Origin of the sequence: Kitasatospora sp. NPDC058048 (assembly GCF_042885555.1) — a bacterium.
GTDB classification, from domain to species: Bacteria; Actinomycetota; Actinomycetes; order Streptomycetales; family Streptomycetaceae; genus Kitasatospora; species Kitasatospora lactacystinica.
The window spans coordinates 114,030-169,831 of the sequence record NZ_JBHVRT010000017.1 but is presented as its reverse complement, the minus strand read 5'-3'; the positions used below and the strand labels follow the sequence as shown (position 1 = coordinate 169,831).

General features: G+C 71.5%; 59 protein-coding genes and 2 pseudogenes (1 of these 61 only partly in view). 20 read left to right on the top strand and 41 right to left on the bottom strand.

The genetic code is table 11. The features are described from left to right. The 6 genes from ACFVVA_RS19995 to ACFVVA_RS19970 all read left to right on the top strand — a co-directional run. Window positions 1-350, top strand: partial view of a hypothetical protein gene (locus ACFVVA_RS19995; protein ID WP_387691213.1) — the 3' portion only. The gene continues 247 nt to the left of window position 1, outside the view; only the last 350 of its 597 coding nucleotides appear in the window; its start codon lies off the left edge, out of view; it ends in the stop codon at window positions 348-350. A gap of 268 nt (window positions 351-618) precedes the next feature. Next, entirely contained in the window at window positions 619-1,731 is a 1,113-nt protein-coding gene (locus ACFVVA_RS19990; RefSeq protein ID WP_387691211.1) for a DUF317 domain-containing protein, read from the top strand. A 363-nt stretch (window positions 1,732-2,094) separates the two neighbouring features. Beyond that, on the top strand, window positions 2,095-2,316 hold the full coding sequence (locus ACFVVA_RS19985; RefSeq protein WP_387691243.1) for a hypothetical protein: 222 nt from the start codon (window positions 2,095-2,097) through the stop codon (window positions 2,314-2,316). Between the two features lie 326 nt (window positions 2,317-2,642). After that, window positions 2,643-4,226, top strand: coding sequence for a DUF317 domain-containing protein (locus ACFVVA_RS19980; RefSeq protein ID WP_387691209.1), 1,584 nt, complete (start codon window positions 2,643-2,645; stop codon window positions 4,224-4,226). 265 nt (window positions 4,227-4,491) lie between these two features. Next, window positions 4,492-5,643, top strand: coding sequence for an AAA family ATPase (locus tag ACFVVA_RS19975; protein ID WP_387691241.1), 1,152 nt, complete (start codon window positions 4,492-4,494; stop codon window positions 5,641-5,643). Continuing rightward, a complete protein-coding gene (locus ACFVVA_RS19970; RefSeq protein WP_387691207.1) occupies window positions 5,640-7,442 on the top strand; it encodes a VWA domain-containing protein in 1,803 nt (600 codons plus the stop codon). The genes ACFVVA_RS19975 and ACFVVA_RS19970 overlap by 4 nt, the downstream gene beginning before the upstream one ends. A gap of 904 nt (window positions 7,443-8,346) precedes the next feature. Here ACFVVA_RS19970 and ACFVVA_RS19965 read toward each other — a convergent pair. Beyond that, entirely contained in the window at window positions 8,347-9,165 is an 819-nt protein-coding gene (locus ACFVVA_RS19965; RefSeq protein ID WP_387691205.1) for a hypothetical protein, read from the bottom strand. Then, on the bottom strand, window positions 9,162-9,695 hold the full coding sequence (locus tag ACFVVA_RS19960) for a SigE family RNA polymerase sigma factor (protein ID WP_387691203.1): 534 nt from the start codon (window positions 9,693-9,695) through the stop codon (window positions 9,162-9,164). The genes ACFVVA_RS19965 and ACFVVA_RS19960 overlap by 4 nt, the downstream gene beginning before the upstream one ends. A gap of 350 nt (window positions 9,696-10,045) precedes the next feature. Here ACFVVA_RS19960 and ACFVVA_RS19955 point away from each other — a divergent pair, with 350 nt between their 5' ends. Further along, a complete protein-coding gene (locus tag ACFVVA_RS19955; RefSeq protein WP_387691201.1) occupies window positions 10,046-13,408 on the top strand; it encodes a S8 family serine peptidase in 3,363 nt (1,120 codons plus the stop codon). A gap of 429 nt (window positions 13,409-13,837) precedes the next feature. Here the strand turns inward: ACFVVA_RS19955 and ACFVVA_RS19950 are convergent, their stop codons facing one another. Both ACFVVA_RS19950 and ACFVVA_RS19945 read right to left on the bottom strand, forming a co-directional pair. Further along, window positions 13,838-14,209: a hypothetical protein gene (locus ACFVVA_RS19950; protein WP_387691199.1), complete on the bottom strand. Its 372-nt coding sequence runs from the start codon at window positions 14,207-14,209 to the stop codon at window positions 13,838-13,840. A gap of 183 nt (window positions 14,210-14,392) precedes the next feature. Then, window positions 14,393-14,578, bottom strand: coding sequence for a hypothetical protein (locus ACFVVA_RS19945; RefSeq protein WP_387691197.1), 186 nt, complete (start codon window positions 14,576-14,578; stop codon window positions 14,393-14,395). A 991-nt stretch (window positions 14,579-15,569) separates the two neighbouring features. Here ACFVVA_RS19945 and ACFVVA_RS19940 point away from each other — a divergent pair. Then, window positions 15,570-15,827: a hypothetical protein gene (locus tag ACFVVA_RS19940; RefSeq protein WP_387691195.1), complete on the top strand. Its 258-nt coding sequence runs from the start codon at window positions 15,570-15,572 to the stop codon at window positions 15,825-15,827. Here ACFVVA_RS19940 and ACFVVA_RS19935 read toward each other — a convergent pair. From ACFVVA_RS19935 to ACFVVA_RS19890, 10 genes are all read right to left on the bottom strand, one after another. Then, complete coding sequence (locus tag ACFVVA_RS19935; RefSeq protein WP_387691193.1) at window positions 15,806-16,495, bottom strand: hypothetical protein; 690 nt, start codon at window positions 16,493-16,495, stop codon at window positions 15,806-15,808. The genes ACFVVA_RS19940 and ACFVVA_RS19935 overlap by 22 nt on opposite strands. 561 nt (window positions 16,496-17,056) lie before the next feature. Then, window positions 17,057-18,568, bottom strand: coding sequence for a relaxase/mobilization nuclease domain-containing protein (locus ACFVVA_RS19930; RefSeq protein WP_387691191.1), 1,512 nt, complete (start codon window positions 18,566-18,568; stop codon window positions 17,057-17,059). 206 nt (window positions 18,569-18,774) lie between these two features. Beyond that, on the bottom strand, window positions 18,775-19,221 hold the full coding sequence (mobC, locus tag ACFVVA_RS19925; protein WP_387691189.1) for a plasmid mobilization relaxosome protein MobC: 447 nt from the start codon (window positions 19,219-19,221) through the stop codon (window positions 18,775-18,777). Between the two features lie 266 nt (window positions 19,222-19,487). Then, complete coding sequence (locus tag ACFVVA_RS19920) at window positions 19,488-19,718, bottom strand: hypothetical protein (RefSeq protein WP_387691187.1); 231 nt, start codon at window positions 19,716-19,718, stop codon at window positions 19,488-19,490. 53 nt (window positions 19,719-19,771) lie between these two features. Continuing rightward, window positions 19,772-20,932, bottom strand: a complete 1,161-nt coding sequence (locus ACFVVA_RS19915) for a DUF2637 domain-containing protein (RefSeq protein ID WP_387691185.1) — start codon at window positions 20,930-20,932, stop codon at window positions 19,772-19,774. Between the two features lie 32 nt (window positions 20,933-20,964). Further along, a complete protein-coding gene (locus tag ACFVVA_RS19910) occupies window positions 20,965-21,525 on the bottom strand; it encodes a WhiB family transcriptional regulator (RefSeq protein ID WP_387691183.1) in 561 nt (186 codons plus the stop codon). A gap of 94 nt (window positions 21,526-21,619) precedes the next feature. Then, entirely contained in the window at window positions 21,620-22,321 is a 702-nt protein-coding gene (locus ACFVVA_RS19905) for an ATP-binding protein (protein ID WP_387691181.1), read from the bottom strand. Continuing rightward, window positions 22,321-23,286, bottom strand: a complete 966-nt coding sequence (locus tag ACFVVA_RS19900; protein WP_387691179.1) for a hypothetical protein — start codon at window positions 23,284-23,286, stop codon at window positions 22,321-22,323. Before ACFVVA_RS19900 ends, ACFVVA_RS19905 begins: the two co-directional genes overlap by 1 nt. Before the next feature lie 2 nt (window positions 23,287-23,288). Next, complete coding sequence (locus tag ACFVVA_RS19895; RefSeq protein ID WP_387691177.1) at window positions 23,289-23,657, bottom strand: hypothetical protein; 369 nt, start codon at window positions 23,655-23,657, stop codon at window positions 23,289-23,291. A gap of 753 nt (window positions 23,658-24,410) precedes the next feature. Beyond that, entirely contained in the window at window positions 24,411-25,232 is an 822-nt protein-coding gene (locus tag ACFVVA_RS19890; protein WP_387691175.1) for an IclR family transcriptional regulator C-terminal domain-containing protein, read from the bottom strand. A gap of 297 nt (window positions 25,233-25,529) precedes the next feature. On the opposite strand from ACFVVA_RS19890, the gene ACFVVA_RS19885 reads away from it, so the two are divergent. From ACFVVA_RS19885 to ACFVVA_RS19870, 4 genes are all read left to right on the top strand, one after another. Next, entirely contained in the window at window positions 25,530-25,955 is a 426-nt protein-coding gene (locus tag ACFVVA_RS19885) for a helix-turn-helix domain-containing protein (protein WP_387691174.1), read from the top strand. 398 nt (window positions 25,956-26,353) lie between these two features. Continuing rightward, entirely contained in the window at window positions 26,354-26,851 is a 498-nt protein-coding gene (locus ACFVVA_RS19880) for an ImmA/IrrE family metallo-endopeptidase (protein ID WP_387691172.1), read from the top strand. 19 nt (window positions 26,852-26,870) lie between these two features. Next, window positions 26,871-28,118: an MAB_1171c family putative transporter gene (locus ACFVVA_RS19875; RefSeq protein WP_387691170.1), complete on the top strand. Its 1,248-nt coding sequence runs from the start codon at window positions 26,871-26,873 to the stop codon at window positions 28,116-28,118. Window positions 28,119-28,126: 8 nt separating this feature from the next. Beyond that, window positions 28,127-29,314 (top strand): cytochrome P450, encoded by a 1,188-nt coding sequence (locus ACFVVA_RS19870; protein ID WP_387691168.1) that lies wholly within the window; start codon window positions 28,127-28,129, stop codon window positions 29,312-29,314. 150 nt (window positions 29,315-29,464) lie between these two features. Here ACFVVA_RS19870 and ACFVVA_RS19865 read toward each other — a convergent pair whose 3' ends face one another. Beyond that, window positions 29,465-30,367 (bottom strand): hypothetical protein, encoded by a 903-nt coding sequence (locus tag ACFVVA_RS19865; protein ID WP_387691166.1) that lies wholly within the window; start codon window positions 30,365-30,367, stop codon window positions 29,465-29,467. 216 nt (window positions 30,368-30,583) lie between these two features. Beyond that, window positions 30,584-30,913 carry a GNAT family N-acetyltransferase gene (locus ACFVVA_RS19860; RefSeq protein ID WP_387691239.1) on the bottom strand — a complete coding sequence of 110 codons (330 nt, stop codon included), beginning with the start codon at window positions 30,911-30,913 and terminating at the stop codon, window positions 30,584-30,586. A 330-nt stretch (window positions 30,914-31,243) separates the two neighbouring features. Here ACFVVA_RS19860 and gltX point away from each other — a divergent pair, with 330 nt between their 5' ends. Both gltX and ACFVVA_RS19850 read left to right on the top strand, forming a co-directional pair. Beyond that, a complete protein-coding gene (gene gltX / locus ACFVVA_RS19855; RefSeq protein WP_387691165.1) occupies window positions 31,244-32,605 on the top strand; it encodes a glutamate--tRNA ligase in 1,362 nt (453 codons plus the stop codon). Window positions 32,606-32,751: 146 nt separating this feature from the next. Further along, complete coding sequence (locus ACFVVA_RS19850) at window positions 32,752-33,090, top strand: Rieske (2Fe-2S) protein (RefSeq protein WP_387691163.1); 339 nt, start codon at window positions 32,752-32,754, stop codon at window positions 33,088-33,090. Window positions 33,091-33,137: 47 nt separating this feature from the next. Here ACFVVA_RS19850 and ACFVVA_RS19845 read toward each other — a convergent pair whose 3' ends face one another. The 6 genes from ACFVVA_RS19845 to ACFVVA_RS19820 all read right to left on the bottom strand — a co-directional run bounded on the left by ACFVVA_RS19845 (window position 33,138) and on the right by ACFVVA_RS19820 (window position 36,985). After that, the gene (locus ACFVVA_RS19845) at window positions 33,138-34,133 is read right to left on the bottom strand and encodes an iron-containing redox enzyme family protein (protein WP_387691162.1); all 996 of its coding nucleotides are present in this window, start codon (window positions 34,131-34,133) and stop codon (window positions 33,138-33,140) included. Beyond that, window positions 34,130-34,435 (bottom strand): hypothetical protein, encoded by a 306-nt coding sequence (locus tag ACFVVA_RS19840; RefSeq protein WP_387691160.1) that lies wholly within the window; start codon window positions 34,433-34,435, stop codon window positions 34,130-34,132. Before ACFVVA_RS19840 ends, ACFVVA_RS19845 begins: the two co-directional genes overlap by 4 nt. Window positions 34,436-34,643: 208 nt before the next feature. Beyond that, a complete protein-coding gene (locus tag ACFVVA_RS19835; protein ID WP_387691158.1) occupies window positions 34,644-35,204 on the bottom strand; it encodes a hemerythrin domain-containing protein in 561 nt (186 codons plus the stop codon). Window positions 35,205-35,342: 138 nt separating this feature from the next. Then, on the bottom strand, window positions 35,343-35,915 hold the full coding sequence (locus ACFVVA_RS19830) for a DJ-1/PfpI/YhbO family deglycase/protease (RefSeq protein WP_387691157.1): 573 nt from the start codon (window positions 35,913-35,915) through the stop codon (window positions 35,343-35,345). A 183-nt stretch (window positions 35,916-36,098) separates the two neighbouring features. Then, window positions 36,099-36,557: an SRPBCC family protein gene (locus ACFVVA_RS19825; protein ID WP_387691155.1), complete on the bottom strand. Its 459-nt coding sequence runs from the start codon at window positions 36,555-36,557 to the stop codon at window positions 36,099-36,101. A gap of 131 nt (window positions 36,558-36,688) precedes the next feature. Continuing rightward, window positions 36,689-36,985: a hypothetical protein gene (locus tag ACFVVA_RS19820; RefSeq protein WP_387691153.1), complete on the bottom strand. Its 297-nt coding sequence runs from the start codon at window positions 36,983-36,985 to the stop codon at window positions 36,689-36,691. 162 nt (window positions 36,986-37,147) lie between these two features. Here ACFVVA_RS19820 and ACFVVA_RS19815 point away from each other — a divergent pair, with 162 nt between their 5' ends. Further along, window positions 37,148-37,441 (top strand): helix-turn-helix transcriptional regulator, encoded by a 294-nt coding sequence (locus ACFVVA_RS19815; protein WP_387691152.1) that lies wholly within the window; start codon window positions 37,148-37,150, stop codon window positions 37,439-37,441. A 78-nt stretch (window positions 37,442-37,519) separates the two neighbouring features. Here the strand turns inward: ACFVVA_RS19815 and ACFVVA_RS19810 are convergent, their stop codons facing one another. The 4 genes and pseudogenes from ACFVVA_RS19810 to ACFVVA_RS19795 form a co-directional block, all read right to left on the bottom strand. Further along, window positions 37,520-37,843, bottom strand: coding sequence for a hypothetical protein (locus ACFVVA_RS19810; RefSeq protein ID WP_387691150.1), 324 nt, complete (start codon window positions 37,841-37,843; stop codon window positions 37,520-37,522). A gap of 690 nt (window positions 37,844-38,533) precedes the next feature. After that, window positions 38,534-38,953: a hypothetical protein gene (locus ACFVVA_RS19805; RefSeq protein ID WP_387691148.1), complete on the bottom strand. Its 420-nt coding sequence runs from the start codon at window positions 38,951-38,953 to the stop codon at window positions 38,534-38,536. A gap of 222 nt (window positions 38,954-39,175) precedes the next feature. Continuing rightward, window positions 39,176-39,668, bottom strand: a pseudogene (locus tag ACFVVA_RS19800) (thiamine pyrophosphate-binding protein); the annotation flags it as partial. A gap of 109 nt (window positions 39,669-39,777) precedes the next feature. Then, on the bottom strand, window positions 39,778-40,587 hold the full coding sequence (locus ACFVVA_RS19795; protein WP_387691146.1) for a SigB/SigF/SigG family RNA polymerase sigma factor: 810 nt from the start codon (window positions 40,585-40,587) through the stop codon (window positions 39,778-39,780). Between the two features lie 494 nt (window positions 40,588-41,081). On the opposite strand from ACFVVA_RS19795, the pseudogene ACFVVA_RS19790 reads away from it, so the two are divergent. Further along, window positions 41,082-41,648, top strand: a pseudogene (locus tag ACFVVA_RS19790) (hypothetical protein); the annotation flags it as partial. A 21-nt stretch (window positions 41,649-41,669) separates the two neighbouring features. On the opposite strand, the gene ACFVVA_RS19785 reads toward ACFVVA_RS19790, so the two are convergent. Then, window positions 41,670-41,927, bottom strand: coding sequence for a CDGSH iron-sulfur domain-containing protein (locus ACFVVA_RS19785; RefSeq protein ID WP_387691144.1), 258 nt, complete (start codon window positions 41,925-41,927; stop codon window positions 41,670-41,672). Then, a complete protein-coding gene (locus ACFVVA_RS19780; protein ID WP_387691142.1) occupies window positions 41,911-42,567 on the bottom strand; it encodes a HemK2/MTQ2 family protein methyltransferase in 657 nt (218 codons plus the stop codon). Before ACFVVA_RS19780 ends, ACFVVA_RS19785 begins: the two co-directional genes overlap by 17 nt. Before the next feature lie 174 nt (window positions 42,568-42,741). On the opposite strand from ACFVVA_RS19780, the gene ACFVVA_RS19775 reads away from it, so the two are divergent. Beyond that, a complete protein-coding gene (locus ACFVVA_RS19775) occupies window positions 42,742-44,823 on the top strand; it encodes a YbdK family carboxylate-amine ligase (protein WP_387691140.1) in 2,082 nt (693 codons plus the stop codon). A gap of 176 nt (window positions 44,824-44,999) precedes the next feature. On the opposite strand, the gene ACFVVA_RS19770 is transcribed toward ACFVVA_RS19775, so the two are convergent. Then, window positions 45,000-45,236 (bottom strand): DUF6296 family protein, encoded by a 237-nt coding sequence (locus ACFVVA_RS19770; RefSeq protein ID WP_387691139.1) that lies wholly within the window; start codon window positions 45,234-45,236, stop codon window positions 45,000-45,002. 8 nt (window positions 45,237-45,244) lie between these two features. Further along, entirely contained in the window at window positions 45,245-45,367 is a 123-nt protein-coding gene (locus tag ACFVVA_RS19765) for a hypothetical protein (RefSeq protein WP_387691137.1), read from the bottom strand. Between the two features lie 374 nt (window positions 45,368-45,741). On the opposite strand from ACFVVA_RS19765, the gene ACFVVA_RS19760 reads away from it, so the two are divergent. Then, a complete protein-coding gene (locus tag ACFVVA_RS19760; protein WP_387691135.1) occupies window positions 45,742-46,113 on the top strand; it encodes a low affinity iron permease family protein in 372 nt (123 codons plus the stop codon). 14 nt (window positions 46,114-46,127) lie between these two features. On the opposite strand, the gene ACFVVA_RS19755 is transcribed toward ACFVVA_RS19760, so the two are convergent. The 9 genes from ACFVVA_RS19755 to ACFVVA_RS19715 form a co-directional block, all read right to left on the bottom strand. Further along, on the bottom strand, window positions 46,128-47,936 hold the full coding sequence (locus ACFVVA_RS19755; protein ID WP_387691133.1) for a complex I subunit 5 family protein: 1,809 nt from the start codon (window positions 47,934-47,936) through the stop codon (window positions 46,128-46,130). Window positions 47,937-47,938: 2 nt separating this feature from the next. Beyond that, window positions 47,939-48,286, bottom strand: a complete 348-nt coding sequence (locus ACFVVA_RS19750; protein ID WP_387691131.1) for a sodium:proton antiporter — start codon at window positions 48,284-48,286, stop codon at window positions 47,939-47,941. Next, a complete protein-coding gene (locus ACFVVA_RS19745; RefSeq protein WP_387691129.1) occupies window positions 48,286-49,038 on the bottom strand; it encodes an MnhB domain-containing protein in 753 nt (250 codons plus the stop codon). The genes ACFVVA_RS19750 and ACFVVA_RS19745 overlap by 1 nt, the downstream gene beginning before the upstream one ends. Beyond that, window positions 49,035-49,325 carry a Na(+)/H(+) antiporter subunit B gene (locus tag ACFVVA_RS19740; protein WP_387691128.1) on the bottom strand — a complete coding sequence of 97 codons (291 nt, stop codon included), beginning with the start codon at window positions 49,323-49,325 and terminating at the stop codon, window positions 49,035-49,037. The genes ACFVVA_RS19745 and ACFVVA_RS19740 overlap by 4 nt, the downstream gene beginning before the upstream one ends. Continuing rightward, complete coding sequence (locus tag ACFVVA_RS19735) at window positions 49,322-49,624, bottom strand: cation:proton antiporter (protein ID WP_387691126.1); 303 nt, start codon at window positions 49,622-49,624, stop codon at window positions 49,322-49,324. Before ACFVVA_RS19735 ends, ACFVVA_RS19740 begins: the two co-directional genes overlap by 4 nt. 54 nt (window positions 49,625-49,678) lie before the next feature. Then, entirely contained in the window at window positions 49,679-49,969 is a 291-nt protein-coding gene (locus ACFVVA_RS19730; protein ID WP_387691124.1) for a monovalent cation/H+ antiporter complex subunit F, read from the bottom strand. Then, window positions 49,966-50,421 (bottom strand): hypothetical protein, encoded by a 456-nt coding sequence (locus ACFVVA_RS19725; protein WP_387691123.1) that lies wholly within the window; start codon window positions 50,419-50,421, stop codon window positions 49,966-49,968. The genes ACFVVA_RS19730 and ACFVVA_RS19725 overlap by 4 nt, the downstream gene beginning before the upstream one ends. A gap of 364 nt (window positions 50,422-50,785) precedes the next feature. Continuing rightward, window positions 50,786-51,109, bottom strand: coding sequence for a plasmid stabilization protein (locus tag ACFVVA_RS19720; RefSeq protein ID WP_359904079.1), 324 nt, complete (start codon window positions 51,107-51,109; stop codon window positions 50,786-50,788). Window positions 51,110-51,111: 2 nt separating this feature from the next. After that, window positions 51,112-52,179 carry an SDR family oxidoreductase gene (locus ACFVVA_RS19715; protein WP_387691121.1) on the bottom strand — a complete coding sequence of 356 codons (1,068 nt, stop codon included), beginning with the start codon at window positions 52,177-52,179 and terminating at the stop codon, window positions 51,112-51,114. Between the two features lie 120 nt (window positions 52,180-52,299). Between ACFVVA_RS19715 and ACFVVA_RS19710 the strand changes: the two genes are divergently transcribed. Further along, on the top strand, window positions 52,300-52,986 hold the full coding sequence (locus ACFVVA_RS19710; protein WP_387691119.1) for an HAD family hydrolase: 687 nt from the start codon (window positions 52,300-52,302) through the stop codon (window positions 52,984-52,986). A 165-nt stretch (window positions 52,987-53,151) separates the two neighbouring features. Continuing rightward, window positions 53,152-53,718 (top strand): methyltransferase, encoded by a 567-nt coding sequence (locus ACFVVA_RS19705; protein WP_387691237.1) that lies wholly within the window; start codon window positions 53,152-53,154, stop codon window positions 53,716-53,718. Between the two features lie 111 nt (window positions 53,719-53,829). On the opposite strand, the gene ACFVVA_RS19700 is transcribed toward ACFVVA_RS19705, so the two are convergent. Together ACFVVA_RS19700 and ACFVVA_RS19695 are read right to left on the bottom strand one after the other, a co-directional pair. Further along, complete coding sequence (locus ACFVVA_RS19700; RefSeq protein ID WP_387691117.1) at window positions 53,830-54,555, bottom strand: ribonuclease BN; 726 nt, start codon at window positions 54,553-54,555, stop codon at window positions 53,830-53,832. Between the two features lie 250 nt (window positions 54,556-54,805). Next, entirely contained in the window at window positions 54,806-55,762 is a 957-nt protein-coding gene (locus ACFVVA_RS19695; RefSeq protein WP_387691115.1) for a TIGR03557 family F420-dependent LLM class oxidoreductase, read from the bottom strand. Between the last annotated feature and the right edge of the window lie 40 nt (window positions 55,763-55,802).

Sequence of the window (55,802 nt, the reverse complement as noted above, 5' to 3'; positions counted from 1 at the left end):
CCGGCGACCGGTTCACCGTGCACACCAGCTACACGGACGCCAGCGAGCCGTACGACATCTGGGTCATCGCACAGGACACCGCGCCCTCCCTCGCCGAGGCACCGGTGAGGGTCTGGCACAGCCGGCGGCAGGTCGACGACGACACGTACACCCTCCGCGAGGGCGGCTTCGCCGACCTCGACGCCGCGTACGCGTGGACCCGGGACACCAGCGCCCCGCTGCCGCCCGTCACCTCGCCGAGCGCCCGCGCCGCCGCCGCGCGCAAGAACACCGTCCCGGACATTGCCAGGCCGCACCTCAGCCCGACATCAGCTCAGCCGCCGCCAGCCGGTCGGCCTCGCTCTCGCTGATCCCGCCTTTGACCATCTCACCCAGGGCAGCCTTGACCACGACATCGCGCATCCACGTCCACCCCGTTTACCTGGCCGGGCCACCCACTGCCGCTCGTAACGCACTCCACGACCGGCTCTGGGACCTCGCCACCGCCGACTGGGCGCTGGGCGAGTTCACGTACCCGAACGCCGGAGTCCTGCGCGGTCCGGCGGGCCGCGAACTGCTGGTACTGCCCCGTCCCTTCCCCCACACCGGCTGTACATCGTCGCCCCGCTCCTGCCGACGGTGCTCGGCCGCACGACGGACGACGTCGAGCACCTCTCCCCGCACGGCATCGCCGTCTCCTCCGATCCGGCCCGCGCCGCGGCGGCCGTGGCCGGCCGGCTTCTCCCCCGCTACGACCGGGCGCTCCGCAGCGCCCTGCCGGACTTCTCTCCGCCCGCCGAACTACAGCCCCGCTTCCTCCCTACCGCCCCCAGCCCAAGCCCCAGCTGCCCAACCCGAGGCCGCCCCGTCCCCGCGAACACCTCGGAGAACTCCCTGACTTCGTCCTTCCCCGGCACCAACACGTCCAACGACCCAGACCCCTGGCGCGAGTACTTCGTCTCGCCGCGCTACCTCACCCCCGGCGTCGGCCTGCCCGACACCGCGATCGGCCGCCTCGCCAACGCCCGCTGGCTCATGGGCGACGACCCTGCGGCCAACGTGTACGCCACGTCGCCGGACCTTCGGATCCGGTTCGGCTTCCTCCCGGAAGCTCCCGGCCCGCTGTGGAAGGCAACGGCTTCCCTCGACCCCTTCCACGGCGCTCCGGCCTGGATCGTCACGATGGACGACCACACCCCCGCCGAGATCGTCGCCGACTTCGCCACCGACCTCGTCACCGCCCATGCCCAGGGTCCCGATCACTACCTGGCCGACACCTACCCGACCGCCCTCGACGAGAACCTCGCTGCGGCAGGCTGGCGCACCATCGAGGACGAGCGCCTCGCCCACCTGCTGTGGCAGTCGCCTGACGGCTACGCCGAGGTCCACCACCTCCCAGGGGACCTGGACCCGAAAGCCGAACTCGCCGGCACCAAGGCTCGCTGGGTGATCACCGGAGGCACCGACGACGAACGATGGTGGATCACCGCGTCCTCGGGGACGCCGACCCGCCTGGTGTCCTCCCTGTACGGCGCCGTCGTCAACCCGGCCCCCGTCCGCCGCTACGGCGCCGACCTGCGCACCCTGCCAGAGCTGGCCACCGTCAAGCCGGTAACCCCGGTACGCGGCAACAGCCGTGCCCTGGCCGCACACGCAGAAAGCGCCCTCATCCGCTCGGCCCAGCCCGCCAGCACCGCCTCCCCGGCGCCGACGGCCTCCCCCGGCACGGAGCGCCGTACGTTCTCCCGATAGCTCCCCAACCGCACACCCACGTCATCATGTTGCGTCCTCAGCCCGAGCCCCTGTCCGGCCAGCTCCGGGTCCTCTAAGGACATGAACGTCATGCTGTGCACGGGTAACTGACCCATCGGATTGGGTGTCGAGTCCTTCACCTTCCCGATCTCGTCATACACCGACAGGCCTCGAACCGAACAACACGGAGAAATCCTGACCTCGCATCCTCTCGACTCCATCGCCAACGTCAAGGCCAGCGCCGCGACACTGCACGAACCCGCCGACCACCTCACCACCGCCGACACCGATCAGCTCGACCAACTCCTGGAACACCTCCACGAGTCGGCAGCAGGGCCAGCAGAGCGCACCGCCCAGCCGTTCGTGCCGATCCGGCACACCAACACCGGCGAGATCACCACCACCGGCTACAACGCCGCCGCCCGGCGGATCCTGCTCCAGGCCGGCTTCGAGGAGACTCCTGGCTGCACCTGCCCAGCGACGGAAACCAGCACGAACCGAACGCACGGGCCTGCTCGGCCGCCAGCGAGCTGCTCGCCGCCGGCCACCCCATGCGCCTGGACCGAGCCCTCGGCCGGCCGGTGAGCGCCGACGCTGCACCCCTGTCGGGCACGCCCTCGCCCACCAGCGACAAGCCCTCCCGCCCCCCGGCCCAGCCGGGGGCCCGGGGCACGGGCGAACCGGCCCAAGCGAGTTCCGTGGGCGGACCGACCGCACCGCCACGGTCCCGGTGATCCTCCCGACCTGTCCCTCCGACGGCTGTCCCTGCCCGCGTAGGTGACCGGCAGGGGCACCGGGACCGTCTTCGAACCCACCAGCAGCCTCGCAGTGATCGCTGGTGCCCCTGCGCTGCTGGAGACCCCCTGAGCACCACCGACCCTAACCACGACGATCTGGTCGCCGTCCGCCCATTGGAACTCGCTGGCACCGGGACTCCATCCGGCGACCTGGGCGACCACCTCACCACCGCGTACGGGTGGGAGCACGATCCGGACAGCACCCCCGAGGAACCCCTGCTCGTCAGCCCCTGCCGCCGCATGGCCCTGGAGCGCGGCGACTTCCCCCTCGGCCGCACCATCCTCCAGAGCTACTGGAAACTCGCGGCCTACGACAGCGGTGAGCCGGACGCCACGGAACTCTGGTGCGCGTGGTTCAGTCCCAGGACGCCCTACGAACTCACCCATGGCCTCGTCCTGGACGCCGCCGGTCGGCTCGACAGCGACCCGGCGGCCGTCCTGGCCGACCGGAGGGCCGGCGACGACATCGCGCGGATCCTCTCCGGCGCCGGATGGGCGGTCAAGCGGGGGCCGTGGCGGACGCGCATCCACTCACCCGCCGGCGCCACCGCCCTGCTGCACCATCCGGAGGTCCCCGAGCGCGCCCTCGCCTTCCGCATGACCAACACCAGCTCCGAGTTGGCATGGGACGTCACCACCTCGCCGTGGGCTCCCGAGGCGGTCCTACGGACGGCTGGGGCGATGCTGGCATCCGATGTGGCGCTGCGCCGCCGCAGCGAGATCCCCGCCCACCACCTGGCCCGGGTCACGATCGAACCCTCCGCCTCCGCCACCCTGCCCCGGTGGCGCCCCCTTCTGGCGGCCCCGAACCTCCCGCCCGACCTGGAGAACCCACTGCCGACCACCCCTGCCCCGACCACCGCCGAACCGCCACGCGTGACCGGCCCCGAACCGGCTCTGGTCACTGTGACCCCCCGCCACTACGCCGGCCCCGGCCGTGGCGGTGCCGAGCAGATCAAGGGGCATCTCGTCTCCCTGGGCTGGACGGTGGACCCGAACTCGATGACCAGCCCGTGCGGCAGGCTCGGGCTCGCCTGGCCAGACGGTGCCGACGACCGGACACGGCGAAGCGCCGCCTGGCGGGTCTGGGGTGCCCAGCACCGGGGAGCGAGCGTCGCCTGGCGCATCACCAGCGGCGACCTGGTCCCGCCCGAGCTGATCGCGGGCGTCGTCGACGAGGCGCTCACCATCCTGGACGAGGCCGGATCGGACTCGCAGAATCCCTTCCAGGTCGGCATCCTCGGCCTGGGCTTCCTGCCCCTGGCCGAGGCCGGGTGGAAGAGCGCTGTCGAGCCCCGCGGCGCCGCCTCCTTCCACTCGCCTGACGGCTACGTCGCCGCCCACTGCGACGTCCCGACGGCTCTCCACGACCTGCGCGGCAAACCCGCTGCCCGCATCACGTGCCACCGGGAGCTCGGCCACTGGATAGCGGAGATCAGCGCGCACACCCCAGCCCGCCTCGCCGCCGCCCTTTGCCGCGAACTCGCTTCTCCGGAGCCCCTGCTGCGCGGCACCACTGGTCTCCACCTTGACGCGACCGACCGGAAGATCGCCATCGTCACCCCGGTCACCGCCGCGGGCCGGGCCACCCTGTCAGAGCGGCGGGCCGCCGCCCTCGCCGGCAGCGCGCCGACGTCGGCTGCACCCGGCTCCCCGGCCACCTCCACCCCAACTTCCCCGCGGAAGCTCGCCCGCTGATCACCGGCCGCACCCGCCCAACGCGATCGGGGCTGCCCTCGAACACCGGTGTTTCCTCCCTCTGTGAGCGAACGGTCCGGTGTACCACTTGCCGGGCCGGTCGCCGACGTCGGCACAGGCCGTGGGCTGCTCCGAGAGCGGCCCGCCTTCCCAGCGCGATGCCAAACCCGCCCGCCCGCCAACCCGTTGGAGGATCCTCGCTTTGACCACACCCGGACCGCCCTCACTTCCGGCACGCACGAAGGGCGGCGAACTACGGGCCAAGGTGGCCCGACTGCTGGTCGACCGGCCGGCGGACACGCTCACCATCGGGGACATGGCCCGGGGGCTGGGCCACTCCCACGGCGCCGTCCGCAACGCCGCCCTCACCCTGGTGCGGCGCGGCGAGGCCGACCAGCTCGGCACCGGACAGCCGCAGTTCCGCGCGAACGGGAAGACCGCCGCAGCCGCGCAGACCGCGGTGATCAGTCCACCGGGAACCCACTCTCCCCGCGCCCAGGCGGCCACGGCCCGCACGACCGCTCCCGCAGCGAACACGGTGAAGCCAGGCGGTCCGATCCGCCGCGCGGGGGGCCAGCTCTACCACCCCCGGGAACTGGCCGACCTGCCGGACGTCGAGGCGCTGAATCGTCTACGCGACGCCGACGTGCCGGTGCTGCTCTACGGTCCCCCGGGCACCGGCAAGACCTCGCTGGTGGAGGCGGCGTTCCCCGACCTGCTCACCGTCGCCGGCGACGGCGACACGACGGTCGGCGACCTGATCGGCGAATACACGCAGGACGACGCGGGAGCCTACGTCTTCCAGTACGGTCCGCTGGTCACCGCGATGACCGAGGGCCGCGCTCTGCTGATCGACGACGCCACCCTGATTTCACCGAAGGTGTTGGCCGCGCTGTACCCGGCGATGGACGGGCGCCGCCAGATCCAGGTCAAGGCCCACAAGGGCGAGACCATCCAGGCCAAGCAGGGCTTCTACGTGGTGGCGGGCCACAACCCCGGCGTGCACGGCGCCGTGCTGACCGAGGCGCTCGCCTCACGTTTCAGTGTGCAGATCCAGGTCGGCACGGACTACGACCTCGCCCTGGCGCTGAGGATCGATGCCCGGGTGGTCCGGATCGCCCGAAACTTGGCCCACCAGGTCGAACTCGGCGAGCTTGGCTGGGCCCCCCAGCTACGCGAGCTGCTCAGCTACCAGAAGACCGAGGCCGTCCTCGGCACCGCGGCCGCGCTCGCGAACCTGGTCGGCATCGCGCCCATCGAGGACCGCGACGCCGTCGCCACCGCCGTCAGCAAGATCGCGGGCGTCAAATCGGTGGCGCCCCTCACCCTCGGCCGGCAGCTCTCCGCCGCAACCGCGTCGGCCGCCCGGCACCCCCCGGTCAGCACCGCCCCCGCGCACCGGGGGCCCTCACGATGAGTAGCCACCACCACATCCAGCCCTCCGCCACCGCGCCCGACGACGACGCCGACCTCGCTCGCTGGGACGACGACGGCGCCCCACCCGCACAGCCCCCTTCCTCCCCGGCCGCGTGGCTGCGCGTGGGAGCCGAGCTCGGCGACCGACTGGTCGCCCTGTCCGGCCGCCAGGACCTGCTCGTCACTTGCCGCCCCGGCACCCGCAGCGGCGCACCGGCCGCCTACTTCCCCGGCCTCGCGGAGATCGAGTTCGACTCCGGCCTGTTCGCACCCCTCCAACCCCACGAGCTACACCCGCGGATCGTGGGCGACGAGGAACGCTATCCCGCCGCCTGGGGGGTGTTCGTCCACGAGGCCGCCCACGCGGCCCACTCCGTCTGGAAGCAGCCAGACGGCGCGGACCCCCGCGTCGTCGAGGCCGCGCTCCTGCTGGAGGAGAGCCGGGCCGAAGGCGCCCACCTGATCAGGCGGCCCACCGACCGCACGTACCTGCGCACCAGTGCCCGGACCCTGGTCATGCCCGACATCGCCAACCCCCGCGTCCAGGGTGCCGAGCACGCCGCTAGCGTGGCGGCCCTGATCCTCGGCCGCCGGGACGCCGGCATCCTGGACGCCGGCGAGACCAGGGCCGTCGCCGATCTGTGCGAACGGGTCCTGGGCACCGACCTGCTGGTCACCCTCACCAGCATCTGGACCGCAGCCCACCGGTGCGCCGACCACGACGCCACGACCATGCTCGCGCACGCTCAGGACTGGTGCGAAGCGCTGGACGCCGCTGCCCCTGCCCTGCCCGCCCCGCCGGGGGACCTCATCGATCTGCTGTCCGCCGCCGCGACGGTCGTCATGGACAGCATGGCCACCAATGACGCCACCGACCTCGCGGCACAGGCCGCCGCGAACAACGCGGTGGCCGCGCGGTCCAGGGCACAGGCCCAGGGCCGCGCCCAGGAGGCCGGCAAGCGACGCAAGGCCGCCGCCACCGCCCGGTCCGTCTTCAACCCCCGCGGCACCACCGTCAGCCCCGACGGCACACCGGCGCCCTACGACAACCCGATCACCGGCACCCGCAAGCCCACGGCCGCCGAGCAGACCGCCGCCGCGCGCCTGAGCCGCGCCCTTCGCGCCGCCGCCTACCGCGAACGCACCGAGGAGCGGACGACCAGCCCCACCCCACCCGGCCGCCTCAACATGGGCCGGGCCCTCGCCCGCGACGCCCAGCGCGCCGCCGGATCGATACCCACCGCAGAACCGTTCACCCACACCCGCCGCCGCCACTCCCCCACCCCACCGCTGCGCGTGGGCATCGCCGTCGACGTCTCCGGCTCCATGAGTGCCGCCTGCAAACCCGTCGCATCCGCTGCCTGGATCGTGGCCCGCGCAGCGGCCCTGACCGACCCCGACTCCCGCACCGCCACCATCGCCTACGACATGAATCTGACCGCGCTGACCCGGCCCACCCACCGGGCACCAGACCTCGTGACCCAGTTCCATGCCAACGGCGGCAACCACAACCTCGGCGACGCCATCGACGCACTCGACCACGGCCTCGACCTCAGCCGCCCCGGCACCGGCCGCCTTCTCGTGATCGTCACCGACGCCCACTACCGCCGCGACGAAACCGATCAAGCCGTCACCCGCATCAAACGCCTCACCGCCGCCGGCTGCGCCGTGCTCCAGCTCACCCTCAGCAAGGAATCCCTCCACCTACCGGGGACCACCCTGCTCCACCTGCCCCGGCCCTCCAGTGCTCCCGCCGCCATCGCCAAGGCCGCCACCGACGCCATCCGCAAAACACGCTGAAACGCCGGCTGAGGCGCTGGGCTTCGTGTGGCAGACCTCGCCGCCAGGTTCGCCGAACTCCCGGCCCGGACCGAGGCCAACCGCTCCACGGTCCCCTTCCCCCAACCAGGCCAGCAACCCTCCGCCGCGCCGCCCCCGCTGGCACAACCCTGTCCGCCAACTTCACCGAGACCAGTGGTCCACCACCGGCCAGGCTCACCGAGACCCCGCCGGGTTCATCTAGACAGGGCACCCCGGCCCGGTCTGGGGGCAGACACACCCTGCTCTCCTGCTCGGGAATGTCCCCACAGTCAATGCACACCAGGGGGCAGGGCCCTGCCGAGGCGACGAACTCAGCATCCGCTACAGCACGGCCCACTTCGGCCTGGTCTCCGAGCACTACTGGCTTGGGCTTGGAGGAAGGTGCGAGCTTCGCCCCAGGTCACGGAAGCGGGCGGAGACGCGCACCGGGCCGGTGGTGAAGTGGCGGTGCAGCCTTGCCAGTCCCAGCAGTCGTGTCAGCGGGTTCTGCGTCAGCGCAAGGCTCTGCGGTTTTGTATGAGGGATGATCATCGTGCAGCAGACGATCAGTCCCCGGCGGCTGACCACCCCTGCGCGTCCAGCCCGAAGCCCGACCGAGCCGCCCAGAACGGCGCGAGGAGGCAGGCCCGCCGCGGTGGCGGGGCAAGGGTGACCGCGTCCAGATCCAGCCCGGGCCACAGCCGGCCCAGCGGCCAGCGAGGCGGTGCGGTCGCCTGGCGTGCCGCACCCCACCGCGACCGTGGCGGTGACCGGGATGGGTCTGTTGGTGAGCAGCGCGTCAGAGGCCTGTTCGTGTGCGTGGAGCGGGCGGCCCCAGTGCTGTCAGAGCCGCTTGCAGCCGGCTGGGGGCTGCAACGGACCCGCCGGCCGGTGTCTGGGCGGGTCAGAACTGCCAGGCGGGGTTGTCGGCGATCGCCAGCAGGGCGGCCTCGTCCAGGCCCGTGTCCGGCTGTTGGGCCCACTGCTGGAGCGTCACCGTGCGGCCGTCGGCGCGCTGGAGGCGGACGTACTGGGAGACGCGCCCGTCCTGGCGGGGGGTCAGGGTCAGGGCCTCGCCGCGCGCTCCGGAGGGCAGCTCGACCAGGTGGCAGTCGGTGCGCGGGGCGACCTCCTGCGGGCTGGGCACGCCGGGGCGCGGGGTGACCTTGGGCAGGGCGATGGTGGCGCAGAACGGCACCTTCGACCCGTCGGCGGTGCGCTCGGCGCCACCGACGAAGTCCACCGGGCTGGCTAGGGACTGCCAGGCGACCCGGAAGCTGCGGCCCGGAATGTCGCCGGCGCGCACCGTCGTGGCGCCGCCCGGGAGCAGGGAAGCCAGGGTGGCTCCCAGGCGCTCGCTGCTCCAGTCGGTGGCGCGGCCGCTGCCGGCGCCGAAGGAGTCCGGGCGCAGCGGCTCGGCGGTGGCTCCGGCCGCGCCGGCCAGTGTGAGCGGGCCGGTCAGCGGGTCGGCGGCCGCCACCGGGCCGCCCTGGGTGCCGGCGGGAGTGGTGGCGGTGGGCAGGGTCGCCATCAGGGCGGCCAGGACGGCGGTGGCGGCCACCGAGGCTCCGGCGCGCACGGCCAGGCGGGTGCCGCGGCGGCGGCGTCCGTCCGCGACCGCCGTGTCCACCGCGCCGGGGCGCAGCGGCGGTTCGGCGCCGAGCCCGGCCGCGAGGAGGGTGCGCAGTTCGTCCTGCGGGTCGAGGGCGTCGTGGTGGGTCACAGCATTTCCTTCAGGGGGGTCGGGGCGAGGGCCAGTTCGTCGAACGGGTCGGTGTCGCCGAGCAGGGCGCGCAGTTTGGTGAGTGCGCGGGCGGTGTGGCTCTTGACGGTTCCGGTGGTGCAGCCGAGGGCCTTGGCGGTGGCCGCGATGTCCAGGTCGGCCCAGAACCGCAGGACCACCACGGCGCGTTGGCGCGGTGGCAGGGCGGCGAGCGCGGTGCGGACTTGGAGGCCGAGTGAGGGGTCGGTGCCCGGGCCGGGCCGGTCGGGCAGCGCGGCGGTCGGGTCTTCCCGTCGCCAGCGGCGCCGGGTGTGGTCGATGCAGGTGCGGGTCAGCACGCGGTGGGCGTAGGCCTCCAGGTTGGCGATCCGGTGCCGTCTTCCCCACACCGCGTACAGCTTGGTCAGTGCGGTCTGTGTGATGTCCTCGGCGTGGTGCCAGTCGCCGCACATCAGGTACGCGGTCCGCCGCAGATGCGGCAACCGGTCCTCGGCGAAGCCGCGGAACTCCTCCAGGTCTGCGCTACGCACAGGGCGTGCCCTCCGTTCGTCTCTGCCCTATCCGACGGAGCGCACCCGGTGCCGGGATGTCACGGGTGGCGGGAAAGTTCGCCGGCCGCGGGGGGCGGGAGGATCCGCCGGCCGCGCGGGGCGGGAATCCGCCCGTCGCGGGAGGAGTGGGAGGTTCTCCGGGTCTTCCGGATTTCTGTTCATCTGATGACATCCTGCTCTGCCTCGCGTTCCGTCGATTCCTCGCCAGGACCAGTGCGCGGCCCCGGGATCCGTGGTGCCGCCCGATCGAGAGGACACCTGTGCGAGAAACCCGCAGGTACGACACGCGTGGGCGAGGACCACGGGCAACTGGGCGGTGGCCGGCCGCCGTGCTGGGCGCGGCGCTGGTCGCGACGCTGGCCGCCCCGGCCGGCTGGGCCGCTCCCGGCCCAGCGCCCGACGCAGGGGCCGACGGGCCGGCGCCGGGCCGGCCGGTCCAGGTCACCCTGGTCACCGGTGACACGGTCACCGTCCGGGTCGGTGCCGACGGCGCGGTGGCGCTGGCCGGCGTGTGGCCCGGGCCGGGACGCGAGGACGTGACCTTCGTCCAGCGCTCCGGCACCCCCGGCTCGCTCAACCTCGTCCCCTCGGACGCTGTCGGGCCGCTGGAGGCCGGGCGGCTGGACCCCCGGCTGTTCGACGTCGCCGGGCTGATCGCCCAGGGCTACGACGACGCGCACACCGCCGAACTGCCGCTGATCCTGGGCTCGGAGCACGCCGGCGCCCCGGACCTGGCCAACGCCGCGCCGCCCGCCGGCGCCACCGCCGTACGCGCGCTGGAGAGCGTGCACGGCGCGGCCCTGCGCGCCCCGAAGGCGCGGGCGGGCGAACTGTGGCAGCTGGTCGCGCAGCCGGGCGCCGGGCTCGTGGCGGGCGGCGTGGACAGGGTCTGGCTGGACGGCAAGGTCACCGCAGCGCTCGACCACTCGACCGCCCAGATCGGCGCCCCGCAGGCCTGGAGTTCCGGCTGGACCGGCAAGGGCGTCAAGGTCGCGGTGCTCGACTCCGGCATCGACCGGGGCCACCCCGACGTGGCCGGCTCCCTCGGCGAGACCTCCGACTTCACCGGGGCCGCCGGTGCGCCGGTGAACGGCGACCCGGACGGGCACGGCACCCACGTCGCCTCGATCGTCGCCGGCACCGGGGCCGCCTCCGACGGCCGGTTCAAGGGTGTCGCCCCCGACGCCGAGCTGCTGGTCGGCAGGGTGCTGAACGACGAGGGCAACGGCCAGGAGTCCTGGGTGCTCCAGGGCATGGAGTGGGCCGCGGCCCGCGCGCCGATCGTCAATATGAGCCTCACCGGCGACCCGACCGACGGCACCGACCCGATGGCCCAGGCCGTCAACACGCTCTCCGCCCGCTACGGCACCCTGTTCGTCGCCGCCGCCGGCAACCGCGGCCTCCCCGGTACCGTCGGCAGCCCCGGGTCGGCGGATGCCGCGCTGACGGTGGGCTCCGTCGACCGGGACGGCGCGCTCGCCCCGACCTCCAGCCGGGGACCGCGCATCGGAGACCAGGCCGTCAAGCCGGACCTCACCGCGCCCGGCGTCGGCATCGTTGCCGCCCGGGCCGCCGGAACCGACGGGCAGGAACCGGTCGGCGAGCGGTACACGGCCATCTCCGGCACCTCCATGGCGGCCCCGCACGTGGCCGGGGCGGCGGCCCTGCTCGCCCAGCAGCACCCGCAGTGGAAGGGCCCGCAGCTCAAAGCCGCGCTCACCTCCTCCGCGGCGCCGGCTGTCGGCCAGGGAGCGTACGAGCAGGGCGCCGGGCGCGTCGACCTCGCCCGGGCCACCGCCCAGCAGGTGTACGCCACCGCCGAGGGCACCGGGATCCACCTTCAGGGCCCGCCCGGCGGCGAGCCCCTCACCCGCACCGTCGAATACCACAACGACGGCCGGGAGCCCGTCACCCTGGACCTGGCCGCCGAGACCACCGCGGTGGCCGGTGCGTTCACCGTCTCCCCCGCCCGCCTGACGGTCGCGCCGGGCGCCACGGCGTCGGCCACCGTGACCGTCGATCCGGCCCGCGTCCCCTCGGGGGCGTCGCTGACCGGGCGGGTGCGCGCGAGCGGACCCGGCCAAGCCGCCGTCACCACCGCCTACGCGCTCACCCGCGAGGCCGTGAAGCACGACGTCACCGTGACGGCCGTCGACCGCAACGGAGCGCCGCTGGGGCCGAGTACCTGGAACGCCTGGTCGGTGATCAGCCTGGTCAACCTGGACACCCGCGACGCCTACCAGGTGCAGTTCACCAACGGCACCGCCACCGTGCGCGTGCCCGAGGGCCGCTACAACCTCGGCGGACAGCTGGCCACCCCCGCCTCAGGCACCACGCCCCGCACCGCGACCCTGTTCCTGCAGCCCGAACTGGAGCTGCGCGCCGACACCCGGCTCGCCGTCGACGCCCGCGAGGGCCGGCAGCTGACCGTCACCGTCCCCGGCCGCGCCACCACCGGCTACTCGCTCTCCGCGGGCTACTGCTACCGCGCCGCGGAAGGCAGCGGCTGCGCGGACGCGGCCACCGTTCTGGCCCGGCCCGGCAACCTGTACGTCGTCCCCACCGCCCGGCCCGTCGCCGGCCGGCTCGACTTCGTCACGCAGAGCCTCCAGCAGGGCCAGGCCACGCCGAAGGGACGGCTGCCGGACCGCTACGACCTGCTGGTGCGCACCACCGGCAAGCTGCCCGACCCGGCCCTGACCGTCGAGACCGGCGAACTCGCCACGCTCAACACCCGCTACTTCGCCCAGGCCCCGGGCACCGCAGGCGACTTCAGCAGCTTCGCGTCCGCCGGCGGCCTCGGCGGCCTCACCATCGCCGAGCCCACCTTCGCGCTGCCGGCCACCCGCACCGAGTACTTCACGGTAAAGGAGCAGCTCCGCGAGACGACCTTCGGTCAGAGCGTGGGCCCCGGCGGCGAGATGGTGCGCACCGCCATCAGCCAGAGCGGCACCGTGCGCTGCGCCGCCGGCGCGACCTGCGCGGAACGCTGGAACGCCGCCGTCATCGGCCCGGGTCTGGCCCCGGGCCAAGGCGGCACGGCCACCCTCGCCCGCACCGACGACGGCTACCTCACCGTGGCCCCGCAGCTGTTCAGCGACGCCTCCCCCGGCCACGTCGGCTCCCCATGGCCGCGCCTGCTGGACGACACCGTCCGCCTCGAGCTGGAACGCGACGGGCAGCGCGTCGTCGGCAGCGACCGGGAGCAGGCCCGCTTCGCGGTCCCGGCCGCCGACGCCACCTACCGGCTGACCGCCAAGGCCGTACGGGCCGAGCCCTGGGCGGCGCTGTCCGGCACCGTCGAGGCCATCTGGACCTTCCGCTCAGCCGCCGCTCCCGGGGCCGACGGCAAGGCCGGCAGCACGGCGCTGCCGGTCGACGTCGTCCGCTTCACCGCCCCCGTCGATCCGGACAACCAGGTGCCGCGCCACCGGCACACCCTGCTCACCACCGTCGAACGCCAGAGCGGCGCCCCCGCCTCGGCCACCGCAAGCCTGACCGTGCGGGTCTCCTTCGACGACGGCGCCACCTGGCAGGACGCCCCGGCCGAGACAGCCGATGGCGGCTACCGCGTCACCGTCGACCCGCCGCCGGGCGCCGATGGCTTCGTCTCCCTCAAGGCCGCCGCCAGCACCGCCGACGGCTCCACCGTCGAGCAGACCGTGCTGCGCGCCTACCGCCTGGCACGCTGACGAATCCGCCGGTGACCGGCGGATGACGCGCGGGGCCGCCGACGGGCGCCGAAACGGCGGCCGCCGGCGGCCCCGGTGTCTACGGGTTGCCGGGGCTCGGCGGCTCGGGTTCGTCCAGGAGCAGCTCCAGCAGGGGCAGGGCGGCTTCCAGGCGACGGCACTGCTCAGGGGTGAGGCGGGTGCTGCGGCGGGCGAGCAGCGCGGAGCGCTCGGAGACACCGCACGATATCGCCGTCCGCGAGGCTCGGGAGGAGGCCGGTCTCGACGTCACCTTCTCCAAGCTGCTTAGGGAACGTCTCGACGCCGGGCGGCACCTGCTCTATGTGGCCGCGCAAGGCCGGGGCTGGCTGACCAGCCCTCTTGATGAACCCCCAGGTCGAGGCCGTTCGCGGCGTCCGGTGAAGGCTTCATCGTCAACCATGCCGCTCGTTACGAGAAGTACGTACCACGGAGAAGCCCGTCGAAGCCCAGGCCTTGGTACATCTCCTCGAAGGAGTCCCACGTGCGCTCCTCGAAGGAATCGTCCCGGGCCTCGGCGACGTCGCTCGCCTCCAGGTCTGCCTCACGCCATTCGTGGGCGCAACGGCAGCGCACGAACACCAGGTTCGGGTGCACGTAGATCAGAAGCCAGTCGCGGGTCGCCTGGCACTGGGCGCAGGAGATGAGCATGCCGCTCGGACTCAGGGGGCTGGGGTGCGGGACGGCGAGCGTGCTCGGGACGGGTTCGGCCGGCTGCGGCTCCTGGCCGTAGCGGAAGTGGGTGAAGTTGGGCTGATCGTCGCCGCGGTCGAACAGGCTCAAGGAGCCCCCCCTTGCTCTCGTGATGTATGGGACAGAACATCCAATATCGAGAACTTTGTTCCATTTTGCCCGATTTGCAAATGTTGGCCCGGTCACACCCCGGCGTCCGCCGACGTGGATCCGGCCGGTACCAGCGCAGTTGACTTGCACTGCCCTGAGGCCTCACCCGGCCTTGGTGTTGGCTCAGTCGACGGTGATGTCGAGGTGGCGGGTGGCGTCGGCCAGGTGCTGGAGGCAGCGCTCGGCGGTGGTGTCTCGGGCGACGAGGTGGGCGACGCGGGCGGTACCGAGGTTTCCGGCGTCACGGAAGGCGCGCTCTGGCAGCGGGGCGGGTTCCTGCAGGCCGGCGCCGATCTGTTTCCCACCCACAACATGCTGATCGCCTACCGGCTGCTGTTCGGCATCTACTCGGGCATCATGCCCGACGGCATCGACGACCTGGCGACCGGCGACATCGACTGGGCCGGGGACTCCACGGTCCTGCTCTCCTACGTCAAGGGCCGCACCGCCGCCGAGAGCACGACGCTGCCTCGTCGGGCCGTGCGGCTGCTGGAGCAATGTCGCCACCGAGCTGCTGATCGACACCGGACGCCGGCCCGACGAGATCCGCGGCCTGTGGCTGGACTGCCTCACCACCGACCCGGACGGATCCCCCGTCCTGCTCTACGACAATCACAAGGCCTACCGCCTCGGCCGGCGCCTGCCCATCGTCAAGGCCACCGCCGCCGTCATCACCGACCAGCAGAACCGGGTCCGCAGCCGCTACCCCCTTCTCCACCGGACCAGCCCCCGAGGCCACCAACGTCGTCGACCTCATGGACGCCCTGCGCTGCAGCCTGGACAGCGCCCGCAAGGACGAGCCCGCCGCCAAGACGAAGGAGAAGCCGCCCGCCCGGGCCCGCCGCTCCCCGAAGTCGGCCACAGGCACGAAGACCACCTGCGCCAAGACCGCCGCGGGGAAGAAGCGGACGGGCGCCACCGGCAAGCGGCAGCTGTCCCAGCTCACCCGGGCCGAGCTCTACCAGCGCGCCACCGACCTCGACATCCCCACCTCCACCATGACCATGCCGCTGATCGGCTCGGCCAAACCGGCGAGCCGGCCGAGGGAGACCGTCGGCCGGGCCCCAGGTCCAGTAGAGCGGCGACAACCGGCTCGACCTGGTCGAGCCGGTCCACCGGCACCCGGCGCAGCAGCTGGGCGGCGAGCTCGGCGTCCAGGCGCTCGGCGTAGCCGGGGAAACCGTGGCCAGTGGGCAGCGCTGCGCGCGCTTGCGGGAGCGTGTCCATTGGCGGCAGACCGTGGAGGCACACCGCACGGTGCTGGGGCGGGCGGCCGACGCCGTCGAGCACAGGCGGCGAAGTGACCATCAAGGAACCCGGGACGACCGTCAAGGAATCCGCCCGCCCGCTGCGGGAGGGCCATGAAGGTACGGCGGGGCGCAGCCGGACACGAATCCGCTTCCGCGTGCGATTGGCTGCCGTGGGCAAGCGGCAGAAGACCTTCGCGGTGTGGAGCGCCGCAACGCGGGACGCGGCCGAGGCCTTTGCGTTGCCCGCATTGCGCCCAGGACCTGCGACCGGCAACGTCGCGATGGGCTACGACATGGCCAGGAACTGAATGTCGTCTTCGGCTTTGTAAGGGGTGCACCAGGTGTTTCCGCCGCAGCTCCAGCCGTTGTTGATGTCGTATTCGACTTCTCTTTCCGACACGCCGCTGATGTCGATCAGCAGGGCAGGGGCGAAGGACTGCTCCTTGACAGTCCCCGTGTCGACAGGATTTAAAGCAAAGAGAAGAAGAACTTTCTCCACGGGGGCGAACGTGTCGAGATTTCCACCGAGGAGGTCGAAGGCGGCAATCGGGTTGAAGTTCGACGTGCGGTTGTTCCGCTGGGCGATTCCACACGTGAATTCGTTCGTGGTGGTGTTGCTGATCCCGATTTTACCTTTGAGTTCAGGGTCGTCCTTGACCTCTCCGTCTCCGGATTTCCCCGTCACGTCGAGGCGCTGTCCGAGTGTGATGTCGTAGCTGTTGCTCGTGGTGATCTTGCCGTCCACAACGATCTCGTCCTGGGAGATGTACGCCTGGTACTTCTGGTCCCAGCCGATCGTCGTCGTCAGGGCGTACTTGTCCGTGCTGAACCAGACGAGCGGCTTCGACCCCACCCAAGGGCTTCCGTTGCCGGCCTTGAAGCCGTAAAGAAGGTAGCCATCACGTTCGAGATAATCGACGGTCTGCTGGCTCATCGTGATGGTGACGGTGTAGTCGTATTCTTCTTCCCCGGGCAATTCGGTTTCCTTTCAGCGTGTTTTTCAGGGGGATCCCCAACAATGGCTAGGTACCCCGTCCGGCTGCAGTTTGGTCCCGGGTCGGCTCTGTATGCCTTGGAGTACACCTGGATCGCCGAGCGACTTGATCTGTTCGAGTGGGAAGGCTCGGCCAGGCTCATCCCACAGGGCGCCACGCACGGCTCTGCTACCCCAGTCCGGGCGTGGCGCCGATCCGGGAGGCTCGCCGCCGCATGCCCCCTTCCCGGGGCACCTCCCCTCGGCGGGGAAGGCCCCCCGGTAACCTGAACGGTCGCGGTGGGCACCCGCTCACTGCGGCCCCGCTTCAATGCGAAAACAAGCAGCGGCACGGAACACATCGCCACGATGGTGGCGAGCGATTCGCTGGCGCGCAGGGTGTAGCAGCGCAGCAGCCAGTCGCGGTCGGCCGCGCTGGTAGCTCGGTGCCGCTGGTCGTCGGCGGCGATCGGGCGGGGCAAGGGCGGTCTCCTGCGGGGGTGCGGCGGCGTGGGGTTGGTACGGCCGCCGACGGAGCCCTGGTGGCGTCCGTCGGCAGCCGAGTCAGCGGCGCTGCCGCGAGGGGGCAGCGGGTGCGGCAGGAGTGGGCGGGGTCACCGCGCTGGTGCTCCGGTGCGGCTTGCCGGCGGCGGGGTGGGGCAGCTTCGCGAGATGTCGCACGCGCCAGGTCAGCACTGCGGTGACCGACCCGGCGGTGTCCAGTTCCCGCCAGGAGCGGGCGCGCTCCAGCAGGGTGTCGGGGTCGTGCCCGGCGGCTTCCGCCTCGACGAGGGCGGCGGCCAGGGCGTCGAACTCCGGCTCGGCGAGCATCCGCCGGCCGCCCTCGCCCGGTACCGCACGCCGCACGGCCTGCTCTTGGCGTTCGCGCACCGCGGCGGGAAGCTGCTGGCCGTGCTCGCGCAGGGCGCCCAGCGGCTGGCGGGCAGCCAGCCGGTACGCCGCCCGCAGGCTGTCGGCCGCCGCGTGGGCGGCGTCGGCCTGCTGCAGGTGGCCCTGCTTGGCGTGCCAGCGACCGGCCGCGATGACGAGCAGGATCAGCGCCGCCAAAGCGCCCGCGGCAGCGGTGGCGTCCGGGCCCCGGTTGGTGGTGTAGCCGCCGGACAGCACCTCACGGGCAACGGCCCGCAAGGAACGGGAGTCGGCGTTCGCGGCCCGCACGTGCGAGCGCGAGGCCCGCTCGTAGGCGCGGGCCGCGGCCAGCAGCTCGGCCTTCTGCGCGGGCAGGGCCGTGGCCGCCAGGGCGTCGAGCACCTCCCCGGTCGCCTCGACCACCCCGGCCACGGCCTCAGGCTCGCCGTCCAGGAGGTCGATCGCCTCCAGGGCCGTGTCCGCCGCCCGGAGTCGAGCGGCCGCCGCCGGAGAGCGGCGACCGGTCGGTGTACGGGCACCGCTGTCCTCTGGTGCGGGACGGGCCGTCTCCAGCTGGCCCGTGCCGTGGGCGAGGCGGCGGCGGATCTTGGGCAGGGTCAGGTCGGGTGCGAGTTTGTACCCGCCGAACCACACCGGCTCGCCGGTCTGGTCGTGTTCTCCGACGACGGCGACGCTGTAGCCGAGGGTGTCGCCGGACGGGCCCACCTTGCGGTTGACCAGCACACCGGTTGTCTCCAGCCGGGCGAAGAACTCGGCCTCGTCCCGGGCACCGGCGAGGGCCTGGCGGACCGCGTCGCGCAGCTGTTGCCGGCTCGTGTTCGCCTCGCCGAGACGCTGGGCCTTGTGCTTCTCACGGTTGGTGGGCTCTTTCGCGGCCGTGCCGTCACCAGGGTTGAGCTCACGCAGCCCCCACTCCCGTTCGATTCTGCGGCATTCGGCCTGGGCCCGGCGGAAGTCGAACTCGATGTCCGCCTTCCGCAGGTCGCCGCGCACGATGGTGGCGGCGATGTGGATGTGGTCCTCGGCATGCCGCACAGCGACCCACCGGCAGCCGTCCGGGTCACCCTCCTCCGCGATGCCGGTGGCCGCGACCACCCGGCGCGCCACCACCGCCCACTCCTCGTCGCTGAGCAGCCGGTCTCCGGGAGCCGTACGGACCGAGCAGTGCCACACGGGCTTCTTCAACCGGCGCCGGGGACCGCGCTGGTCCACCCGCAGGTCGAGGGACGTCTGGAGCTGCTTGATCGTGGCGTTCGGGTCGCGCCCCGGGTCCGAGGCGAAGCCGTCCCAGGAGGCGACGAGGTGCGGGTCGGTGTGCTCGTCCTTGCGCCCAGGGCCGTAGAGGTAGGACAGGAGACGGTACGTCCGGTCCCCGCGGGTGATGTTGGGTATCAGTGCGTCTTCCGCTGCTTGAGGAGACCGGCCGCCGTGGAGTCGACGGTGGCGACGGCACGGCGGACCGCGCTCAGCGCGGCGACCAGGTCCGTCGGGTGCGGGAGACCGCCGGCGTTCAGCTCTCTGGCGATCTGGTTGACGTTGTTGCCGACGCGGGCGGTCTGCCGGCGCGCGGCGGCGAGTTCGTCGATCGCACGGTCGAGCTGATCGTCTGGGTTGCGGGCGGCATCGGGGTGGGACGCGGCAGTGAGTGCGGCGCTCGCGACGAAGCGGGCGACGGTCTCGGCGCGTTCGGTGGCGGCGCTGCGGATCAGGGCTTGCTCGTCGGTGCTCACGCGGATCGTCAGGAAGCGTTGGCGCTGCTGTGGGTCGTGGAAGCGGCGACGCGGGCGGCGTGCTGCGTTCGGCTCGTCGGGGTCGGCGACGGGCTCGGCGACGGTCATCTCGGGCTGTTCCTGTCGGTTGTTGTGCCCGCCGCTGCCCCCTGGCTGCGGCGAGCCGAGTGTCGCGGTCGAGCGCCCCCGCTCGGCCTCGGCTCTCGGCTCTTCCCCCGGCCGCTCGGGCGGGGGCGAGCCCGTGGAGTGTCCGATAGGACACTCCACGGGGATAGCTCGCTCCGCCGTAGGTGGCAACGCGCCCGGGTTCCAGAGCGGTTGGCGGCGGACGGAGGTAGGGCTCCGTCGACGCCGCGGGCCGGGAGTACGGTCGGTCAGAAGTCGCCGCTGGCCAGGCCGCGGGCGGCGAACTCGGAGATCAAGTGGTCCATGACCAACTTCTCCGCCTGCTCGCCGCTGAGGGGCTCGACCGGTCCGTCGGCGGACCGGCGGACCTCCCACCGGCCGTTGCCCAGCAGTTGGGCACTGCTGATGTGGTGGTGACGAACCAGAACGGCCATGAAGTCGGCGACGAGGTTCCGGTCCGCCAGCACGGTGGTGCTCATGTGGAAGCTCCGTTGGGTGAGTTGAGAGACGAAAGAGACGGGAGAGCTCGCGGTCACCGGCGCGGTGGCGGTGGCTTATCGGTCCGTAGAGCGGCCAGGATCTCCGGGATCCGGTCGTTCGACACGGTGAGCCCCTGGCTGCGGATTCCATCGCCAACGACCTTGCGGGTGATCCGCCCGGCCTCTGCAGCAGCCCGGCGGCCAGCCTTCAGAAGTTCCGGGTCCAAGTCGTTGCCCGGACCGCCCGGGTGGGCGGACGGACCACCGGGACGCTCGGACGAACCACCACCCGGACCACCACCCTCCGGACCGCCGGGACCGGCCGACGGGCCACCACCCTCCGGAGCACCGGGACGGACGGACGGACCACCACCCTCCGGACCGCCGGGACCGGCCGACGGACCACCACCCTCCGGAGCACCGGGACGGACGGACGGACCACCACCCTCCGGAGCACCGGGACGGACGGACGGACCACCACCCTCCGGACCTCCGGGACGGGCCGACGGACCACCACCCTCCGGACCGCCGGAGCTGTCCTGGCTTCGGCGCAGAATACGTGCAGCAAATCGGGCTCGCCACCGCGAGCCCTGACGGTAGGCGGCCAGTTTCTCGTCAACGCTCCTCCGGTCCTCCGTCTGGGTTCCGACCGTGAGTTCCGCTCTGCTTGTGCGGGACGTGGTGAGCGAGGGGGCTTCTCGGTCAGCCACCATCAGTTTGTCGAGTGAGGGCTCGCGTTCGGAGATCGCGTCTCGGCTCAGCAGGACAGTTCCCGGGGACGGGTCCGCAGTCTGGAGGCCGTCACCGAGGCTGTCCTGGGCTGTCTCGTGGCGGGTGACGATGATGCCGAGGTGGACCGCACCGGCGAGCGCGATCGGGGCGATCGTGCTCAAGGACCCGACGGCGAGGTCTCCGAGGTGCAGGTCTCCGAGGGTGCCTGCCGTCTGTTCGTTCAGGCGGATCGCGTGCAGGGCGTTGGCCCAGACGCTGGTGCCGGTGGCGCCGGCGAAGAGGGACCAGGCGTAGGCCCGGGCGGTCCAGGGCGCTTCGCGCAGCAGGACGAGAGCGCGCACTCCGTAGGCGATGAACCCGTCGACGACCACCGGCCACGCGTAGCTGAGGTTTCCTCGGACATGGATCGCCTGAGCCATCTGCTGGAGTGCGTCGTACGAGAGGCCGAAGCCGGTCGCACCGAGCGCCGCGATGGCGGCCATGTCCCATCGGGAAACCTTTGGGCGGCCTTGGGTCACGCGGCCACCGCCAGCGTGGGCACCGTAGTGTTCCGCAACTCTTCTGCGAGGGCGATCTCCTCGCGTCGCATGGACGCCGGGATGACGTCGAGCTGCGTACGGGCCTGGCGCTGGCGCGCGGTGGCGGCCTTGTAGCCGATGCCCAGCAGGGCGGCCCAGGTGTCGCGCGGAATCCCGGCACCGAGAGCGACACGAACCATGGACTTCTTCTCGGCCTCGGTCAGCCGCGGCCGGTGAGTACCGAACAGGGTCGCGCGCACCCGGCCGAGATCGACCTGCCGGCCGTCCCTGAAGGCTACGATCTGGCGGAGCTGTTCTTCGGTCCGGCCTCCGCGGACACCGTCCTGGACCCCGCATTCGATGGCGTCGGTGAGGCACTCGCGGCGCACCGGGCACTGCAGGCAGAGCGTGAGGGCGTCGCGGTGGGCGGCGGTGCGGCGGTCGGCGAAGAAGATGTCGGGGTCCGGGGTCCCGGCGCAGGCGGCCTTGAGGCGCCAACGGGGGCAGCCGCGGTCGAGCTGCTCGTGGGCGGCTTCGAGTTCGGTGATGGTGTTCATTCGGGGGTGTCTCCGTCGCGCCGTGGTGGCAGGCGCGTGGGCAGGGCGTCTCCCGGGGGCGGCTCGGCCAGCCCCGCACGGGATCGCGGGAATGTCAGAAGGGGAGAGGGGCCCAGCGTCGGTCGGGACCGTCGAGGATGGCCTTGTGGCACATCTGGCGCAGGCGGCTGGCGGTGCGGTCGCCGAGCAGGCCAGAGAGTTCGGCCGGGGTGATGTTACTGGTGATGAACGTCGGCAGCTGCTGCTCGTACCGGTGGTTGATCAACCGGTACAACGTCTCCTCGGTGAACTCGCTCGCGCGGCCGGCCCCGAGGTCGTCCAGCAACAGCAGGGGCACACGCTCCAGTTCGCGCATCTCGCGCTCCGGGTCGGCGCCGGGACGCGGACGCATCATCGCGTAGAGAGTCACCGAGGTGATCGCCTGCCAGCGCAGCCGGACGCCCGCGCCGAGCAGCGCCCGGATCGCCCCGTAGGCCTGGTGCGTCTTGCCGGTACCGGTCTCCCCGAGCAGGAGCAGGGAGCGGGCTCGGGCGATGCCAAGCTGTCCTTCCGGGCCTCGACGGGCAGCCTGCTTGACGTGCTCAACCCAGGCGAGGACCTGGGGGTCGTCGGCCACCGCGTCCTGATACAGCGGCGGGATGCGGCTGGCCGCCAGTTCCAGCGCGTCCCGGACCGGCTGCGGCACCGGATGCTGCTCGGGCTGGCCGATCACGGCAGGGTCCACGCCCAGTCGGCTGAATCGCTCCACCAGGCCCTGCAGGCCGGCGCCAACACGGCGAGGATCTCGGCCGGCCATCACAGCTCCCCGGCGTAGGCGGCGGCCCCGGCGGCCGGGTTCGTCCACGCCCGGTACGTGCTTCCCGGACGGGTACCGCGGGAGGTCAACGCCTCCTGCACGAAGGACTCCAGGGCACTGGGGCCCTTGGGGTTCGCCGCGAACAGCCGCAGGCCAGCACGGACCTGTTCCGGCCCGTAGACAGCCAGCAGCGCCTTGATCTCCCGGCCGAGGTGACCGCGGAACCGCTCGCTGGGCTGCTGCGGGCAGGTCCGGACGTACTCGGCCAGCAGGGCACTGGCTCCGGTGGTGTGCGGGTGCATTGCGATGGCCTGCTCAGCCGAAGGCTCCTGCGCCGTGTCGGACTGGGCGGGCGCGGCATAGCCGCCCCCCGGAGGGGTAGATCCAGGATCCGTGATCCTGGATCCGTTCGTGGAGGGTGTCGTGGAGTCCGCGGCACCGGGGTCCTGGTGGTCGAGGTCTCCGCTCTCGGAGTTGCTCCGGCCGGTGGTCTCGGAGGTGTCCGTGGGGCGCGGTTCGGGCTGCTCCTGAGGCTTCGTCCGGCTCCGCTTGACCGGGACCGGAGCGTCGATGTCGGCTTCCTGGGTCTGGTGCAGGGGGCACGGCGCCAGGCGGCTCGCGCTGGGCCTGTCGATTCGCTGGTGTTTGTTGAAGTTGATGACGTGCAGCAGTTCCTCGCCTTGGTCGGCCGGGTTGAGGTACCGGCACACCAGGTCGGCTTCGGCGAGCTGTCGCAGGTCGTCCTCGACACGGTCGGAGGTGTGGACGCCTCCGTCCCAGGAGCGCTTGCGCTTCCAGATCAGGCCGCGGACGATCCCGGCGTCGTCGAGGTGGCGGCCCTTGTCGTCCACGTAGTTGAGCAGGTAGATGAAGGTCCGCTCGGCGGACAGGGAGACCTCGGCGAGCTTCGGGTCGCGGCTCATCTCGGGCTTGTGGGTGCGGATGCGCCCGTCGTGCGTGGCCATGGTCAGTAACCCGCCGTCGTCTGGGCGCCGGCGACGGTGAGGTGGCCGGTGGCCAGGTCGAGGTCATGCTGGAGCTGCCAGTCGCGCTGCGGCTGGTCAACGGCGATCCACCGGGCGACGGCTTCCTCGTGCTGCTGCGGCAGCGGGACGTTGGCGCCGTCGGCGTCGTAGGCCCGGGCCAGCCAGAGATGGTCGGCCTCGGAGACGCTGACGCGCACGACCGTCACGGCCGGCGCGACGGCGCGGACGCTGCTCTCGATCGCCCGGGCGGTGCCCTCGGAGATCCGGGTGGCCCCGCCCAGGACAACGCCAGCGTTGAGACCCGTCTCGGCCCCCTCTGTGCGTGGGGCTGTACCTGGGGTCGCGAACATGTAACACTTCCTCCTGCGCAAGTGGCGCCGGCCGAGCCTCCTACAGCAAGCTGGCGCACTGGTTTTGCCGTGCGAAGAGCACGGGCATCACGTGGCGCCCGGGAGTTCCAGCTCCTGGGCGCCACGTCGCGTTTCGGCCATCGGGTTGCTACGGCAATCTTCAGCCGCGCATATTTCCGTGGCGCAGGAGTTACTCTATGTTTGCCGCCGGGAATTCGTCAACGAATTCGGTGGATCTACGCGGATAGAAATCCGATTTCCCGTCACGCGGGAAATGATCATGGACTCATTGGCCCCATTTCCTGCCGGGCGGGAAATGGACAAATGAAGCGTGGCGCGAGCATGATCAAGAACGGGTCTCATCTGAGCCCCGGCCTCGCGATCCGACTGACCACCGACTAGCGACCAGCCCTTCCGACCTCGCGACCAGTCCGAATGAAAGCCGAGACTCCCAAGGCTCCGAAAGAGCAATCGGCAAGGAGCCTGGGCACCTTGCCGGAAATAAAAAATATGACCGCCTTGCCTGAATCGGCAACTTTCCCCACTCCTACGCCTCGAAAAGGAGAAGGTTCGAGCGGAAAACTCGCGGAAGGCCCGGGACCGCCGAACTCCGGAGCCGTCAGCCGGGCAGTGAATGGGGACCGTGCCCCCAACCCGGCGGACCCCTGCGCGGCCCGCGCCCGGCAGGCGGCGGGCCCGGGGTGGCAGCCACCCCGCGGCCTGGCAGTGCTCATCCGAAATCCCGGCTACCCCTCAGGCCGCGGGAGCAGGGCATGAGGCGTACTCGCTCAGCATCCGGGCCGCACGGCAGGTGTGCCCGATCAGCCGGCCCAGGTCGGACAGCTCACCAGCCGGCTTGGCGAGCACCACGGAGCCGACGGCCACGTCCGCCCACATGACTGGGGCCGCAACTGCTTCCCATCCGGGCACCACCTCCTCGCGTCCGACGGCATACCCGCTGCGCCGGATCTCGACGAGCGACGCTGCGAGGGCTCGGTCGTCCCTCAGGGCTCCGGGCGCGGCGTCGTCGGGCAGTTCCTCGTCAAAGACGAGCTGCTGCAGCGGCGCAGGGAGATTCGCGAGGATCACCCTCCCGCTCGCCCCCGTGCGCAGGGACCGCGAGTGTGTGACCAGAGGATGGGCGAAGACTCCGAGTTCGCCCGGGTCCATCTGCCCCCAGGCATAGTCGGTGCACAGCCGCCGCAGGCCGCCGAACGGGGCGAGGGCGAAGAGCAGGGCGGCGGCACCGGTGCGCTCGTGGAGGTCGGCCAAGATCCCCTGGGTCGTCGCGGCGCCCGGCACGTGCGCCATGGCGTGGATGGCCGCCTTGATAATGGTCGGCCCCGGCCGGTACTTACCGCGGCGGACCTGGCCGAAGGCGCCGCCGGGCACGCCCGACTGAAGGATGCGGTGCACGGTGGAGTCCGGCATCCCGGTGGCGGCGGCGAGGTCGAGTACACGCTGGTCGCCGCCGGGCAGCTGCGTGAAGGCGTCCTGGAGGGCGAAGACCCGGGCATGGCTTGAGCGCGCGGGGCGCGCGGAGTCGATGCCGCTGTGCTGGTCCTGGCTCATCATGCAGTTCCTACTCGAAGACGGCTGGTGGCGATGCGGAGGCGCAGGGGCCTTCGCGTGGGCAGTCGAGGAGAACCGTCCGGCCCCAATGGCTGGCCGGCGTGATTCACCCAGCCTCACGGCAGGTGCACACGAGCGCCCCCATCAGGGCATCGGCACTTTAGTGCCCCTTTTGGCGTGATCAACGTACACCAAAGCGCCCCCCAGGGGGCACTAGATCGCCCCTTGGGATGTGCATCGGCGCACCAGTAGGCACTAAAGTGCCGTCCCGGGACGATCTAACACACGGGAGGTGCTGCGATGGCCCAGCAGGCAGACAAGGACCAGAGCGGGCTGCCTCAGATCGCCGCGCGACTGACCTACCTCTTCGAGCACCGCCACCCGCGGAACCGCGGCCCGTACTCCGTCGCCGAGGTCGCCGCCGGCACCGACATCGGCGAGAGCACCATCAAACAGCTCCGCCGAGGCACCAAGGCCAATCCCACGATCAACACCCTTCGAGCCCTCTCCACCTTCTTCGACGTCCCCCCGACCTACTGGGTCAGCGACGAAGACCCCGAGCGGATGTTCGCCCAGCGAGACTTGGCCGCCGCCATGAAGGACTCCGGGATCCAGTCGATCGCACTGCGCAGCCAAGGCCTCAGCGCGAAGAACATGGGGCGCATCCTCGACATGCTCGACATGGCCAGGGAGTCCGAGGGCCTGCCGCCCATCCCCCCCGCATGAGAATCCCGACACCCCTCATGCTGTTTATTTTTGAACTGCATCTATGCGCATAGATGCATTGGCGGGCAAAATATGCCCCCCCAGCGCCGTCAATCCACGATTGAGATGCAGGTCACTCTCGGCTTGCGACACCCGTGGATATCTTCACTTTCAGTGATGGGCCAACCGCCCCACCGACCCCACCATCCGGAAACAGCGCGGATGGTCGGTTTGTGGCGGGCACACTCCGTAGCGACCGGTAAGCCCACCCTAACCACTTTTAGCGCCTCTTGATCACAGACATCAAGATCAACTGGGAAACGATCTTCAGCTCTCTGATTACGATCATCCAGCTACTACGGCAAGGGCTCCCCGTGCCGTACCGACAGTGGATTCCTTGATCTTTTTTGGGAGGGATCGTGCATGCCAGTTCACTGCGGGATGCCTGTGAAAAACGCCTCGGGCGCCTGTCTCTGCCTCACCGGTTCGGCGAGGCAGAGCTGATCGATGCGGTCGCCACAGCAGTCGGACGGAAGATCGTCTGCGAGGCCATCGACATGAGAGGCACTTTTTCCTGCGGACTGCGGAAGAGGTACGCCGACCGCGAGGTCATCTATTACGAGAAGAATGCTTCGCCACTTCACCAGCGGCAGATCATCGCCCACGAACTCGCTCACATCGTCTGCGACCACAAGGGCGAACTCGACCTCATCGACGTCATGTCGGACGACGACCTCGCCGACCTGATGGACTGGAGCGTCCTCGGGGTCTCCGCTCGCACCTCATATGAGACCGAGGAGGAAGCCGAGGCCGAGACGACGGCCACCCTGATGCTTCAGCTCATGTACCGCGGGGCCGTACTGCCCCCTTCCCGCCCCAGCGCAGCCGATGAGCGCTGGGACGCGCTCTTCGCCTGATTTGCAAGGAACTCACCAAATGATCAGCGCCATCTTCGGTGGCATGCCCCTGCTGTTGCTCGCCGCGTCGTTCTATTGGGCGTTCAAACGACGCCCGGGCAGGCGTCCCCCCGGCACCCTGAGCCTGTCCGCCCTTCTCGCGTGCTTCGCCGTAGCCTTCAGCGCGTACCAACCATCGGTCCGGGCCCTGGCAGACTCCGCCGTGGCGCTCGACTTCCCCCGGCTCGTGAGCAACTCCGCGACCCTGTCGGCGGCAGCCAGCGTCTCCGCGCTCCTCGTCTACCTCAACTACTCCGCTGCCGACGCTCGTCGCCGAGTTCGCCAGCGGGTGCGGCTCCTGGCCCTGGCCGTCGCGATCATGGCTGCAGCCTTCGCGATCACCCCTTCCAGCTTGGTGTGGAGCGCCGTCGAGCAGCGGGGCGGGCTCAGAACGCTGCCCACGTCCCTGCACGTCTACTCCGTGGCATACATCGCCTACCTCGGATACGCGGTCTACGACTGCCTCACCCAGACATGGAGGCGCTCCAAGGCCTCGACCCGCACCAGCCAGCGAATCGGCCTGCGCATGACGGCCCTGGGCTGTCTCTTCGCCCTCACCTACGCCGCCTACAAGACCTTCAACACCGTTGCGGCCCTGTTCGATTGGGAAGTGCTTCCCGACGGATCCCGGTGCACGAGCCTGGTCACGCCGGTGGACTGCGGGTTCACCGTCACCGCGCCGGCCGTCAGCGTTCTGCTCATCACGATCGGCCTGACCCTCCCGGCCGTCCTGTGGCCGGTGACCCAGTTCCTTCGCCGCCGTTGGGAACGGAAGACAGCCGCCGATCTGTTGCCGCTGTGGCATGACCTGACCGAGGTCTCCCCCAGCGTCGTTCTGAAGACGATCGGCGGGTCCGCCGAGTCCGACCTCGTCCTGCACCGCAGGGTCGTCGAGGTCTGCGACGGCATCCTCGATCTGGACGCCCACCGGTCCCGTGCGGTCGAGCAGCTGGCCGCCGACGCCGTCGCCCACCGAGGGCAGAGCGGTACCGAGACCGGTGCCGCCATCGTCGAGGCCGCGATCCTCGCCGCGGCAATCGAGGCCGCCCGCGCCGGCGCCCGGCCCCAGGCCGACCCGGCTCCGCAGGCAACCGGCGAGTCCGTCCGGGCAGGAAGCCTTCGCGCCGAGGCTCTGTGGCTACGCTCGGTCTCCCAGCAGTACATGGCCAACGACATCGTCCGCGCCGCTGTGGCCGCCCAGCGGCGGACGGCATTTGAAGCGGCATAGGATCGCCCATGGTTTCCTCCCCCTTCACCGACCCGGCGTTCCTCGCTGACCGCTACCCCACCTACGCCGCCCTGCGCGCAACCTCCCCGGTCCTGCAGGTGCCATTGGGCAGCGGTGCCACCGCCGCCACCGTCGTCACCGGCTACGACGCCGCGAGGCAGGCGTTCACCGCCCCGGTGCTGTCAAAGGACACCGAGGCCTACTTCGCCGGCAGGCCGTCCGACCGGTCCCTGCATCCGGCGGTCGCCCGCACCATGCTCAGCGTCGACCCGCCGGAGCACACCCGGCTCCGGCGGCTGGTGACCAGAGCGTTCACCCCGGCCAGGGCCGCCGACCTTCGCCCGTACATCCGCTCCCTCGCCGAGCAGATCATCGGGCTATGGGAACCCGGTAGCGAGGTCGACCTCGTCGAGGAGCTGGCCGGCCCGTTGCCGGTCGCCGTCATCTGCCAACTCCTCGGTGTCCCCCCGGTCGACCGCACCTCGGTTCGCTCCTGGTCAACCGCCCTGTTCGCCAGCGGCGACCACCAGCGAATCGACGACGCCTCCCACGCCTTGGCCACCTACATGGCGGAGCTGATCGGCAGCAAGCGCGCCTGCCCGGACCACTCGCTGCTCTCCGACCTGACCGCGGTCCACGACGACGACGCCGGCCGCCTCAGCGAGGACGAGCTGCTCTCCCTCGCCGTGCTGCTGCTGGTCGCCGGACATGAGACCACCACCGCGGCCATCGGCAACGCCGTACTCGCGCTGCTCCAGCACCCTGCCGAGCTGGAGCGCCTGCGAGCCAGCCCGCGCCGCATCCGGGGCGCCCTCGACGAGCTGCTCCGGTACGACTCCCCGGTCAGCATCGCGACGTGGCGGTGGGCGCCCGACGAGGTGGACCTCGACGGCACCGCCGTGCCCGCCGGCAGCCCGGTCTTCGTGTGCCCGGGGTCGGCCAACCGCGACCCCTCCCGGTTCGCCGACCCCGACCGACTTGACCTCGGCCGTGCGGATGCCTCCGCCCACCTCGCCTTCGGCCACGGGATCCACCGCTGCCTCGGCGCCCCGCTCGCCCGTGCGGAGATCGAGATCGTGCTCGGCGTCCTCCTGGAGCACGCCCCGAACCTTCAGCTGGCCATCCCCTCCGACCAACTCGTTTGGCGGCGGTCTCGGCTGGTCCGCGGCCTCGAAGCCCTGCCGGTGCAGCTGTAGGCATGGCCGGGGTAGATGCCCCGGCAACCGGCCGCACCCGGCTCCCGACAGCCGACCCTGCCCGACGACGACGCACGTGCCCCGACAGCCGCCGAACACGCTGCCCTGCCCCGTGTCCGGCCGACCGCGGCCGAGCGGCGCCGGAAGGGGTCAACGACCCATCGCTGCCCTGACCTTCGCCATCCCCCGAGCCGTCACCTCGGCACCGCGATTCGAGCCGTCCCGCCGAGGAGACACACCTCGGCACAGGCCGGGACGGGACACCGGGTCGCGGCACTCGTCGCACTCGTGCATCCGGTTAGCCGTTCTGGTGCGCTCTGCCGGCGCCGGACTCATCGGGCGCTTGCGCAGCAACCGGCTCCGGGCCACGCCGACCGGCGAGTGGATCGTCTCCGGCAGGCCGGACAGCAGCGCCGATGCCAGCTCAGCCGGACCACTGCCCGCCGCGAGCCACTCCGCCACCAGCGGTGCCAGGTCCACCATCTCCGCCTCGCCCAGGCGCAGACGCCGCTGGCCGTCCAGCGCCTGCTGCAGGGTGTGCGCCGCCGCCCGCAGCGGGCCGTCCAGGTCCTCGACCGAGTTTCCCTCCTGCCCTCCCGCGGCCTCTGGCCGAGGCTCGGCCGAGGTCTTCGGTGGGACTATCTCAGGGGCGGGGAGGGAGGGTTCTTTGACCAGGTTCTTTACAAGATGGACGCCAGCATCACCGGAGCTCGAAGGACCGGACGCCGGATGGGGCACACTCGGCTCCGCCTGCAGGTTTACCGCCTCCAGCAGCTCCCGGGCCTCCCGCAGGCCGGGTATCTGCGGGGTGTCGTAGACGTGGGCCTCGCTGCGGATCGTGCCGTCGGGCATCCGGTTCCTCTCGACCCGGTAGTACCCGGCCTCGATCAGCTCCCGGAGGGCCTTGCGCACCGCCGCGCGGCTGTCGGTGCTGGAGTCCGCGATCTGCCGGGCGTCCTCGCGCCAGCGCTCGGGGCGGGACAGAAGATCGGCGAGAAGGCCACGTGCGGCAAGGCTCAGCCGCCGGTCCTGCAGGACCGCGTTGGGCAGCACGGTGAAGTTTCGCGCGTGGGCGCTACGATGTACGAGCATCGGGAGTGACAGCTCCTCTTGCCAGGCCCCCGACACATGGTGTGACAGCACCGTCGGGGGTTTCTGTGTTCGATTGGGACCACGGAACGTAGCACAGGATGCCGCTGATAGCTGCGAATCGCCGTGAGCGATGTCCATCACAGATAACGGTGTTGCGGCGTAACAACCTTGGCAGCCTCAGATACCGTCATGGCCTCGCCCAGCTCCTGGTCCGAAGAGCCTCATGGAGCGAGTGTTCGTCTCGAAGCCGAGCGAATGGTACAGCCGTGCGCCGTCCGTGCTTGTGTTGAGGCTGACCAGCCCACAGCCCTGGTCCCAGAACCAGGCGAGGAGGCTGGCCGTGACAGCTCCACCGTTCCCCTTGCGACGGTGACCCTGTGTCGTCAGGACAAGATGCACGTACCCGGTCCGGCCGCTGTACGTCGGCCCGGGGGGCGCTCGGTAGATGCTCCCTAGTGCGGCGGAGACGAGGTGGCCGGCTGGCCCGTCCACGATGAATCCGGCCATGTCCTCGGTGCGGGTGAGCCCGTCCGTCAGGTAGGCGGTGAGATCCTCGAACCATCGGCCTGCCGGAGGCGCCTTGATCATCTCCGCACGGAAGCGGGCTATCGACAGCGCATCCCTGCCTGTCGCTCTCCGTACGTCCACATCGACTGGTCCTTCGATCGGGTGGCCTTCCGATACGCCTTTGGACGCCCGGGACGCCGTCCCTGTCCACTGTCAGGTCAACATCGATCACCGTGAACGGCAACTCGAACCCACCCACGCCGCTACCGTATTCGCATGACTGTTGCCTCTTCGTCTGTCCGCGTCCGCTTCGCTCCGAGTCCTACCGGCATGTTCCACGTCGGTGGCGCCCGCTCAGCGCTGTACAACTGGGCGACGGCACGACAGCGCGGCGGCAAGTTCGTCCTGCGGATCGAAGACACTGACGCGGCGCGCAACCGCGAGGAGTGGACCGACGGGATCATCAGCGCGCTCGCGTCCATCGGCATCTCGAAGGCGGACCCGGCGTTCGAAGGCCCCTACTTCCAGTCCGAGAACGAGTCCCGGCACCGCGGGGCCGCCGCCGAGCTGTACGAGGCCGGCCTCGCGTACTACTGCGACTGCACGCGCGAGCAGGTGACCGAGCGCACCGGTTCCCAGCAGCTCGGCTACGACGGGTTCTGCCGCCAACGGGGCCTGGGCTTCGAGGCCGGCCGGGCCCTTCGGTTCCGCACGCCGGATGAGGGGGTCACCGTGGTGGTCGACCTGATCCGCGGCAACCCGGAATTCCCCAACGCGGCGATCGAGGACTTCGTGATCGCCAGGGGCGACGGCAGCCCGGTGTTCCTGCTGGCCAACGTGGTCGACGACCTCGACGAGGGGATCACCCAGGTGATCCGCGGTGAGGAACACCTCTCGAACACCCCCAAGCAGCAGCTGCTGTGGGCAGCCCTGGGCGCCGAGCCGCCGGTGTGGGCGCACCTGCCGGTCATCGTGAACGAGAAGCGGCAGAAGCTCTCCAAGCGGCGCGACAAGGTGGCGCTGGAGGACTACCTGGCCGAGGGCTACCTGCCGGAGGCGATGGTCAACTACCTGATGCTGCTGGGCTGGGGGCCGAAGGACGACGTCGAGATCCGTCCGTACACCGAGCTGGAAGAGCTGTTCCGGGTGGAGGACGTGAACGGCTCCTCGGCGTTCTTCGACGTGAAAAAGCTGGCCTCGTTCAACGGGGAGTACCTGCGGGCTCTGCCGGTGGACGGGTTCGTGGCGGCGTGCGCGCCGTGGCTGTCCGCGCCTCGGGCTCCGTGGCCGGCGGAGGCGTTCGACCCGGCGCAGTTCGCCGCTGTGGCCGAACAGGCGCAGACGCGGATCTCGATGCTGTCGGAGATCACCGCGTACGTCGACTTTCTGTTCCTGGACGAGCCGGTGCGCGACGAGGCATCGTGGGCGAAGGCGATGAAGGAGGGGTCGGCGGACCTCCTTCGGGAGGCGCGGCGCCGCTTGGCCGAGACTCAGTGGGACGCGGCCTCGCTCAAGGCGGTTCTGGAGGAGACGGCGGCCGTCTTCGGTTTGAAGCTGGGCAAGGCCCAGGCGCCTGTCCGGGTGGCGGTGACCGGGCGGACGGTGGGCCTGCCGCTGTTCGAGTCGCTGGAGGTGCTCGGTCGCGAGCGGAGCCTGGTGCGCCTGGACAAGGCGCTGGCCGAGCTGGTCTGAGCTTGACTCTGTCGGGGATCTTGGAGGTCCGGTGTGCCCGCCTGATCAACCGACATGTTCAAAACTCCGCAGTCTCCTTGACGTTCATGAACTGCTGGGCCACGAGCCCTCCTCCGCGATAGCCGACGGCAGCGGAGAGTTTCCCGATGCACACCGGTTTGGCGAGGCCGCAAGCCTCGCCCTCGGCCCCGTCGAGGCCTTCCCGGACGGGAAGCCCGTACGGGCGACGGCCGGCGAACTGGCCGTCGCCCGTAGTCCGCGAGGGCGAGCACTGCCACGCACTGGCCGAGCACTGCGCCCACCTGTCCGGGCCGCTGTCCGAGGGCACCCTCATGGAGGGCTGCCTGCGCTGCCCGTGGCACGGCAGCACGTTCCGGCTCCGGGACGGCGAAGTCGTGCACGGCCCGGCCACCGCACCCCAGCCGGTACTGGAGACCCGGGTGCTCTCCGGACACCTGGAGATCCGGCTCCCCGCAGCCGACTGACCGTCCCTCCGGGCCGGAGCGCGCACGCGGTCCCTGGCGGTCCCGGCTCAGCCCGTACCGTCCGGCAGCGGGGAGCGCAGCGAGTTGCGTCCGACCCGCCAGTGGCCGAGCAGATGGTCCGCGAAGCGTCCGTCGACCACCCCGGCCGCAGCGACACCGAACGCCACGTCCCGGGCGAACTCCGGCTCAGCGGCTACCAGTTCCTCGATGACCCCGCGACGCACCAACTGCTCGTGAACGGCATCCGCCTCGATGTGCTCGCGGTAGAAGAGAGTGCCGTCCGGGCCGCCGCCAAGCCGTTCCAGCGCCGCCGCCAGCCGGGCGGAGCCGGGCGATGAGGTGACCTCCACGGTGGCGAAGTGCCCGACGGCCGCGCCGCGCAGCGCCCGGTGCAGGCCGAAGAGCGTCATCAGGTTGACCACGGCCAGGGTCGGCGCCGGCACGAGGTCCAGGTAGCGCCCGTAGCCGGGGTCGAGGCCGAATGCCGCCATCATCCGGGCGAACAACAGGGCGTGGGCCCGTTCCGGCCGTCCGGCGCCGTACTCGTCGTAGAGGATCGTCATCAGCACCGCCTGTGCGGGCCCGTGGATCCGCGGCAGCATCCACAGCTGCGGGTCCGCCTCCTTGAGGTGGTAGACCGACCGGTGCACCAGGTACTCACGAGCGTGCCGGCGCTCACCCTCGGCGAGCAGGAAGTGCGAGGGCCCGGTACCGTCGGACGGCTCCGCGAGCAGTGTTTCCAGCGCCTCCCGCAAGGGCGGCACAGGCTCCGCCTCCGCGCGCACCACGGCCAGGAACGGGTGCTCCAACTCTCCTCGGAATCTTAGAATTTCACTATCCCACTCCCAGCCGTCCGACACCCCGGGCAGCCCCCGGCCGTGGAGTTCGTAGCACAGGTGCAGGGCCAGCTGATGGTCCTCGCCCCACGGCTCGTCGAACGGGCCGGGCGGCGTGAGCTGACGGCCGGCACCGGGCGGTCCGGAGGTGAGCAGGGCGAGCACCGCCGCCGAAAGCGGACCGCGCGGCGCGGGCAGCACGCTCATTCTTCCTCCCGGCGGCCGTCGGCACAGGCACAGAGCACCGCGAAGGCGATGGTCAGGGTCAGGGCCCAGCAGCCCGTGAAGATCCACAGAAACGGTGCCTCGGACGTTCCCAGGCCTGCCGCGAGCAGGCCCAACGACAGCAGCGCAAGTGCCAGGACGATCCTTGGCCGCACGCCGCGCAACACGTCCCAAGCCCGGCCGCGCAGACAGAGCCCGAGGAGGCGCAGCCGCAGCTGCAGCACGTGGTCACCACGCAGCACGCGCTCGATCCCGCGCAGTTCCACCCGCTCACGCCCGTCCATTCGTCCGTCTCCTCACAACGCCGTCCCCCGAGATCCGCCGCTGCGGCTACCCCGGATCGGCGGCCGCTAACGCCCCGGCCCCATCCGGAGCCGGACGGCCGGCAGGCAGCTGTCGGCGGGATTGCGCCCGCCGAGGCAGCCGCCCGGGGTTCCTTGCGGTGAAGGAGGGCCCGTGCGGCCTTCGCGGCGTCCTCGGGCCCTCAAGGGGTCAGTGCGGACCACCCGAAGTCAGGAAGTCCCGCATCCGCTCGGAGGCCGAGCGCTCGGGGGGCGGCAGGCGGTCCGCCGGACGTGCGGTGGGCGGCTGGTGACGGGGCCGGCCGGTCGAGGACTCCTTGGTCTCCCGTGCCCTGACCGCGAGGTCGCAGAGTTCGGCCTCGCTCGCGACTGCCCTCACGGCCGGGAAGAGCCGCGCCTCCTCCTCGCCGGCATGCCGGGTGACCTCCTCGACCAGCCGGGCGACCAGCCGGTCGAAGCGGGGCGAGGTGACGTGGGTCGGGCGGAGCTCCTCCAACAACGCCTCCACCGCCCGATGGTCGGCGAGTTCGCGTTCCACCACGACCGGCCCGTCGGGCAGCCGGTCGCGGGCGAGCGGATAGAGGTGCTGCTCCTCCGCCCGGGTGTGGCGAACCAGTTGATCGATCACGAGGTCGGCCAGGTCCTTGCGCTGCGGGTCCCCACTGGGTATGCCGCTGAGTTCGCTGAAGTGGACCAGCACGGACCGGTGGTCGGCGGTCAGCTGCTCCAGCAGGTCTTCGTCGTGGTACACGGCAGATGCTCCGTTCTGCGTCCTTGCCGGGTGCGGCGGCCAGCTCGCCGCCGGTGCGGCGAAGGCCCGTCTCCATGGCGGACTTCCGCCGCCCCTGCGTGTCCCCGGGATCCCCGGAGCCAAACGGTCGTCCGTGACTCAGTGCACGTCGGCGGCCCCGACCTGGGTGCGCAGCGCGGTGTCGATGCCCCGGAGGAAGTGTTCGAGGTCGCCGGGGTTGCGTGAAGTCACCAGCCGCCAGTTGTCGGCGTCGTCCGTGACCAGCGGTTCGTCGGTCCAGGTGGCGCCGGCGTTGGCCAGGTCGGTGCGCAGGGACGGGTAGGACGTGAGCTGCTTACCGTAGGCCACGCCCGCTTCGGCCAGCAGCCACGGGCCGTGGCAGATGGCGGCGACGGGCCGTCCGGCGGTGGTGAAGGCGAGCACCGTATCGACGGCCGCCTGATGAAGTCTGAGGGTGTCCGCATTGATGGTGCCGCCCGGGATGAGCAGCAGGTCGTAGCCGGCGGCGTCGATCTCGTCGAGGGTGAGCGTCGGTTGGACCGTCTTGCCTGGATCCTTGTCCCCGACCAGGGTGCGGATCTCGTTCCGTTCGGGGGCGGCGATGTCGACATGGACGCCGTTCTCGCGCAGGTGCCGTACGGGCACGAGCAGTTCGTCCTGTTCGACGCCGTAGTTCGTCACGATCGCCAGGACCTTGCCGTGCTGGGTCATGTCTCCTCCTGGTCGGCGGGATTCCTCGGTCGGGTGCGCGAACGCGTACCCCGAGCACGGCGGGTACCCGCCGCACGCCGGCCATACCGGGCCGATCGTTCCTGATCCGGCATGGCCGCGGACGTCGACCGGCCGCCGAGGGGTGTCCCTGGCGGCCGGTGGCGCGGATGGTCGACAGCGGATTCAGCCCGGACTGATCCGGCCGCGCCAACCGCCTTCCTCCCTGCCGCGTTCCTCGATGTACTCCTTGAACCGCTTCAGGTCCCCCTTCACGCGGCGGTCGACCATTCCCGTGACGTCGGCGGTCTTCTCCACCATGCCCTCGGGCCGGAAGTCGATGGCCATGGCGACCCGGGTGTGCCCCTGGTCGATCTGTTGGAAGCTCACCACGCCCTTCTGGTCCACCTCGCCGTCCACGGTCCGCCAGGCGATCCGCTCGTCGGGCTTCTGGTCGACGATCTCGGTGTCGAACTCGCGGGTGACACCGCCGATGCTGGTCCGCCAGTGGTTGTGGCGGTCGTCCAGTTGGGTCACCGAGTCGACGCCCTCCATGAAGCGCGGGAACTCCTCGAACTGCGTCCACTGGTTGTAGGCGGTGTGCAGGGGCACGGCCACGTCCACGGACTCCTTCACCATGCTCATCCGAAACTCCTCTCACGGTTAGGCCAGGGCCGTCCCGGCCGTACCGTGCGCCTGCCCCTTCGGTACCGGCCCAACCATCTGTCCCGGTGGTCGCCCGTCGGAACGCGGGCACGGACGACGGCGGACAGTGGTCACCGCGGGGCGGGGTACGCCGTGTGCGGCAGTCGGTGTCGAAGGGCGTCCTCGACGGTGGCGTGGACGGGACGCCGCCCGAGTGCGGCGGTGAGTGCCCGGGCCGCGACGGGCTCGCTGTCCAGGATCATGTCGCCGATGAATGCGCACACGAGGACATCACCGACCTGGACGGTCTCCGACGTCAGACAGCGCAGCACGGTCCACTTTTCGGGCCGGGGGTTCGACGGCACGGACACGCCGACGGCACCCTCGGCGATGTCCCGCTCCGGTCGTACGGAGGCGATGTGTTCCAAGTCCCGCCACAGATCCAGGGCCTGCTCGCGAAGGCCCGCCGCGGTGCGTTCGCCAGCTTCGCGGCTCCTCCACTCTTCGCCCGTCCGCCAGACATGTCAACCATTGCACGAATCCACTGTCATGCTTCGGTGGCCGTGAAACAGCGGTCCTATCGTGGAGGAATGGACAACAGCACGACGACCGAGCACCAATGGACCTTCCTGACCAACCACGCCCGCGTGCTGGTCCAGATTGCCCGTGACCCGGGCATCCGCGTGCGTGACATCGCCGCCAGCTGCCTGCTCACCGAACGCGCCGTCCAACGCATCATCGTCGACCTCGAACAGGCCGGGTACCTCACCCACGAGCGTCGCGGCCGCTCCAACCACTACAGCGTCATCACCAGCAAGCAGCTGCGTCACCCTGCCGACGCCGGCCCCACCATCGCCGAGCTCCTCGCCACCCTCCTGCGCTGAGGCCGCCCATCCTTGAATCCGCGCAACAGCGGAGAGTAACCGGACCTGATCCCGGCGGGGCAGGACGTCAGGCCGCAGTCAGCGACAGATCGGCGCGAAGCCGAGAATCCAGCCCAGGGCATGGGCCGCTCCCTCCGCGCGGGCTCGCTCGGGACCCGGGCGGTCACGGTCGCGCCAGAGCTCGATCGCCGCACGCTCCTCCACCGCGAGGTCGACATCGGCCGGAGGGCCATCCAGGACGCGGCCGGTCACCGGCGCCGGCCCCACGGGATCCAGCGCCCACCGGTAGACCGCGAGGCCCCCGGCGTCCGCCACAGCCACCGCCCCGGCACAGCGCCTGGCCAGTTCGTCCGCGCTCGCGGCAACCTGCGCACGCGGACGAACCGCGATGAACGTCTCCACCGGTTCACCGGACACTGTGCCACCTCAGGAGGGCGGGGCCCCGGCGCCTGGCACCGGCCGGCCCACGATAGATCGGGTCCGCACCACCCTGCCCCGTTCCCCACCAGTACGCACCGCGGCACTCCGGTCCGCTGCCCCACCCGGACGACACCGCGTCCACCGGCAACTTGAATCGGGACCCGCCGACGGGTACCGGGCACCACGTTCCCTCACGCCGCTTGAGCGCCGGCTCGACGATCCCCGCCCCGTGCTCCGGCGCCCGTTTGACGCCCGTGCGGCGGCAACCCGCAGGAGCACGGCGTACCCCGGAGAACCCGTACGCGCCCAGGGGTGGAGGCCGTCCGGGCCGCGAAACATTGCTGGGCCGCTCGACGTCTGGGTCGGCTGCCCGCACAGTCCGCACGAGGGCTGCGGCTGCCGGATGCCATCTCCCACGTTGGTGACGACGGCCGACCGGGTGCTCAGCGCTCCGTCCGCACGGGTCACCCTGATCTGCTCCACCGACGCTGCTCTCGCCGCCGGCGGTCACCCGATCCGCGTCAACGAACGGACGGCCGAGGCCGGTTGCCCGCCCTGTCCACCCTCACTACCCACCGGACAGCCGGGGGTATCCCGTGCAGGCCGCTGAACGCCTCCTGCGGCGCTGAACACCCGTCGTGGCCGTCGCCCCCATGGGGCCCGCCCCGCAGCTCACGCGCAGCCCGGATCGCCGTACTGTGCCCGCCACTCCCGTGCGCGGGCGTTGTGCCATTCGACGCCCTGGACCGCCTCCTGGACCGACAGGCCGCTCAGCCGGGCGACCAGGCCCAGCGGAACCGGCCCTTCGCGGCCGGCGAGTGTCCGGCACACCTTGCCGGCCCACTGCTCCTCGGGGATGAAGGGGCGGCGACGGTACCGGTCGATCAGGGCCGTCAGGTGCTCGGCCGAGCACGCCCTGAGCACCCGCCGGCCGTCGAGCGCCGGATCGCTCCTGTGCAGAGCGGAGGAGTCCGGCACCAGCACGCTGACCAAGTCGGCCCTCGCCACGGCCTCGCCGCAGTGATCGCACAGGTCCAACGCTTCCGCGTCGTCGCCGAGCGGGCCGTCCGCCGATCGTCCGGTGTCCTTCATGCCACGCGCCTACCCGGTCGAGGTCCGCACAACCGTCACGCCGGAACCCGCCCCAGGGGACGGCACCACCTCCGCTCCCGGCCCGGAATCCCGTGTGCACCGGGCCCGAAGGGGCACACGCAGCTGCCGAGAACCCACTGAACCATCAGGAGCATGCTCGCCTTCATCCTCGGCGGCGCAGCTTGCCCCGCTCCGGCACGATCGTCCACTGTCTTGAAGGCGGGCGTGCTCCGGCGGGCTGTAGTCGAGCTCCTGGACGTGGGGGGCACGATCACCACGGTCACCGTGCGCTGGCGGTGCGCATCGCCCGGTCCAGGACGTTGGGCGGCTGCTCGGGGACGGTCACTATCTGGCAGTACCCGGCGGCGACATCCTTGACAGGCTGAGCAGGTCGACCTCCTGCTGGTAGGAGCCCCCATCGCGCTCCGGTCGGTCTGCCCGACGATCGCGACCACCGGAACATGGTCCGGCTTGGCGTCGTACAGCCCGTTGAGCAGGTGCATCGCGCCCGGGCCGGACGTCGCCGGGCGCACACGCCGGTTCGCCCGAAGAACTTGGCGTAGCCGACGGCCTCGAAGGCGGCCATCTCATGCCGGACCTGGACGAAGACCAGGCGGTTGTCGGCCTGGTCCCAGGCCGCGAGGAGCCCGTTGATGCCGTCACCGGGGTAGCCGAAGACGTACTCGACGTCCCAGTCGCGCAGTCGTTCCAGGATCTGGTCGGAAACCTTCGGGGAAAGGGTGCTCCTCCTTCACGTCCTTTACAGCGCCCCCCGCAACGCGGCTGACCGCTGCAGGGGCCGGAAACGCCCCACGGCGGGAGAGTCACTCCGGTTCCTCCGGTGCGTCGGTCCAGCCTGGCGCGTCCCGGTCCTCCAGTTCCTCCCGCAGCCAGGCCAACGTGGTACTCAGCAGCCGGGAGACGTGCATCTGGGAGACGCCGATGCGCTCCGCTATCCGGGCCTGCGTCCAGCCGTCCCAGAAGCGGAGTTTGAGGACGGTCTGCTCGCGTTCGGACAGCCGGGCCAGCAGGGGGCGCACCGCGGTGCGGAAGTCGGCGAGTTCGATGCCGGGGTCGCAGCCGCCGAGGTGGTCGAGCAGGGCGCTGCCGCTCTCGTCGGTGTCCTGGTCGCGCAGGGCGTCCAGGGAGTTGGGGCGGTAGACGCGGCCCGCCACGATCCCCTCGGTGGCCTGTTCGACGGTGAGGTGCAGGTCCTCGGCGATCTCCTCGGGCTGCGGGAGGCGGCCGAGTTCCTGTTCCAGGCGGTCGGAGCCGCGGGCGACGCAGAGGTAGAGCTCCTGAGTGCTGCGCGGGACCCGAACCGGCCAGGAGGTGTCGCGGAAGAACCGTTTGATCTCCCCGGTGATCGTGGGGATGGCATAGGTGACGAACACGACCCCTCGCTTCGGGTCGTAGCCGTCGACGGCCTTGATCAGGCCGATCGTGCCGACCTGGAGGATGTCCTCCATGTCCTCGGCACGGTGCCGGAAGCGGGCCGCGATGAACCGCACCAGTGGCATGTTCAACTCGATGATCGTGCCGCGCACGTAACTGTAGGCGTAGGTCTCCCGGGCCAGCCCGGCCAACCGCTCGAACAACGCGTCGCTCAGCTCCCGCGCCTCGTACTTCCCCATCGCCCGGCACTCGGCCGGAGTCGGTCTCGCCGGCAGATCGAGTGACGGGTCCGGGGTCGTGTCGGCATGGTGGGGTTTTCCCAAGCGGATGGACACTGGACTTCTCCTGGCATCGGGTGGACCCCCTGGACCCGTGCGCGCGAATCCTCACACGTCGCGGGTTTGTTCCCCCGGGGGCGTGCCCGGCATCTTCAGGCACGGCCCTGGTGGCACCCGTCGGATGCCGGAGCGGCCCTGGATCGGTCAGCAGCCGCTACATGAACTCTTCTACCCCAAACACGACATCGAATTCGTGTTTCATCGGTCTTTCTACCGTTTTCTCCATATTCGTTCGAGGTTCGTTCGGGTAGCCGTCCCGGCTCCTCCTGCTGGCGCTGACCATCAGCTGGGCCCTGCTGCTCCTGCTGCGGGTTGCCACCGGATAGGCACTGGCTGGCTGGATCACCCGGGCCCTCACAGAGCCACAGCTGGCATCGGCCGGTCCTGTGCCCGGGCTGCGGACCGCCTACAGCGGCGCCAAGCACGCCCTCCAGGGCTGGCACGAGGCCCTGCGCTGCTACGAGCTGCTCGCCAGTGGAACGGCGGTCCGCGTGACGATGGTCCAGATGCCGGCCGTCAATACCCCGCAGTTCGACTGGGTGCTCAACCGGCTGCACGGCCACGCTCGCCCCGCCGCGCCCGTGTACCAGCCCGAACTCGCCGCCCGCGCCGTCCGGTTCGCCGCCGACCACCCCCGGCGCCGGGAGCACTGGATGGGGGGCAGCACCGTTGGCACCCCTTCGTCCTCCCCACCAGGCAGAGACACCTGAGGACCGGGAGCACTGGATGGGGGCAGCACCGTTGGCACCCTGGTCGCCAACACGCTCGCACCCAGCCTTCTCGACCGCTACCTCGCCTGCACCGGCATCGACGCCCAGCAGGAGGATGACCGGCCCCGCCGCGGCGACGAACAAAACAACCTCTTGTCCCCGGGCGACTCCGAAACGAACCACGGCGCGGCCGGCGGTGCGGCACTGCTCGGCGCCGCGGCCGGTGCGGGACGCGCGCGGCGGCCGCGGTGAGCACTGCGGCCGTCCATCCGCTTACCTCTCACCGGCCGCACCGTCCGACGTGCCCGGGCCCCGCTCCCGAACCCCCTGCGGCCGCCCGTGCCGCCGGTGGCTGGTGTCGCAGAACGGGTACGTGCGGCTGCGCCGGCAGGCGCACAAAGCCACCACCGGACGGTCGGACAGGCGCCGGGTGCCGTCCGGCAGGATCACCTCCACCGGGCCCTCGACCAGCAACGGGCCGCCCGGCACGACGACCAGCCGGGTGGCGTAGCGCTCAGCGCTCGCGGACACCGCGCACCACCACCAGTTCCTCCTCGCGCTCGCCCGGCCGGATCAGTCCGAGCCGCTCGAACAGGGCAGCCCGAGCCGTCATGACGGGCCCGAAGAGCTGCCGCCGTCGCGCCGCCACCTCCGTACGCAGTGCGGCTGCGTGCAGGAGCGCCAGGGTGGCCGGCACGTCCGCGAGTGCGGACTGCACGACCAGCAGCACGCCGCCCTCGGCCAGCGCCCCGGGAACGGTCCGGCAGATCCGGTCCAGGACCAGCCGTCCGTCCGGTCCGGCATCCCAAGCCAGCGCCGCGCCCCGGCCGGGAGCCGCCCCGGCCGGGTCCGTCGGGACGTACGGGGGATTCGCGGTCACCAGGTCGAAGCGCTCACCGGGCAACGGCGCCAGGAGGTCGCCCCGGCGCAGCCGGACCCGGTCGCGGTGCAGCCGGGCGTTGCACCAAGCGGCGGCCACCGCTCTGGCGGACAGGTCCACCGCCGTGACGAGGGCCCCGCTGCGCGCCGCCGTGATAGCGACGGCCCCGGTCCCGGTGCACAGGTCGAGCACCCGGCTGGAGCCGTCCAACGGCTCCCGGCGCACACAGGCGGCCAGCAGTTCGGTGTCGCCCTGGGGCGCGTAGACCCCGGGCGGGCGAATCAACAGCATGTCGAGCGGCTGCCCGACGGGACACGGTTCACACCTGCTGCACCGGGCACCGCAGCGGTGAGCACGGCACCCGTACGCGACGGAGCCGGGGCGCACACTGAGGCCGAACATCTGACGCCGCGCCCGCCGGACCCACGTGATGCCGACACAACCAAGGAGAGGGAGCCTGGTGAGGTGGACGACAGCGGCACCCCGGGCGGTACGGGCCACGGCCACGAGCTGCCGCCGACGGTAGGCGTGGAGGAGGAGTACTTCGTCGTGGACCCCGCAAGCCGGGCCGTGGTTCCCGGCGGCCCGCGGCTGGCCGCCCGCTCCGCGGGCGTGCTGGGGGACCTGGTGTCCGGTGAGTTCGCGGACCTCCAGATCGAGGTGCGGACTCCGCCGTGCGCCACGATGGGCGAGCTGTCCGCCCAGCTGGTTCGGTTGCGCCGCACGCTCGCCGCGTGCGCCGAGGCCGAGGGCCTGACGGTGTGCCCCAGTGCGGCACCCGTGATCGGAGGCGGCGACGCTGTGCCGGTGGGCGACCACCCTCGGTACCGCGACGGGGTGAGGCTGTTCCGCACCTTGATGGACGACTTCGCGGTCTGTGCCCTGCACGTCCACGTCTGCCTGCCCGACCGCGAAGTGGCGGCCCTGGTCGGCAACCACCTGCGCCCGTGGCTGCCGCTGCTGGTGGAGATGAGCGCCAACTCGCCCTTCCACGCCGGACGGGACACCCGGTTCGCGAGCTGGCGCTCGGTGCTGCGGCTGCGCTTCCCCTCCCTCGGGCCGCCACCCTGGGTCGAGTCCTTCGACGACTACCGGCGCGTCGCCGCCTCGATGGCGGCGGTCGGCGGGAGTTCCTTCGCGGAGCTGCCGTTCTGGGACACCCGCCCGCACCCGCGCCTGCCGACGCTGGAAGTGCGGTGCATGGACGTTCCGGCCGAGTCCGCCGACTCAGTGGCCCTGGCGGCCGTCGTGCGCGGTCTGGTGGTGACCTCCGCCCGCCTGGCGGAGCGCGGCGACAAGGGCCCGCAGCTTCGCGGTGAGCTGTTGCGCGGCGCGTACTGGTACGCGACCCGCGACGGCTGGCCTGGGCCGGGGGCGGACGCGCTGACCGGGCGCGTCCTGCCGGCCCCGGAGCGTGCACGGAGGCTGGTCGAGCACATCGGCGCCGCGCTGGAGGGCCTGGGGGACCTGGAACGGGTCACCGCTTTCGTCGACCGGCTGGCCGCCCGGGGCAGCGGCGCCCACCGCCAGCGTGCCGCGCACCGGGCCGGTGGCCTGCCCGCGGTCGTGGACGACCTCGCGAACTGCATGACCACCCCGCAGGCCGTCCCGCCCCGGTCATCCGCACGGCAGAACCCCCAGGGGCACGACCCCGACGGATGTGCCAGCGTGGAGGAAGCCGGAAGGGCACGCGGACCCATGTCCACGGACGCCCGCGAACGCCCGGAGAAGCCGATGGACGACAGCACGGAACAGCACGGACGCCCGCCGGAGCGCGGCGGGCGGGTGCGCCGTGACGGGTACGTCCGCCTGAACGCTGCCGACCTCGGCATCGACACCGCGGCACTGGCCGAGGACTTCACCCGGCTCGCCGACTCCTACCAGGACCTGCCGCCGGACCCGTACGCCCGTGAGACCCACCGCTTCCGCCGCTACTCGCACGCCGTCCACCTGCCCTGGACCGGCGAGCTCTCCTACATCCCCGGCGCCCCCGACGAGGAGTTCGGCACCGTCACGGAGTACTCGCAGGACGAGCACAACCCCGAGTACCCCCGGGTGCGGCGCCGGCTGCCCGACATTCCGGAAGCCTTGCACCGCAACCGGCTGCTCGACGCCCTCGTCCGCGCCGACCTGGACCGCGCACTGTGGCTGGAGGACCTGCACCGCGTCCCCGTCTACGTCGGCATCCATCTGATCTCGCTCAGCGTCCACGACCAGGAGCAGGAGGCGGTGTCCTCACCGAATTGCCTGCACCAGGACGGCGGTTCACCGGCCACCTTCACCTTCGCCCACCTGATCGGCCGCCGGAACGTGAAGGGCGGCGAGAACGTCATCGCCACCCCGGAGAGCGCCGGCCGGCAACCCGACGCGCTGCCCCCGGAAGCGATCCACGACCGCTTCGTGCTGACCGAGCCGCTGGACGGCTACGGAGTGCACGACCGGCGCGTCAGCCACTACGTCGGCCCGGTCCGCCTCGGTGACGACGGGGACGAAGGGCGACGCGACATCCTCATCATCGGAATCGCCCCCTATGCACCCGGGCTTTGACCGGGGGGATCCACTCCCTGAACCCGCTGGGCGCTTCGTACTGGAGCATCGGGACGCGGTCCCCTGGTGGCGTGCCTGCGGGGAGCAGCTTCAACGCACCACAGGAGCTTGAAAGGAGGATGATCGCGCGGGCACGGCCGCGACGTCCCGGCCGAGGACGGGTGGGAATGCTGTGGTCAGGGCAGCGGGGTGGCTTGCAGGCAGGTGTGCTCGCCGAGCCCTTTCGTCGCGGCGTCCAGGGGCCTGGCCACACTGGCTTGGATCTCCACCCGGAAGGTTCCGGTGTCGTCGACGTAGATCGGGACGCCGTCGGACGTCCTGTCGCCGGTGGCGTGGACAACGACGATCTCGGGCGGTCGGTGCGCGCCTGGTGGGCCCGGCATGGTGATCGCGTAGCGCTCGGCGGTGTCCATGGCGGGCCTCATTCTGCAGGTGCGGCACCGGCGTCGCTGAGGGCGGCGCGGACGGGGTCGCGGACGGTGAAGACCTCGTGGGTGTCGGTGATCTCCAGCAGGCGCCTGGTCTGCTCGAACGGGGCGGCCAAGACCAGGGCGGTCGCGGCAGCGTAGGCGGCGAGGCGCGCGAGGGAAGCTGTCCGCCCGCTTATGATCCTGCCCCGCCGATGGGCTCGGAATCCACCCGGCCGCGGCCGCCGGAGTCGACCGCTCGACCGGCCTCGGCGACACTCTTGAGGATCATCGCGCCAGTCGGGGTAACCCACCAACCCGCATGCTCGTTGCCCAGAGGCCTCGCCGCCCCGGCTGTCCGCAGGCAACGCCGTGGGCGACGGGCTGATGGCGATCGTCTTCTGCGGAGGGCACCCGTGTGGCGTGTTGCTATGCCCGCGGCCCACCGAGGACGGTGTCGGTGGACAGTGGAGGCGGCTGTCTTTGCGCACCGGACGGAGAGGGCGTCGGCATGACGTTTCAGCATCCTGCTCGTAAGCATGGGAACGGTCGGCGCGGGCGGTTCGAGGAGTTCGCGGAGCTGGCGTCGAACTTCACCAGCTCGCCGCTGTTCGCGGCGCTGTGCCTGTGCTTGGTGGGGGCGGTCGTCGTGGTGCACGTGGCCGGGCTGCCGATCGGGTGGCAGCTTCTGGTGGGCGATGCGATGGGCGCGGTGACGCTGTTGCTGCTGGCGATGCTGAAGAACTCCGAGCGGCGGGCCGAGCATGCCATCCAGCGCAAGCTGGATGCGATCGTCCGGGCGATGCTGGAGCAGCACGAAGGCAAGCGCGGTCAGGCTTACGAGGATCTGAAGGCAGCCATCGGGATGGAGGAGCGGCTGTAGGGGCCTGGGAGGATTCAGGTCTGGGCGGCGATCGCGACGCACAGCACCGCGACGCCGAGGGCGAGCCAGGCGAGGTAGTCGCCGACGTGTCCGGAGTGCAGGCGGCGCAGCGCCCGCAGGGCTCGGGCAGCCACGTGCCGGTCGGCGGCGGGCCGGTGGAGGGCGGCCGTGGCCAGGGCGAGAGCGACGGCTGCGGACAGCAGGCCCAGCAGCACCCCGGTCACGGTCCAGTCTGCGACCGGCACGGGTCCGGGCGGCGTGTTAGCGTGGGTGAGGACGACGGCGGTGTAGCCGTCGGGGTCGGTGAAGACGGCCGCCCCACGGGCCAGGGCGGCGGGGATGGCGGGCAGGGAACCGACGAGGGCGGCGAGGCCGATCAGACCGGCCGGGACGACCGTCATGGTGTGCGGCAAGGCGCGCTGCGGGGAGCGGATCTCGGGTTCCTCGCCCTCGCCGGTGGTCTCGTCCTCGTCCGGTCGGCTGTGTGGGGCCGGGCCGGCGCCGAAGAAGATCCGCAGGGCCGCGCGGAGAGCGGCTGCGCCGGTGGCGGCGGAGGCCGCGACGAACACGGCGGGCAGCCACGGCTGCCAGTGGGCGGCGGCGTCCTCGCTCAGGGCCTTGCCAAGGCCGGTACCGAACGGCGGCGTGCCGGCCAGGGCCAGGGCGCCGGCCACGAACAGCACGCCGACGGTGCGCAGGTCGCGCGCCTTGCCGTGCAGGCCATGTTCATCGACGGAGCCGTAGCGGTCCAGAAGTACACCGGTGAGGGCGAACAGCGCGGCCTTCACCAGGCCGTGCGCGGCGACGTACACCGCGGTGCCGGTGGCGCCGTCGGGGGTGAGAAGGGCGATGGCGATGAGGAACAGGCCGACGTGGCTGATGGTGGAGAACGCGAGCAGACGCTTGAGGTGGCGCTGCTGCCAGCACATCAGGGCGCCGAGGAGTGCGGTCAGCACACCGATCGCGGTGAAGGTGGTGCGGAAGGCCTGGTGGGGGATGCCGCCCGGGCCGGAGAAGACGGTCCAGTAGACGCGGGCGATGCCGTAGACGCCGAGTTCGACCATGGCGCCGGACATCAGCATGCACACCGGGGTGGGCGCCACCGCGTGCGCGTCGGGCAGCCAGAAGTGGAACGGCACGGCGGCGGCCTTGACCAGTAGGGCGGTGGCGATCAGGGCGAACGCGGCCACGGTCAGCACGTCGGTGTGGTGGCCCGCGAGCTGCCGGCCGAGGCGGGCGAGGTTGAGTTCGCCGGTGCGGGCGTAGAGGAGGCCGATGCCGAGCAGGGAACAGTAGGCGGCGAAGGAGGTGACGATACCGAAGGTGAGCGCCCCGTGGAGCGGGCGGGGGTCTTCGATGCGGTAGCCGGTCAGGGCGTAGGCGGCGGCTCCCATGAGTTCGAAGAAGACGAAGGCGTTGAACAGGTCACCGGTGAGCGCGAAGCCGGCCATGCCGGCTTCGAACAGCAGGATCAGGGCGGGGAAGGTGCCGGCGTGCTCGCCGGTGGGTTCGTCGAAGTAGCGCCAGGCGTAGATGACGACCGCGAGGACCAGGACGGCGACGAGCAGCGCGAGTCCAGCGCCGATGGGGTCGGCGGCGAGCACGATTCCGAGGCGGGCGGGCCAGCCGCCCAGGTCGGCGGTAACGAGGCGCCCGTCGGTGCGTGTCCAGAGCAGGGCGAGGCACACTGCCTCGGCACCGGCGCAGGTGGTGGCCAGGATGTCGCAGCCGACCCGGGGTAGTCTGCGGCCGGCGACGGCGAGCAGGGCCGCCCCGAGCAGGGGAATGGCCACCGCGAGCGGCAGCAGGGCGGCTTCGGTCACGGTCAACCCTTGAGGCCGGTGAGGGCCTGCGGGTCGACGGTGTGGTGGCGTTTACGCAGTTGGATGGTGAGGGCGAGCAGCAACGCGGTGACGGTCGCGCCGACGACCACGTCGGTCAGGGCGAGGGCCTGCACGACGGGGTCGACGACGGGGCGGGTACCGGGGGTGAGGTCGGAGTAGACGGGGGCGGTCGCGCCACGCCGGTAGCCGACGGCGAGAAGCAGGAGGTAGGTGGAGGACTGGGCGACGGCGAGGCAGCCGATGGCGTGGATGAGGTTGCGGCTGGTGACCAGGCCGTACAGGGCGATGAGCAGGACCCATCCGGCGGCCAGGAAGGCCCACGTTCCCATCAGGTGTCTCCGTCTCTCTGCTGGTCGGGGTCGGTGAGTTCGACGGCCTGGTCGAGGAAGTGTGCGAGCAGGGCGATCAGGGCGCAGGCGACTTCGACGCCGACTGCGGCGTTGAGGACCGGGACGGTGCCGCCAGAGGTGATGGTGTTGAAGGTGCCCAGCGGCAGCACGTTCTTGAGGAACGCTCCGCCGGCGATCAGGCCGGCCAGGCCGACGAGGCTGTAGGAGGCGGCGGCGAGCGAGTCCGCGACGTCGAGGACGGCCAGCGGGCGCAGTTGCTTCAGGGCCCGGTAGTCCGCGGCCACGTAGGCCAGGTGCAGAGCGGTGGCGAGGACGACGCCGCCCTGGAAGCCGCCGCCGGGGCTCAACTGGCCGTGCGCGACGATGTAGACGCCCACGACCAGGGTGACCGGCAGCAGCAGCGCGCCGAAGAGGCGGGTCGTGGGCGTGACCCGCTCCGCTTCGGCGCGTCGGTGGCGTTCGTCGCGGGCCCGGCGCAGCAGCAGGGTCGCCCCGAGCACGGTGCCGAAGAGGATGGACTCCTCGCCGAGGGTGTCGAAGGCCCGGATGTCGAAGTTGACGGCGGAGACGACGTTGGCGGTGCGCCGGTCCAACGCCGCCACCACCGCCCGGTCCCCGTAGGGGTGGCTGTCCGTTCCGAACGGCGGGAGGTGAGTGCACGCGGCCGTGAAGAACGCGGCGATGACGGCGGCCGCTGCCAGGAACATCGTCAGCCGGGCGCGGGCCGTCACTCCTGTTCCCGTCCGTTGTCGCCGGCACCGGCCCGGTCGTTGGTGCGGGTGGGGCGGCGGGTGACCTTGCGTACGGTCAGCAGGATCAGCAGCGGGGTCAGCGCGGTGCCCACGGCGAGCTGGGAAAGGGCCACGTCGGGCGCCTGCAGCACCGCGAACAGCACCGCCAGGCCCAGACCGAGCACGGAGAGGACGACCGCCTGGCGGGCCGGGTCACGGGTGAGGACCGCCGTGGTGGCGGCGAGGACGACGAAGGCGACGACAACTCCGATCAGCCATGCGTTCACGGCCTGCTCACCTCTTCGGCCTCGGCTTGGCGGGTAGCACGGCCGATGGCAATCGTGGTGACCGTCCCGCCGACGGCGAAGACCAGGCCGATGAACAGCGTCTTGGCCGCCCCCCGGCCCGGTCCCTGGTCGACTGCCACGGCCGCGGCGATCAGCGGCACACCGGCCACCGAGGCCGGGGCCAGGGCGTGCAGGCGCGTCAGCGCTCCGCGCAGCCGTAGCACCGCGGCCGCGGACAGCAGCACGCACCCCACTCCGGCCCACAGCAGCACGAGCACGATCACATGGCGTGACGTCAATCCGAACTCCCTCCCCCGCACCCGGTGTGGCCGGCCGGGCGGGGCGCGGTCTCATCAGTTTTCGGGCGTGGAACCGTGCGGGTGGGCGTCGTGGGGGCGGCCGGCGACGAAGCGGGCGAAGACGAGGGTGCCGGCGGGAGCCAGGACGGCCAGCATCAGCGCGAGATCCTGGTAGGAGGACCGGTCGTACGCCATCGGGAGCAGCAGGAACACCGCGCCGGCCACGGTCGACAGCATCGACGCCCCGATCAGGCGGCGCACCGCGGTGCCTCGCGTCGCGACCCACAGGCATGCCGGCGCCGGGATCGCGAGCAGGACCAGGGCCGCCGCTGTCCAGGCGTTCACCGCGCGTCGTCCGTGCGGGCCACGGCCTCCTCGACCGGTCCCGGGGTCGGGCGCAGGGCGTGCACGATGACCTCGTCGTCGCGGGGCACATCGATCACGCAGGTGTCCGGGGAGGCGGCGAGCAGCGTGCCGGCCCACCCGGCTCCCGCTCCGGGGCGCAGCCGAATGCGCCGAACTCTCCCGCCTCGGTGATCAGGGGCCATCGCGGCCGTCAGCACGGCCAGACCGCGCACGACCGAGCCCGGCAGCGCGAGGAGCGCACGCACCGCGCCACGCCCTCCTCCGACGCGGACGCGTGCAGCCAGACGCATCCTGCGGGCCGCGACCGCCCCGCCCAACGCGGTAGGAACGGCCACCAGCAGCTCGACGGGCGAGACGGAGCCGATGAACACCACCGTCAGCCCCGTCAGCACAGCACCCCACATCACGATCTCCACCAGCCGGGCGAGCACCGGACCTCCTGTAGTCCCCGGGCCATTGTTCGGTTGCCGGCCACCCGGCGGCTCCGCGACGCAGACGGCGCCTCCACGTGCGCTGTCCAACGCCGGCCGTGTCATGGCCTCCGGGTCAGTCGGGAGGCTCCGACGGGCGGGGGTGGCCGGGCTCCGGCGAAGCAGGCTCCGTGGGCTCGCCCGGGCCGGGCGGGGCCGGCGGTTCAGGGGGTGGTTCGGGCGAGCCGGGAGGCGCGGGCGGATCCGGCGGCACCGGTGGCTCCACCGGTGCCGGCGGGCTGGGCGGCTGCGGCGGGGGCGACGGCGGAACCGGGGTGACGTCGGGGTCGGGCGGCACGGGAACAGTACCCACGTTCACCAGCTCCTATCGGCCCAGGGCGTGTTCGAGTTCCTTCTTGTTCATCTTCGAGCGCCCGTGGATGTTGCGCTGCCTGGCCTCGTTGTAGAGCTGCTCCTTCGTCGGCCCCTGGGCGCCGCTGTGCGACCGCAGCCCACCGCGACGGGAGGAGGACATGTCCTTCACCGAGCTGCGGCTGGCGGTCTTCGACTCCCCGTGCCGGGCCCGCTCCTTGTTCACGGTGCGGGCAGCGATCTCCTCGGCACGCTTCTCGCTCTCACCGCGCTCCAGCGCACTGTCCTTGATGTGCTCGTACTGCCGCTCCCGCTTGGGACTCGATCCGCGAGGCATGGTCACACACTCCTGTCCGATGACTGCGGGGTGCGGGTTCCCCGCATCCGTGAGAGGAACCCGCTACCGGCACCGGGCAAACCGGCTTGCACCCGTCCAGCCGCGCGCCCCAGCGCGTCGGCGAGGGCTCCGAGGGCGTGCGCCGCCTGCTGCTGGCGGCTGCGGTCCCGGGCCCGGCCATCGAACCGGCCGTGCGCCCCGAAGTCCCGCCGGGCATCCACCGGCTCGAACAGGTTGTCCGGGTCCGTGGCGCGGCGCCGACGGTCCTCCTGCTGGGAGTCGAAGCCCGTGCGGGCCAGGTAGCGGTCCAGCAGCCCGGGCACAACGGCGTTCGCCACCAGGGTCGCCACCGTGCTGCCGCCGACCCAGTACTCCCGCCGCCCGGGGTGGTCGGCGGCGAACAGCACGGCGCGGGCAGCGACCTCGGGCTGGTAGATCGGCGGAACCGGCTGCGCCCGACGGGGCAGGCGGGACCGGACCCAGTCGAACTGCGGGGTGTTGACGGCCGGCATCTGCACCATCGTGGTCCGCACCCGAGTACCGGAGGCGAGCAGTTCGCAGCGCAGCGCCTCGTTGAAGCCCTGGATGGCGTGCTTGGCGCCGCTGTAGGCGCTCTGCAGCGGGATGCCGCGGTAGGCGATCGCCGAACCGACCTGCACGATCGCCCCGGCATCCCGGGGCAGCATCCGGGCCAGGGCGGCCCGGGTGGCGTAGACGTAGCCGAGGTACGTGACCTCGGTGACGCGCCGGAACTCCTCCGGGGAGACCTCGGTGAACGGGGCGAAGACGGAGGCGAACGCGTCGTTGACCCACACGTCGATCGGCCCGAGTTCTTCCTCGGCCCGTTCGGCGGCGGCCTCCACCGCGTGTGCGTCGGCGACGTCGGCCTCGATGGCGATGACCTTGGCAGCGCCGGCCCGCTCGGCCTCGCGCACCGCCGCTTCGAGGCCGGTCCGGCCGCGGGCGATCAGCGCGAGCCGGTCCCCGCGGGCGGCGAACGCCTCGGCGGTCGCACGGCCGATGCCGCCGCTGGCCCCAGTGATGACGACGGTCCGGCAGGCAGTTTCCATACTGCTTCGGGTTTCCCGGAAACAGCGGGGCAAACGGCCCGACGCCACGTGCGTGGCCGGTCGTCGGGCCGTAGCGTCGACAGGGTGGACATGCCGGGGGCGTGAGTCAGGGAGGCTTCGATGCCGGCCGCAGCACTGTTCGATGTCGACGGCACACTGCTCGACACCAGTTACTGGCACACCGTCGCCTGGACCGAGGCGCTCGCCCAATTCGGCCACGCCCCGGCGATGGCCCGCGTCCACGGGGCGATCGGCATGGGCGGCGACCAGCTCCTCGACCACGTGCTGGGCGACCGCCGCGACCACGGCCAGGACGAGGCGATCAGCGCGGCGCACCAAGCGCTCTTCGCCCGGTTCTGGCCGCGCCTGCGGCCGTTCGACGGCGCCGGCGACCTGCTGCGGGAACTGAGACGGCGCGGCTGGACGATCACCCTCGCCTCCTCCGCCTCGGGGCGTGACCTGGAAGCGATGCGCAGGGTGCTGGCCGCCGACGACGCGATCGATCACGCCACCTGTGCGGACGACGTCGAGGCCAGCAAGCCCGCCCCCGACCTCGTCCACGCTGCTCTGGCCACGTCCGGCGCCAGGCCGGGCGAGGCGCTGTTCGTCGGCGACACCCCGTGGGACGTCCAGGCCGCCGCCGGGGCCCGGGTCACCTGCGTGGCGGTGCTCTCCGGCGGCTTCGGCGAGCGGGCCCTGCGCTCGGCCGGAGCCCTCGAGGTGCACACCGATGTCGGCGAACTCCTCGCCCGCCTCGATTCCAGCGCCCTCGCGGACCCGACGCACTTCCAGCCCGTACGCGGCTGAGCGCACAGCCGTGGACGACTCCCCCGACGGCGGGTACGCGGTCTCCGCAGAGTTCTACGATCTCCTGCAGGCCGAGACCGACCGCCGTCTGGCCGAGCGGCGCTTCGCCGCGGCCGCCACGCGGTCCTTGATGTCGGCGCCGGGACCGGCACTGCCACCGAAGTCCTGCTGCGCGCCTCCAATGTGCCCGTCCACGCCGTCGAACCGGCCCCGGCCATGCGCGCCGCCCTTCTCTCGCGCCTGGCCCACCTCGGGGCGGACCAGCGCGCTCGTGTCACCGTGCACCCCGAGCCCCTCGCGGCGGCAGGCCTGACGGCCGTGGCGGACCTGGCCGTCGCCTCCAACGTGATCGCCTGTCTGGACCCCCCGACCAGGCGGGCCACGTGGAAGGCGATCTCGGCAGCCCTCCTGCCCGGTGGCCTGCTCCTGTTCGATCCGCCGCCCGCCGGCCTGCCGAGAGGGTGCGAGGCGGCGGGACGGCTCGGTCCGGTGCGGGTCGGCCCCGACCTGTACAGCGCCGACGTCACCCGCCGGCCCCATCGCGGGGTCCTGCGCGTGGTCTTCACCTACCGCGTCGAGCGAGAGCGGGCACTCCTGCGCGAGGCCCGGGAGGCGTTCGACGTGTGGCCTGCCCCGCCCGAGCGGCTCACCGAGGAACTCGAAGCCGCAGGACTGCACGTTGTGCAGGCGCCCGGATCCGACCTCGTGGCGGCTCGCCGCCCCGCTCTCTAGATCCGACCTCGCCCGCCTGCGGGCATCACGTTCCGGGTGCCACTGCTGCTGGACGGCCCACAGCAACGAGCGTTCGACCGGAACTCGGATGAACCACAAGCCCAGCTCCGGTCACTCACCACCGTCATCGGCGGCTGACTGGTCGCCGCCGGCCAGCGCCCACCCCACAATACTTCCGCCGTACACGGTGAAGCCCACCCCGATCAGCCAGGACTGGACCACCAGGACCGCGCCGACCGTGCCGTAGGAGACGGCGTTGGAGACCAGCAACGGGGCGAAGACCAGCCGGGAGAACAGCCGGAGGCCGGCCAGGGCGACCATCGTGGCCACCGCCCCGGGCACCAGTCCCCGCCGCGGGGCTCGGGCCCCGAGCAGAAAGCGCGGAAGCCACCAGAACAGCAGCAGACCTCCCAGCACCGTGGCGAGGATCCGCAGGGTCGGTTGGACGGCAGCATGCCGCCACGGCACGCCGCTCCACGCCGCGAGGACGAGATAGCCGGTCAGCCCGGCCAGCGCGACGACTTGGCGCCACACCCGGTGCCACGGTCCTCGCGGCAGGCCCCAGATCCGCTCGTAGGCGCCCTGCATCGCACCCGTCAGCGAGACGCCGAAGAAGGCCAGCGCGGCGAGGCTGAACCCGGTGGTCGTGCTGAGGACCTGCCCGCGTGAAGTGAACAGCGTCTCGACGGCCTGGCCACCGCGTGGCGACAGCCCCAGGCCGTCGGTGATCCACTGGGCGATCCCGTTGCCGCGGGCAGGGGAGGCCGCCGCGATGACCATGAGCAGCGGCACCAGGGTCACGAAGAACAGCGCGGCGAAGGCCAGCGAACGCTGCATCAGCTCGATCTCCCGCCCGCGCCCCCACGCGCGCCCGCACACAGAGCGCAACCGGTGCCAGGCCGCTCTCACAGGGCACGCCTTCGCACGCCGGTCAAGCGCCAGAACCTGAGGCATCCGGCCAGCGCCGAACGTCCCGGCGCCGCGAAGTACCTTGCTGTGCCACCGCAACCACCTCGGCCTCCCGAAGGCGTCTGCGCCCGAAGGGGGCACCTGCCGGGGCCGGACGCCATAGATTGGACGGCCCCGGTCAGCGGTTCAGGGCGGGCAGGACCAGCTCACGGTAGGCGTCGAAGAAGACCTCCTGATCGGGGCCGATCTGTCCGACGTAGACCTCGTCGAACCCGGCGCGCGCATATGCACGCGTTGTCTCCACGTGCTCCTCCACATCGTCACCGCAGGTGACCTCGTCGGCGACCATGTCGCGGGTGACGAGCTGACTTGCCTGTTCGAAATGCGCCGGGGTGGGCAGGAGCTGGGCGAGTTCGCCGGGCAGCAGCTCGGTCGGCCACAGCCGGTGCACCACGTCCACGGCCGCTTCCCGGTTGCTGCTCCAGCACACCTTCACGCCGCCCACCACCTTCTTGCCCTGGCCCCCGGCCTCCCGGAACGCACCCACGAGGTCGGCGTCCGGGGTCATGGTGACGAACCCGTCCCCGATCCGGCCGGCCAGTTCGGCGGCCTTCGGCCCGAAGGCGGAAACGTACACCGGTGGCTGCTGGTCCGGGGCGGTGTAGAGGCGGGCGTTGTCGACGGTGTAGTGCCGGCCGCTGTGGCTGACCGGTTCACCGGTGAACAACTTGCGCATCACCTCGACGGCCTCCTCCAGCATCTCGGCCCGCACCTCGAACGACGGCCACGCATCGCCGTGGATGTGCTCGTTCAACGCCTCCCCCGTCCCGACACCGAGAGCGAAGCGCCCATCCAGCAGAACGCTGGAGGTGGCGGCGGCCTGCGCGGTCACCGCCGGATGCAGCCGAACCGTCGGACAGGTCACCAGCGTGGTGACCGGCAGCGAGACGGCCTGCGACAACGCCCCGATCACCGACCACACGAACGCGCTGTTGCCCTGTGCGTCGTTCCACGGATGGAAGTGATCGGAGACCGCCAATCGGGTGAACCCGGCCTGCTGCGCACGGCGGGCCTGGTTGATCAGCTCCGCTGGGGAGAACTCCTCACACGACAGGAAGTAGCCGTACTCGGTCAATCGGAATCTGCTCCTTCGTGAACGTCCTCCCCCGTTCGGG

Bases quoted from the DNA above. Each gene is read 5' to 3' on its own strand.
- ACFVVA_RS19970 (WP_387691207.1), top strand. From the start codon at position 5,640: ATGAGTAGCCACCACCACATCCAGCCCTCCGCCACCGCGCCCGACGAC.
- mobC (WP_387691189.1), bottom strand. From the start codon at position 19,221: ATGACCGTCGCCGAGCCCGTCGCCGACCCCGACGAGCCGAACGCAGCA.
- ACFVVA_RS19920 (WP_387691187.1), bottom strand. From the start codon at position 19,718: ATGAGCACCACCGTGCTGGCGGACCGGAACCTCGTCGCCGACTTCATG.
- ACFVVA_RS19915 (WP_387691185.1), bottom strand. From the start codon at position 20,932: ATGGCCGCCATCGCGGCGCTCGGTGCGACCGGCTTCGGCCTCTCGTAC.
- ACFVVA_RS19910 (WP_387691183.1), bottom strand. From the start codon at position 21,525: ATGAACACCATCACCGAACTCGAAGCCGCCCACGAGCAGCTCGACCGC.
- ACFVVA_RS19905 (WP_387691181.1), bottom strand. From the start codon at position 22,321: ATGGCCGGCCGAGATCCTCGCCGTGTTGGCGCCGGCCTGCAGGGCCTG.
- ACFVVA_RS19900 (WP_387691179.1), bottom strand. From the start codon at position 23,286: ATGGCCACGCACGACGGGCGCATCCGCACCCACAAGCCCGAGATGAGC.
- ACFVVA_RS19895 (WP_387691177.1), bottom strand. From the start codon at position 23,657: ATGTTCGCGACCCCAGGTACAGCCCCACGCACAGAGGGGGCCGAGACG.
- ACFVVA_RS19890 (WP_387691175.1), bottom strand. From the start codon at position 25,232: ATGATGAGCCAGGACCAGCACAGCGGCATCGACTCCGCGCGCCCCGCG.
- ACFVVA_RS19885 (WP_387691174.1), top strand. From the start codon at position 25,530: ATGGCCCAGCAGGCAGACAAGGACCAGAGCGGGCTGCCTCAGATCGCC.
- ACFVVA_RS19875 (WP_387691170.1), top strand. From the start codon at position 26,871: ATGATCAGCGCCATCTTCGGTGGCATGCCCCTGCTGTTGCTCGCCGCG.
- ACFVVA_RS19870 (WP_387691168.1), top strand. From the start codon at position 28,127: ATGGTTTCCTCCCCCTTCACCGACCCGGCGTTCCTCGCTGACCGCTAC.
- ACFVVA_RS19860 (WP_387691239.1), bottom strand. From the start codon at position 30,913: ATGGCCGGATTCATCGTGGACGGGCCAGCCGGCCACCTCGTCTCCGCC.
- gltX (WP_387691165.1), top strand. From the start codon at position 31,244: ATGTTCCACGTCGGTGGCGCCCGCTCAGCGCTGTACAACTGGGCGACG.
- ACFVVA_RS19850 (WP_387691163.1), top strand. From the start codon at position 32,752: ATGCACACCGGTTTGGCGAGGCCGCAAGCCTCGCCCTCGGCCCCGTCG.
- ACFVVA_RS19845 (WP_387691162.1), bottom strand. From the start codon at position 34,133: ATGAGCGTGCTGCCCGCGCCGCGCGGTCCGCTTTCGGCGGCGGTGCTC.
- ACFVVA_RS19840 (WP_387691160.1), bottom strand. From the start codon at position 34,435: ATGGACGGGCGTGAGCGGGTGGAACTGCGCGGGATCGAGCGCGTGCTG.
- ACFVVA_RS19830 (WP_387691157.1), bottom strand. From the start codon at position 35,915: ATGACCCAGCACGGCAAGGTCCTGGCGATCGTGACGAACTACGGCGTC.
- ACFVVA_RS19825 (WP_387691155.1), bottom strand. From the start codon at position 36,557: ATGAGCATGGTGAAGGAGTCCGTGGACGTGGCCGTGCCCCTGCACACC.
- ACFVVA_RS19815 (WP_387691152.1), top strand. From the start codon at position 37,148: ATGGACAACAGCACGACGACCGAGCACCAATGGACCTTCCTGACCAAC.
- ACFVVA_RS19805 (WP_387691148.1), bottom strand. From the start codon at position 38,953: ATGAAGGACACCGGACGATCGGCGGACGGCCCGCTCGGCGACGACGCG.
- ACFVVA_RS19795 (WP_387691146.1), bottom strand. From the start codon at position 40,587: ATGGGGAAGTACGAGGCGCGGGAGCTGAGCGACGCGTTGTTCGAGCGG.
- ACFVVA_RS19780 (WP_387691142.1), bottom strand. From the start codon at position 42,567: ATGCTGTTGATTCGCCCGCCCGGGGTCTACGCGCCCCAGGGCGACACC.
- ACFVVA_RS19770 (WP_387691139.1), bottom strand. From the start codon at position 45,236: ATGGACACCGCCGAGCGCTACGCGATCACCATGCCGGGCCCACCAGGC.
- ACFVVA_RS19760 (WP_387691135.1), top strand. From the start codon at position 45,742: ATGACGTTTCAGCATCCTGCTCGTAAGCATGGGAACGGTCGGCGCGGG.
- ACFVVA_RS19750 (WP_387691131.1), bottom strand. From the start codon at position 48,286: ATGGGAACGTGGGCCTTCCTGGCCGCCGGATGGGTCCTGCTCATCGCC.
- ACFVVA_RS19720 (WP_359904079.1), bottom strand. From the start codon at position 51,109: ATGCCTCGCGGATCGAGTCCCAAGCGGGAGCGGCAGTACGAGCACATC.
- ACFVVA_RS19715 (WP_387691121.1), bottom strand. From the start codon at position 52,179: ATGGAAACTGCCTGCCGGACCGTCGTCATCACTGGGGCCAGCGGCGGC.
- ACFVVA_RS19710 (WP_387691119.1), top strand. From the start codon at position 52,300: ATGCCGGCCGCAGCACTGTTCGATGTCGACGGCACACTGCTCGACACC.
- ACFVVA_RS19700 (WP_387691117.1), bottom strand. From the start codon at position 54,555: ATGCAGCGTTCGCTGGCCTTCGCCGCGCTGTTCTTCGTGACCCTGGTG.